The sequence below is a fragment of the Streptomyces sp. SL06 genome, assembly GCF_058244745.1.
Map to the genome: position 1 here is coordinate 1 of NZ_JBSYOT010000002.1, position 56,758 is coordinate 56,758.

Below are 56,758 nucleotides of genomic sequence, written 5' to 3' on the forward strand. Positions count from 1 at the left end.
CCCACTCGGTCACCAACCACCCCCACCACCCCACGAGTGAGAAAGGCTTCCCACACCCATGCAGACCAGGACGGCCCCTGCGACGATCACCAGCGCCCCGGCCGTGTCGTACGGCCGCTTGCTGGAGCAGGTCCGCTACGACGGCGCCTACCCCACCCGCGAACGGGCCGAGGAAGTCGTCTCCGCGGTGCTGGCCGCTCTCGGCCGTCGCGTCACCGGCGAGGAACGCGTCGAGCTGGCCGCCCGTCTGCCCCGCGAAGCGGCGCAGATCTTCGCCGCTCAGATCCCCGGAACGCAACAGCTGACGGGCTGGGCCTTCGTCCGGGACCTCGCCGCCCGCACCGGCGCCGGCCTGGCCACCACACGCTGGGACGTCGGCTCCGTCCTGGGCGCCGTCGCCCGCATCGCCGGCCCCGACCTGCTCGACCGCATCCTCGCCCAACTCCCCTCGGGATACGCGATCCTCTTCGGCCGCGCCGAACTCACGCAGGCAGCCTGACCTCTCCCAGAACAGGCGGGACGGCCACCGCCCCCTCGGGGTCGGGAGCGCCGAGCATCGCGGAAGCCCGTTGGAGCGGGTTGGTGGCCTTCACCGGCGTGGCCCTGGGGACGGTGCGGCAGGTGAAGCCGAGCCGGGCCATCGCCCTGAGCACCTCGTCGCCGCTGAAGTCGCGCCGGTCCTGGCGGGTGAGGACCTGGCCGACCTGCTTGGCGGGGTAGTGGCGGCGGCCGATGATCACGGAGTCGCCGGTGACCGGCTCGGGCTTGACGCCGTTCATGGACTCCAGCACGCCCCCCTTGGTCAGCTCGAACGGAAAACGGGCGATGACACAGCGCACAATGCCTCACAAGAGGAAGGGGATGAGGGTCGTTCGGCCATGGGCCGGTTCGGACCGGTTCAGCGGGAGAGGGGCAGGACGCCCAGGGCGTTGCCGTCCTCGTCGACCACGGGCAGGGCTCCGAGCCGCCGGCGGCGCATCGCGTGCTCGGCCTCGGCCACCGTGGTCAGCGGCGAGGCGAAGGTTCCCTCGCGGTCGGCGAGGTCGCGCAGGCGGACCCGGTCCGCGTACCCGGAGTCGTCCCGCACCGCGGTGAGCCGGGCCCGGGTGACCAGGTCGGTGCACTGGCCGTCCTCGCCGCAGACGACGAGGTGACCCGTGCGGGCGGCGGCCATGACCGAGAGCGCCACCTCGACGGTCATGTCGTCCCAGACCTGCGGCCCGGCCGCGTCCATGGCCTCGGCGGCCGTCCTGCGCACGGTGTCCGCGCCCGTCGGGCGGGGATGCGTCTGGAGCAGCGTCAAAAGGTGCCTCCTGCGACGATGGGCCGGCTCTGCGGTCGGGACGGGACGGTCTAGGCTGCCGCGTCGGTGACGGAGCGCCCCACGGGTGAGCGCCGGGCCGTCGAAACCGGACGGCGCCGGCCGCGCGAGGCGGTGCCGCGCCTCTTGGGTCGTTCGACCACCGGTGCGGTGATGACGACCGGGACGCCGGAGGGGGCCTGGGCACCGGTGATGCGGTGCAGGGCCTCCGCGCCGGCCCGGACCTGGGTGGTCTGCGGGACGATGCCGGCCGTCGCCATGAGGCGGGTCATGGCGCGGCGCTGGCTCGGAGTGACCAGGGTGACGACGCTGCCGGACTCGCCGGCGCGGGCGGTACGGCCGCCGCGGTGGAGGTAGTCCTTGTGGTCGGTCGGCGGGTCGACATTGACGACCAGGTCGAGGCTGTCGACGTGGATGCCGCGGGCCGCGACGTTGGTGGCCACGAGCACGGTGACGTGTCCCGTCTTGAACTGGGTCAGCGTACGGGTGCGCTGCGGCTGGGACTTGCCGCCGTGCAGGGCGGCGGCCCGCACTCCGCTGTTCAGGAGGTGTTCGGTGAGGCGGTCGACGGCGTGCTTGGTGTCCAGGAACATGAGCACCCGCCCTTCGCGCGCCGCGATCTCGGTGGTGGCCGCGTGCTTGTCGGCGCCGTGGACGTGCAGCACGTGGTGCTCCATCGTCGTCACCGCGCCGGCCGACGGATCCACGGAGTGCACGACGGGGTCGCTCAGGTAACGGCGTACGAGCAGATCGACGTTGCGGTCGAGGGTGGCGGAGAACAGCATGCGCTGACCGTCGGGGCGCACCTGGTCGAGCAGGGCGGTGACCTGCGGCATGAACCCCATGTCGGCCATCTGGTCCGCTTCGTCGAGGACGGTGACGCGGACCTGGTCCAGCCGGCAGTCGCCGCGCTCGATGAGGTCCTTGAGAACGTTCCGGGGGTGGCGACGAGGATCTCGACGCCACCGCGCAGCGCGCTCGCCTGCCTGCCGATCGGCATTCCTCCCACGACCGTGGCCAGCCGCAGCCGCACCGACCGGGCGTAGGGCGTGAGCGCGTCGGTGACCTGCTGGGCCAGCTCCCGCGTCGGTACGAGGACCAGGCCCAGCGGCTGCCGGGCCTCGGCGCGCTGTCCGGCGGTACGGGCCAGCAGGGCCAGCCCGAAGGCGAGGGTCTTGCCGGAACCGGTGCGTCCGCGGCCGAGGACGTCGCGGCCGGCGAGGGAGTTCGGCAGGGTCGCGGCCTGGATCGGGAAGGGCAGGGTCACACCCTGCGCGCCGAGCGCGGCCAACAGGCCTGCGGGCATGTCGAGTTCGGCGAAGTCCGCCGCGGCGGGCAGCGCCGGGGTGATCGTCTCCGGGAGTGCGAACTCGCCCTGTACGGCGGCGGGGCGACGGCCCTGGCCGTTGGAACGGAACTGCCCGCCGGAGCGGCTGCGGGCCGGGGAACCGAAGCGGTTGCCGCTCTTCCCGGGGGCGCCGCCGCCGTTACGAGTGCGGGCGAAGCGGTCGTTCGTGCGTGCGTGGTTGTTCATACGGAGCCTTCCTCAATGCGGCACACATCAAGGAATTCCCGCAGCGGAATACGCAGGGAGAATTGCATGAATAGGCCGAATGGAACGAGTATCCGAGGGCCTGAAACCCGTGGATTCCTCGCAGTCGTCCCGCAGGTGAGATCAACTGCGGAAATGTGCATGCAGCTGGGGCCCGCACCCCGAAGGATGCGGGCCCCAGCTACGAAAGTGTGCGCCGGTGTCAGGCGAGGACGATGTTCTCGGCCGTCGGGCCCTTCTGGCCCTGCGCGATGTCGAAGTTCACCTTCTGGCCTTCGAGCAGCTCGCGGAAGCCCTGGGCGGCGATGTTCGAGTAGTGGGCGAACACATCGGCGCCGCCACCCTCCTGCTCGATGAAGCCGAATCCCTTTTCCGCGTTGAACCACTTCACGGTGCCAGTAGTCATGTCTGTCTCCTTCGGGGCAGTGCGTCGGCGTCCGCACTGCACGGACACCGTGTCGCTGCGATGATCAACCCCGCCCGGAAAAAGACCGGCTGAATTCGGGAACCACAACTGCAACTGAGATCGACAGTAGCACGTTGCGACGGCCCGCGTGTGTTGGAAAATTCCACTCCGTTCGCCACCGGAGGGAAACTGCCCGCACATTCTGTAAAACCCTCATCCCGCGGATACAGATAAAAGAGTTCCGTGGGAGCCGCCGTCCTGGGACGGCGGCTCCCACGGTGCTCCGCTGAAGTCCGGGGGTCGCTACGGCTACGGGTGGAGGACCACCTTGGTGTAGCCGTCGATCCGCTTGTCGAACTTGTCGTAGGCGGACGGGGCCTGGTCTAGGGACAGTTCGTGGGAGACGACGAAGCTGGGCTTCGCCCTGCCCTCGATGATCATGTCCCGGAGGTAGCGGTTGTACCGCTTGACGTTGCACTGCCCGGTCCCCATCCGCAGGCCCTTCTCGAAGAGCTTGCCGATCGCGACGAGGAGCATGCCCTGCTTGGCCTGCTCGTCCGGGCCTCCCGGGTCGGCCGGGACGTAGAGCCCGGGAACGCCGAGCGCTCCGGTGGGCCGGACCGTGCCGACGAGTGAGTTCAGGACGGTCGCCGGCTCCTCCTTGCCGGTGCCGCCCGCGGTCGCCTGGTAGCCGACGGCGTCCACGCCCTTGTCCGTGCCGACTCCGTCGGTCTGGTCCTTGATCTGCTCGACCGGGTCGCCCGCGGAGAAGTCGATGGGCACCGCGCCGATCTCCTCGGCCTTGCGCAGCCGCTCGGCGACCCGGTCGACGACGAACACCTTCTTGGCGCCGCGCAGCAGTGCCGAGTAGGCGGCCATGAGTCCGACCGGCCCCGCCCCGTACACCGCGACGCTCTCCCCGGGGCGGACCTGGGCGAGTTCGCAACCGTGGTAGCCGGTGGGGAAGATGTCGGCGAGCAGGATGAAGTCGGTCTCGTGCTCGTCGCCCTCGGGCAGCTTCAGGCAGTTGAAGTCGGCGTACGGCACGCGCAGGTACTCGGCCTGGCCGCCCTTCCAGGGGCCCATCGCGACATAGCCGTACGCGCCGCCGGCGAACCCGGGATTGACCGTCGTGCAGTATCCCGTGTAGCCCTCGGTGCAGTTCCTGCAGAAACCGCAGGCGACGTTGAAGGGCATGACCACGCGGTCGCCCTTCTTCAGTCCGGTGACGCCCTGGCCGACCTCGTCGACGATGCCCATGTTCTCGTGGCCGAAGACGATGCCGGGCTCCGCGGCCGTGCGCCCCTCGTACATGTGCAGGTCGGAACCGCAGATCGCGGTCGACGTGACGTGAACGATCACGTCGTTCGGATGCTGGATGGTCGGTTTCTCCACGTCTTCGACCGCAACAGAGAACGGCCCCTTGTACACGACAGCCTTCATGATCGTGGCCTCCGTTCGTCGAGTCACGTGACCCATCTCTCATGGTTACCCGGTCCACCGGATGGGGCAAGTCGCTACTCTCTTGACAAATGGGGCGACATCTCTCACCAGGGAAGGAGACGCACAGGGTGGCTGCGCAACGACTGGGAACCCTGCTGGTTCCCGTGCCGGGTCTGTCCGGTACCACCTACCCGCCCGGTACGACCGTCACCGTCCGTGGCCGGGGCGCCACCGTCGACGCCTTCGTCAACGGGGACTGGCTTCCTCTGTCGTGGTGGGAGTTCTCCGACGGCCTCCGTGAGGACATCGCGGACCGCTGACCGGCGAGCCGGGGGCGGGGCGTTTCAGTGTTCCGTCCCGGCGAAGCGGTTGAGGCCGATGGCGCCCAGGAGCTGGAGCTTCTCGTGGCCCTCGGTCCCGGGCGGAGCGGTGAGGACCAGCAGAGTCTGGGACTGGTCCTCGGTGAACAGGGCCTGGCAGTCCAGTTCGATCGGGCCGAGTTCGGGGTGGACGAGGGTCTTGTGGTCCTCGAATCGCCGCGCAACCTCGTGCCGGGCCCACAGCTCGGCGAACTCCTCGCTCTCCTTCTGCAGGGTTCGTACGAGGTCCGCGGCCCTGGAGCGGGCCCCGCGCAGCCCGTAGGCGGCCCGCAGATTCGCGACCTGGGCCCGGCCCTGCCGGTCCCAGTCGCCCTCGGGGTAGATCGACCGCTCCGCCGGGTCGGTGAACCAGCGGTAGATGCCGCTGCGGGCCGGGCCCGTGTGCCTCGATCCGTCCCCGAAGAGGGCCACGGCCATCCTGTTCTGCACGAGCATCTCGGCCAGATCGGTGAGCACGAGCGCCGGAGTGTCGTCGAGCCTGTCCAGCACCCGCATCAGGGCGGGGGCGACGTGCGCCGGAGCCGACAGCACCGCCGGGGCGTTGTGCCCGGCGATCCGGTACAGGTAGTCGCGCTCGGCACTCGTCAGCCGCAGGGCGCGGGCGAGCGACGCCAGCATGTGGGCGCTGGGCTGCGGGCCGCGCCGCTGCTCCAGTCGCGTGTAGTAGTCGGTAGACATCACGGCGAGGGAGGCGACCTCCTCACGCCGCAGTCCCCGGGTCCGCCGACGCGGCCCGGCGGGGAGGCCGACCGCCTCCGGCTGGAGCGCCTCGCGGCGGCGGCGCAGGAAGTCGGCGAGTGCTGCACGGTCCATGGCAGCCATTATCGTCCGGTCGGGTGGGCGATCCAGGGATCGCCGGTCCCTGGACAAGCGGTCCCTGCCCCCGCGGGGGCGGATCGGCGACGCTGGAAGCATGAACATCTCCGGAAACACCGTCTTCATCCCCGGCGCCACCAGCGGCATCGGTCTCGCGCTCGCCCTCGCGCTGCAGGCCCGGGGGAACACCGTCGTCGTCGGCGGTCGCCGCACCGAGTTGCTCGAGGAGATCGCCGCCCGGCACCCCGGCATCGACACCGTGCGGGTGGACACCACGGACGCGGTGAGCATCGACGCCGCCGCGAAGCAGGTCCTGGCCGCCCACCCCGACCTCAACGTCCTGGTGACGATGGCCGGTGTGATGCGCGCCGAGGACTGGCACGCCCCCGCGACGTTCCTCGCCAGCGCCGAGGCCACCGTGACGACGAACGTGCTCGGCCCGATCCGGCTCATCGCGGCGTTCGTCGAACATCTGCTGGCACAGCCCGACGCCACCATCATGACCGTCTCGTCGGGCCTGGCGTTCACCCCGCTCAAGATCACGCCCAGCTACAACGCGTCGAAGGCGGCGATCCACATGCTCAGCGAGTCCGTGCGGCTGCAACTCGCCGACACCTCGGTGAAGGTCGTGGAACTCGAACCGCCCGCCGTGCGCACCGCACTGCTGCCCGGACACGAGGACAACGAACTCGCCATGCCGCTCGACGAGTTCGTCGCAGAGGTGATGGACCTGATCGAGGCCCGGCCCGACGCCAGGGAAATCCAGGTCGAGCGGGTGAAGTTCCTGCGCTACGGGGAGGCCCGCGGCGACTACGACCAGGTCGTCGAGGCGCTCAACTCCACCGACCCGCACGGCAAGTAGCCCCGGGAAGTGGCCGACTCCACGTAGCCGAGCAGCCGGTCGGCGCGATCGACCCGCAGACCGCGCCGGCCGACCGGGCCGACCGACCGGGCCGACCGGTCAGGACAGCACCAGCTCCGGGGAGTACGTGTCGAGCCACAGGGCGAGGTCCAGTGTGCGTTCCAGACCGCGCCGCGACGCCTGGGAGATCTGCGGGGTCTCCCGGCCGGCGGCCGACTCGACGCGTGCCGGGTCCACGATCTCGAAGACCCTGTGCGAGGGCCGGGACAGCAGGTCCCTGACGTGGTCCTGGAGCGCCACCGCGTACTTGGGGTCCTGGGTGGAGGGGTACGGGCTCTTCACCCTGTCGTACACCGAGCGCGGCAGCACGTCGGCGGTGGCCTCGCGCAGCAGACTCTTCTCACGGCCGTCGAACGACTTCAGCGCCCAGGGCGTGTTGTAGACGTACTCGACGAGTCGGTGGTCGCAGAACGGCACACGTACCTCGAGGCCGACGGCCATGCTCGCCCGGTCCTTGCGGTCGAGCAGCACCCGCACGAAACGGGTCAGATGCTGGTGGCTGATCCTGCGCATCGTGTACTCGAAGTCGCTCTCGCCGTCGAGCCGCTGGATGCCCAAGACCGCGTCGCGGTAGCTGTCCGCGACGTACGACGTGAGATCGAGGGCGGCGGTCAGGTCCGGGCGGAGCACGTCGGCGTCATTGCCGAAGTGCCGGCCGAACTGCGCCAGCCAGGGGAAGGTCTCGGACTTGCGGGCCTCCTCGTCGAAGAACTGGAGGTAGCCGCCGAAGACCTCGTCGGCGGACTCGCCGGACAGGGCGACCGTGGAGTGCTCGCGGACCGACTTGAAGAGCAGGTAGAGCGAGGCGTCCATGTCCCCGAAGCCCATGGGGAGGTCACGGGCGCGGATCACCCGTGAGCGCACCTCGGGGTCGGCGAGCGAGTTCGAGTCGAGCACGATGTCACGGTGATCGGTGCGGGCCGCCCGCGCCACGTCGTGGACGAAGGGCGTGTCCGGGGTGCCGCGCAGCTCGTCGGCGACGAAGTTCTCGGTCTGTCCGACGAAGTCGACGGCGAAGCTGCGGACGGTCTCACCGGTCTCGGCGAGCCGGCCGGCGGCCAGTGCGGTCATCGCGGAGGAGTCGAGGCCGCCGGAGAGCAGGGTGCAGCGGGGCACGTCCGAGACGAGCTGGCGGCGCACGATGTCGTCGAGGAGCGAGCGGACGGTGGCGATGGTGGTGTCGCGGTCGTCCGTGTGCGGCCGGGTCTCCAGTCGCCAGTACACGTGCCGGCGCAGGCCGCCGCGGTCCACCGTGACGATGGTGCCGGGCTCGACCTCGCGCATGCCGTCCCACACTGCATGGCCTGGAGTCTTCACGAGAGTGAACAGCTCGCGCAGGCCGTCGAGGGTGACCCGCGCCTTGGCGAGCGGGTTGGCGAGGACGGCCTTGGGCTCGGAGCCGAAGAGGACACCGTCGGGCGTCTCGTGGTAGTAGAACGGCTTGATGCCCATCCGGTCCCGGATCATCACGAGCCTGTCGTGCCGGCCGTCCCACACGGCGAAGGCGTACATGCCGTTGAGGCGTCCGGCGACCGCCGCGCCCCATTCCACATAGCCGCGCAGCACGACCTCCGTGTCGGAGTCGGTGGTGAACCGGTGGCCCCGCCGGACGAGTTCCTGCCGCAGCTCGGTGTAGTTGTACGTTTCGCCGGAGTAGACGACGGCCACGGCGCCCTCGGGGGTTTCGACGGTCATGGGCTGGCGTCCGCCCGGCGGATCGATGATGGCCAGCCGGCGATGACCGAGCCCGGCGGGTCCGCTGATCCAGGTCCCGCGGTCGTCCGGGCCTCGGCAGGACATCGTCTCCGTCATCGCGTCGAGTGTGCCGGCCGCGGTTCGCAGGTCACGGTCGAAGGAAATCCAGCCGGTGATGCCGCACATACGATGCTCCTCCTGCTTCCGGTCGCCGGCCGGCCCGCCCCAAGGCCGCCGCCTCCGACTGCAACTCCGGGAGCGGGGCGGACGGGTGGGCCGGACCAAACCAGTTGTATCCAGCACCTATGTAACGAGCCTGTGACACAGCGCTCACCCGGGTCAACTCGGTGTTGACCCGCCGGGCGGGACCACCCGGCGATTTTCAGACGCACACAGTGCGGCACTTTGCGAAGACATGCCCACGCAACGCCCGCCGTCACCAGGTCATGGGCTTCCGGGAGGCGAGGGGATCCGGCCACGGGCAAAGCTTTGCCCAATCCGGCCGTGCTGTATCCGATCCGGTGGCCGCCTCGGCGGAGCCGTTCGTCCGCTTCCGTTCGCCGGCTTCCGTTCGCCGGTGCCGTCATCGAGCAGGAATGAAGAAGCCCCGGCGCTCGCGCCGTGCCTAGCGTGGTCGTCATGACTCACCTCGTGTCCATCACCCTGGAGGTGGCCGACCCCACGGCCGCCGACCGCTTCTACTCCGCCGCGTTCGGTCTGGGCCCGCAGGTGCGTCTGCGGGCCTCCGCCGCGCCCACGGCCGGCTTCCGCGGGTTCACCGTGTCGATCACGGTGCCCCGGCCGGCCGACGTCGACAGCTTCCTCGGCTCCGCCCTCGACGCCGGCGCCACAGCGCTGAAGCCGGCCTCGAAGTCCCTGTGGGGCTACGGCGGCGTCGTACAGGCCCCGGACGGCACGGTCTGGAAGGTCGCGACCTCGTCGAAGAAGGACACCGGCCCCGCCACCCGGCAGATCGACGACCTCGTGCTCCTGCTGGGCGCCGAGGACGTCAGGGCGAGCAAGCGGTTCTACGTCGAGCAGGGCCTGACCGTGGCGAAGAGCTTCGGCGGCAGGTACGTCGAGTTCGCCTCCGGGGAGGACGGCGCCGTCAAGCTGGGGCTGTACAAGCACCGGGGCCTGGCCAAGGACGCCGGTGTGCCCGGGGAGGGCAGCGGCTCGCACCGGATCGTGCTCGGCGGCACCACCGGGAACTTCACCGACCCGGACGGCTTCACCTGGGAACCCGCGACGGTGTGAGGGGAGTTGCGTTCTGCCGCTCGGGGGACGGTGATCGTCCGTAGTGGTCCCGCATGGCTCACTCCGCACCGGCTACGCCCGCACGATGCGCTCCACCAGTTCCGGGATCCATTCCACGTACTCGATCTCCGCGCCGCCGCGATGGCGCGCGTACAGGAACCGACCGGTGGCACTGGCGCTCTCCGGTGTGGTGATCTCGGCACCTGCGGTCACGAGAGTCCTGGTCAGGGCGTCGAGGTCGTCGACGATCACGGTGGCGCTGGCATGGGAGTAGCGGGCACGCTGCGCCGGCGGCCCCGCGATGACGAGGAAGTCGCCGATCGCCGCGAGTTCGATGGAGTCGAAAGCGAAGCGCAGGTCGGGCTCCGCGCCGGTCAGTTCGCGCAGCAGTGCCAGCGACTCCTCCAACTCGTCGGTCCACAGGCGTGCGTACGTCTTGAGAATGGTCACGGCTCTCCCCTGCGGCAACTGGTGAATCCCCGGGAACCGTAGCGCGGGAAGGCGTACCAGGGAGTGGACGCGGGGTTGGTGCCGGGCTGCGGCTGTTGTAGAAATGGGCCTCATGAATTCCGAGTCCCTGGTGCGCCGCCTGGTCATCGACCTGTGCCGACGTTCCGGGCTCGTGTTGTCTCTGACCTGAGTTCTCCCTCGCGCCCTGTCATGCGGTGATCTCACCCGCGTCGAGGCCGTTCCCGCGTCCTGCCCCGGGGCGCGGCCCTCTTCTTCGTTCGTCATCATCACTCGCTCGGGACCAGGTCACCCCTGTCGGTCGGCGGCAGCCGCTCAGGTCCCGGGCGCCCATGGAGGACGCTCCCGTGTCCACGACTTCCCCCGCACGCACGCCGGATGACAGCGCGCACGTGCCCGCGTCCAAGTCCCGCCCGCCCGGCCGGAGCACCTGGACGCGCGTGCGTCATGTCGCCCTGCCGTTCGGCTCGTTGCTGCTCTTCCTCGCCCTGTGGCAGCTGCTGGCGGCGAGCGGGACGTGGAGCGAGACGCTGGTGCCGCCGCCCGCCCGGGTGTGGGACGCGTTCGTCGACGTCTCCACCACCCACGACGGCGTGCGCGGCTACAACGGCACCACTCTCGTCGAGCACCTCGGCATCAGCCTGCGGCGCATCGCGCTCGGCGCCGGTATCGGCATCGCCGCCGGGGTGGTCTTCGGGCTGCTCATGGGAACCGTCGGCTGGGTGCGCTCGCTGTTCGAGCCCTGGATCACCTTCCTGCGGACGCTGCCGCCGCTGGCGTACTTCTCGCTGCTCATCATCTGGCTGGGCATCAACGAGGAGCCGAAGATCACCCTGTTGGCCGTGGCCGCCTTCCCACCCGTGGCGGTGTCCACCACCACGGCCGTGTCCGCCGTACCTCGGGACCTGCTGGAGGCGGCCCGCGCGCTCGGCGCGTCACGGTGGGGCGTCGTCAGGGACGTCGTCGTGCCGTCCGCCCTGCCGGAGACGCTCACCGGGATACGTCTCGCGGTGGGTGTGGCCTACTCCTCCCTGGTCGCCGCCGAGTTGGTCAACGGACTGCCGGGCATCGGCGGCATGGTCAAGGACGCCGCCAACTACAACAACACCCCTGTGGTGCTGGTCGGCATCATCGCCATCGGCGCCTCCGGTCTGGTCATCGACGGCCTGCTGCTGCGACTGGAGCGCACGGTCGTTCCCTGGCGCGGTCGCACCTAGTCTCCCCGCTTCTCCTCAAGGCACCTCCTCAAGGCGCCTCCTCCACAGAAACGGCCACCGCCATGTCCCGTGTCCCCCAAGGTCCGTCCCGCCGCCTTCTGCTGGCCGGTGCCCTGGCCGCCGTGTCCGCCGCCGCCACCGGCTGCTCCTCGGACAGCTCCGCGTCCGGCGGCTCCAAGCGGCTGCGGATCGGCTACTTCGCCTTTCCCAGCGGCGACTTGCTCGTGAAGAACAGAAAGCTCCTGGAGAAGGCGCTGCCGGACTACAAGATCACCTGGATCAAGTTCGACTCGGGCGCCAGCGTCAACCAGGCCTTCCTCGGCAAGTCCCTCGACATCGCCGCGCTGGGCTCCAGCCCGTTCGCTCGCGGGGTGTCCGGCAACTCGCCCATCCCGTACAAGGTCGCCTGGATCCTCGACGTGGCGGGCGAGAACGAGGCCCTTGTGGCGCGCAAGAGCACCGGCATCACCGATGTCGCCGGGCTCAAGGGCAAGAAGACAGCCACGCCCTTCGCCTCCACGTCGCACTACAGTCTGCTCTCGGCGCTGGACAGGGCCGGGCTCGCACCGTCCGACGTGGAACTCATCGACCTCCAGCCGCAGCCGATCCTCGCCGCCTGGCAACGGGGCGACATCGACGCCGCCTACGTCTGGCTGCCGACCCTGGACGAGCTGCGCGAGAGCGGCACCCAGCTCACCAGCAGCACGGAGATCGGGGCCGCCGGAAAGCCGACGCTCGACCTGTCCGTCGTGTCGGACGACCTGATCGCACGGGACCCCGAGGCGATCGCCGCCTGGCGCAAGGCGGAGGCCGAGGCCCTTCGTCTGCTCAAGTCCGACCGGGAGGGCACGGCCAAGGCCGTCTCGGCCGAACTCGGCATCAGTGCACAGGACGCCCAGGCGCAGCTCTCGCAGGGGGTGTTCCTCACCCCGGAGCAGGTCGTGTCCGCCGACTGGCTGGGCAGCGACGGCAACCCGGGCAAGCTGCTCACCTATGTCACGGACACCGGCCGGTTCCTGGCGGCCCAGAAGCAGATCGGCGCCGCACCGTCGCAGGACGTGGTCCGCAAGGCGTTCTACCTCGAAGGGCTGACCGATGTCCTCAAGTGAGACCACCGCCGAGACCGCCCCGGCCGAGCGGCCCGCGGACACCGTCAGCGCGGGCTCCGTACGCCTCGACCGGGTCATCCACCGGTACGGCCGGGGCGGCGAGGCATTCACCGCCGTGGGACCGGTCGATCTGACCGTTCCGGCCGGGGAGTTCCTGGTCCTGGTGGGCGCCTCCGGCTGTGGCAAGAGCACGCTGCTGCGGCTGATCGCCGGCTTCGAGCGGCCCACGCAGGGCGCGGTACGGGTCTCCGGAACCGAGCCGCGCCCCGGTGACACGGCCGGCGTGGTGTTCCAGACGCCGCGGCTGTTCCCGTGGCGGACCGTGCGGGGCAACATCGATCTGGCGCTGCGCTACGCGGGGGTGGAGCGCGGGCAATGGGCCGAGCGGCGTGCGGAGTTGCTGGCGCGAGTCGGTCTGGAGGGCACCGAGAAGCGGCACGTGTGGGAGATATCCGGCGGACAGCAGCAGCGTGTCGCCATCGCCCGAGCCCTGGCCGCCGAGAACCCGCTCCTCCTGCTCGACGAACCCTTCGCGGCGCTGGACGCGCTGACTCGGGAACGGCTTCAGGAGGATGTCCGCCGCGTGACGGAACGGACCGGGCGCACCGCGGTGTTCGTGACGCACTCCGCGGACGAGGCCGTGTTCCTCGGCTCCCGCATCGTGGTGCTGTCCAAGAGTCCCGGGACCGTGGCACTCGACCTTCCGATCGGCCTGCCGCGCGGCAACGTCGATGCCGAGGCGTTGCGGGACTCGGGAGAGTTCGCCGAGTTGCGCACCCGGGTCTCCCGCGCCGTCAAGGCCGCCGCGGCGGCCTGACCTCCGGCCTCTCGGTCTCACCGGGTTCGCCGGAACGACGGGGCGTGTTGGATTCGCGGTGCCTATCCTGTGGTGGTGATCGGATGCGAGCCTCTGGCCGTCTTCCTCACCGTGCCGGTCGCGGTGCCGGGGCCGAGCGCAACTGTGGTGCCGACGGGAGGCAGGTGGACATGGGTGACAGGCCGCTGCGGAAGCTCGGGTTCCTCACGATCGGGCTGTTCGACGAGGACGATCCGGGCCGGGGGCACGAGACCACGCTGCGCATGGTGGAGCTGGGTGAGCAACTCGGCTACGACAGCGCGTGGGTGCGCCATCGCCACCTCCAGTACGGCATCGCCTCACCCGTGGCGGTCCTGGCGGCCGCCACCCAGCGCACCAGCCGCATCCAGCTCGGTACCGCGGTCACGCCCCTGGGGTGGGAGAACCCGCTGCGCCTGGCCGAGGACTGGTCGACCGTCGACATCCTGTCCAACGGCCGGCTCAACCCCGGGGTGAGCACCGGTCCGCCGATGCACTTCGAACGGGTCAAGGACGCCCTGTATCCGGACACGGCCGACGCCGAGGAGTTCGGGTACGAGCGGGTGCGGCGCCTCCTCGCCCATGTCGCGGGGGAGCCGGTCACGGATTTCCGCGGCACCGAGGGCATCGAGACCTACTCGAACCGTGTGCAGCCCCACTCCCCCGGTCTGCGGGAACGCATGTGGTACGGGGGCGGCAGTCTGCGCTCGGCCCGCTGGGCCGGGGAGAACTCCATGAACTTCCTCACCAGCAGCGTGGTCAAGGCCGAGGAGCCCGGGGAGGGCGAGGGGTCCGAGGACTTCGCCGCCATCCAGCTCTCCCACATCCGGGCCTTCCGGGCGGCCCACCCCGCCGGGGAGGCGGCCCGGGTCTCCCAGGGGCTCGTGGTGATCCCCACCGACTCGGCCGACGCCGCGCAGCGGGCCAAGTACGAGGCATACGCGGCGCATCGGCTGCCCCGCACGACACAGCCGCAGGGTCCGGCCCGGCTGCTGTTCGCCCCGGACCTGGTGGGCCCGTCCGAGTGGATCGCGGAGCGTCTCCACGCCCATGTGGCGTTTCGGGAGGTGGACGAGGTGGCCTTCGCCCTGCCCTTCTCCTTCGACCAGAAGGACTACGAGCAGATCCTCACCGACATCTCCGGCCGGCTCGGACCGGCGCTGGGCTGGAGCGCGGCCGGCTGACGGCCGGCCGGTGTTCTCGGCCTGTCGCGGGCTCCCTGTCGGAGTTGTGTCCGCCGCGTGTCCAAGCCGGGGGTCACGCGCGGAGTGCTGGTGTGCCCTGCCCGCGTGTGGTTACCTTGGTCCCATGACCGTGCTCGTGATCCGCCGCCACGTCGACTACGTGCGCGTCACCACCACGGGCTGTCAGGCTGCGGGCTGAGTCCGCGCTCCGGCCTCTGACCAGCCTTTTCCGCCGCTTCCTACCGACCGCCGCCCTGTCCGGGCGCGGTTTGCCGGTCCAGCGGCTCCTTCACACTCCGCTCCGTCCTCCGCGCACGCCTGCGTGCCCGGAGCCACCCGGAGCACACGCCCGCCTTCACACGCCGCGCACCCGCACCCGCACGAGGGAGAACCATGTCCCAGCCCATCGACTCCGTCACCGCCGGCCACACCCCCGACGACGAGCCCACCGGGCCCGACACCGCCGCCTGGTCCTTCGAGACCAAGCAGGTCCACGCCGGTGCCGCGCCCGACCCGGTGACCGGCGCGCGGGCGACCCCGATCTACCAGACGACATCGTTCGTCTTCCGGGACACCCAGCACGCCGCCGATCTGTTCTCGCTGGCCGAACCCGGCAACATCTACACCCGCATCCACAACCCCACCCAGGACGCCTTCGAGCAGCGCGTCGCCGCCCTGGAGGGCGGGGTCGCGGCCGTCGCGCTGTCCTCCGGGCAGGCGGCGGAGGCCCTGGCGATCCTCACGCTGGCGGGCTCCGGCGACCACATCGTCTCCAGCGCGTCGCTGTACGGCGGCACGTACAACCTGTTCCGGCACACGCTGCCGAGGCTGGGCATCGAGGTGTCCTTCGTCACCGACCCCGACGACCTCGCGGCCTGGCGGGCGGCGATCCGGCCGAACACCAAGGCCCTGTTCGCGGAGACCCTGGGCAATCCGCGCGGCAACGTGCTCGACGTGCGGGCGGTCGCGGACGCCGCCCACGAGGCGGGCGTACCGCTGATCGTGGACAACACGGTGCCGACTCCCTACCTGCTGCGGCCGATCGAGCACGGCGCGGACATCGTCGTGCACTCGGCGACCAAGTTCCTGGGCGGGCACGGCACCGCCATCGCGGGCGTGGTCGTGGACGGCGGCACCTTCGACTTCGGGGCGCACGCCGACCGGTTCCCCGACTTCACCGAGCCCGACCCCAGCTACCACGGACTGCGCTACTGGCCCGCCCTCGGCGCGGGCGCCTTCGCCGTCAAGCTGCGCGTGCAGTTGCTGCGCGACCTCGGGCCCGCCATCTCTCCGCACTCGGCGTTCCTCCTGCTCCAGGGCGTGGAGACGCTCAGTCTGCGCATCGAGCGGCACTCGGCGAACGCGCTGGCGCTCGCCGAGTGGCTTGAGCGGCGGGACGAGGTCGCCGCCGTCCACTATCCCGGACTGCGGTCCAGCAAGTGGTACGAGGCGGGGCAGCGGTATCTGCCGCGCGGTGCGGGCGCGATCGTCTCCTTCGAGCTGCGGGACGGCGTCGAGGCGGGCAAGCGCTTCGTGGACGCCGTCGAGCTGTTCAGCCATCTCGCCAACATCGGCGACGTGCGCAGCCTCATCATCCACCCGGCGTCCACGACGCACAGCCAGCTCGACGAGGAACAGCTCGCGGCCACCGGCACCTCCCCCGGCCTGGTGCGCCTGTCCGTCGGCATCGAGAACCTCGTCGACCTCAAGGCCGACCTGGAGGCCGGGTTCCGGGCGGCGAAGGGCGCGTCCTGAACACCGTACTGACGCCCTCGCAGGCACCCCTCCCGCCGGCCACCGGTGCCTGGCGGGAGGGGGACCCGCCCGGTCGGCGCCGGTGGTACGTCCGCGACGCCCCGCTGCCTTTGGAGGCGGGCGGTGAACTGCCGGGCGTGCGGCTCGCGTTCGAGACCTGGGGGCGTCTCGCAGCGGACCGCTCCAACGCCGTGCTGGTGCTGCACGCCCTCACCGGCGACAGCCATGTCGCCGGCCCCGCCGGGCCGGGTCACCCCACTCCGGGATGGTGGGACGGGCTCGTCGGACCCGGGGCGGCGCTCGACACGGACCGATGGTTCGTCGTCGCCCCCAATGTGCTGGGCGGCTGCCAGGGCAGTACCGGGCCGTCCTCCGCGCGCCCCGGCGGAGGGCGCTGGGGCGGCGACTTCCCGTTCCTGACCCAGCGCGACCAGACCGCGGCCGAGGCCGGCCTCGCCGACGCGCTGGGCATCGACCGCTGGGCCCTGGTGGCGGGCGGCTCGATGGGCGGGATGCGCGCCCTGGAGTGGGCGGTGTCGTATCCGGAGCGGACGGGCGCGCTGCTGCTGCTCGCCACGACGGCCGCGGCGAGCGCCGAACAGATCGCGTGGGCCGACATCCAACTGCGCGCCATCCGCTCCGACCCCCACTGGCGCGGCGGGCATTACCACGACGCCGACCGGGGGCCGCACGCCGGGCTCGGGCTGGCCCGGCGGCTCGCCCATGTGACGTACCGCAGCGAACCGGAACTCCAGGGCCGCTTCGGCCGCTCGCCCAGGAGGCCGAGGACCCGTGGCGCGGCGGCAGGTACCAGGTCGAGTCCTATCTCGACCACCACGCCGCCAAGCTGGTGCGCCGCTTCGACGCGGGCAGCTACGTCGTGCTGTCCGAGGCCATGAACAGTCACGACATCGGCCGCGGTCGCGGCGGTGTGCGCGCCGCCCTGCGCCGGGTGACCGCCCGCACCCTTGTGGCCGGTGTCGACTCCGACCGCCTCTACCCGCCCTCGCAGCAGGCGGAACTGGCGGCGGGCATCCCCGCCGCCGACCGCCTTCGTCTGATCGAGTCCCGCCACGGCCACGACGGCTTTCTCATCGCGGTGGAGCAGGTCGCCGCGCTCGTGGCGGAACTCATCGCCTGAGCCCCCACCCCCGAACCTTGCACCTTGAGCAGGAGGACACATGACCGTCTCCGATTCCGCCACCGGCAGCCTCGCCGCCTTCGCCGCGCAGTGGGAGGACTGGCACCGTGCGAAGGACTCCGCGCTCGCCCATGAGCACGGCTTCCTCGCCGTCACCGGCCTGCACTGGCTGGGCACGGACGCCCAGCGCTTCCCCGACGCGCCCGGCGCCTGGTCCACCGGCGCCGACGGCGTCGGCGTCGTGCTCGGCGAGGGTGAGGAACTCGTCGTCGACGGCACCGCGGTGCGCGGACAGCACTCGTTCGGCGTCATCCCGGAACGCGGTGGTGTCCAGGCCGTATGGGGTGACGCGGTGATCGAGGTCGCCAAGCGCGGCGGTCAGGACGTGATCCGGCCGCGGCACCCGGGGCATCCGCTGCGTACCGGGTTCACCGGGACGCCCGCCTACGCGCCGGACCCGCGCTGGGTGGTCTCGGGCACGTACGTGCCCTTCGCCGAGCCGCGGCCGACCACGGTGGGTGCCGCCGTGGAGGGGCTGTCGCACGTCTACGACGCGCCCGGCCAGGTTCTCTTCCAGGTCGACGGGCGGGAGTTGAGCCTGACGGCGTTCAACGGGCGCACACCGGGAAGCCTTCTGGTGCTGTTCACCGACGCGACCTCCGGCGTGACCACGTACCCGGCCAACCGCGCTCTGCACATCGGCGCACCCGAACCGGACGGCACGGTGGTGCTCGACTTCAACCGCGCCACCAACCTGCCCTGCGCCTACACCGACTTCGCGACCTGCCCGCTGCCTCCGGCCGAGAACCGGATCCCGGTCGCGATCGAGGCCGGCGAACAGATTCCCCACGAGCGGAAGCAGGCCGCACGGTAAGTCCTGCGGTTCATGTGAGCGGTCCGGCGGGAGCGGCGGCGCGGCACCGGGGCGTTCGTCACTCTTCGCCGGCTGTTCCGGACTCGCGCAGCCTGGGCAGCAACTGGTCGCCGAGGCGGGCGATCTCCTCCTTGTAGGGAGTGTCGGAGAGCACGAAGTGGGTGATGCCGAGCTTGCGGTAGTTGTTCAGCGCCGTGGCCACGTCGTCGGCGGACCCGACCAGCCAGGTGGTCGCCGCTCCCCCGCCGCCGAACCGGCCCGGCGTGGTGTACAGGCAGGTGTCGAGGACCTCACCGCGCTCGGCCAGCTCGAACAGCCGCCGCTGCCCGACCGCCGTTCTGCGGTTTCCCGTCCAGGTCGGTTCCTTGGCGGCGGTCGCCATCCGCTCGACCTTCTCCTCGGCGTCGTGCCACGCCTGTTCGGTGGTGTCGCGCACCAGGGTGGTGATCCGCAGCCCGAACTCCAGGGGTTTGTGCCGGCGGTCCACCTCCTCGCTCAGTGCCTTGAGGCGGTCGACGCGTTCGGCGAGCCCGTCGAGCGGCTCTCCCAGAAGAGCTGGACGTCGGCCGCGGCGGCCGACACCCGCTCGGCCGCCGCGGAGGCGCCGCCGAAGTACAGCGTCGGGTGCGGCCGTTCGTCGGTGGCGTGGGGGCGTGGCGCGACGGTCGATCCGGTGACCTGGAAGTGCTCGCCGTGGAAGGTGACGTTCTCCTCGGTCCACAGGCGGCGTACGAGGTGCAGGAACTCCTGGGTGCGCGCGTAGCGTTGGGCGGGATCGGTGTTGGTGTCGCCGTAGGCGGCGGGGTCGTCCAGCCCGCTGACGATGTTGACCAGGACACGCCCGCGGCTGAGCCGGTCGAGGGTGGCGGCGGCGGAGGCGAAGTGGGCGGGGTGCCAGTAGCCGGGCCGGACCGCGATCAATGGCTGGAAGGTGGTGGTACGGGCGGCCAGCGCGGTGGCGACGGTGAAGGTGTCGGGGCGCCCCCAGCCGGTGCCGAGCAGGGCGCCGCCCCAGCCGTGGTCCTCGGCCGTGCGTGCCAGGTCGGTGGAGTACTCGATGGATCCCCAGCCGGTGGTCGTGTCGTCCCCTCGGTGGCCGGGTTCGACGGTGTTGGGGATGTACCAGAGGTACTGCTCGCTCATGTGGTGTCCGATCTCGGGGTGGCCCGGGGCGCGGGTGTCGGGGGAGGCGTCGGGGTTCGAGAGCTGTGGCGCAGGGACGGCCGTGCGTGGGGACCGTCCGGCCGGGCGCGGTGTACTGCCGGATCACCGCCGGGCAGAGGGCGGACCGGGGGACGCGGGGAGCGGCGTCAGCGCGCGGCGGGCCTCGGCATCAACACTGTGCGCTGGACACACGGACGAGGTCGACACACAGCTCACTGGTGAGGAGCGGGACCTCGGGCATGGGATCGAGTCTCAGTGTGATCGTCCGTGATGTCAATGCGGCCCGGTCGGTACCCGGTTCGTGTCCCTGTTCGTACCGCGAGACGGCGGTTGACAGATTTCGCAGCCCCCGCACAGACTTTCTCCCCATGAGCCCCAAGAGCCGGCAACCACTGCTGACCAGCGAGCGGTGCGTCGACCTGCTCAGGGTTTCCAGCGCGCGCTGTTGAACGGGCCCCGGGGCTGACGGCCCCGCCCTGACAGCTCCTTCTCGCCCCTCGTGCCCGCTCCCGCACGGCCGTGGGCTCCTTCGCCGCCGCCCCGCCGCCACTCCTGTCCGCCCGCGGCCAAGGAGCCGGTTCGGGGCCATGGGGCGCCCTCAAGCGCCGTGACGACCACGACCGGGCGCCGTCACCGAGGTCTTCGGCCACCCGTTGGTCCCGTACCCCGAGCAGTTGGCCGGCTCCGTCGCCGGACCCGCGCCGGCGATTTGTTGAACTCCCCGAGGAGACAGATGAGTCACGCATCTCGCACCCGGTCGTGGAAGGAGCAGCCCCGGTGACCCGGCAGCTGCACCTGAACGTCAACATCCTCAACGCCGGTGTCTTCGGCGGCTCCTGGCGGTTCCCCGGCACCGACCCGTTGGCGAGCTACGGCGTCGAGCACTACACGCAGATCGCCAGGAAGGCGGAGGCGGCGAAGCTGGACGCGGTGTTCCTGGCCGACGGTCCGGTCCTCGAACCGCTGATCCGGCACCGGCCGGGCAACAACCTCGAACCCACCACCGTGCTGGCCCGGATCGCCGCCCGGACCGAGCGGATCGGACTGATCGGCACCCTGTCGTCCAGTTACAACGACCCCGCCGAGCTGGCCCGCCGGATCGCCGACCTGGACCACCTCAGCGGCGGGCGGGTCGGCTGGAACGTGGTCACCACCGCGGGCGCCGCCGCCGCGCGCAACTTCGGCCGGAGCGGCGAGCCCGAGCACGCCTGGCGCTACGAGCGGGCGGCGTCCTTCACCGAGGAGGTCGTCGGCCGGTGGGCGGACCGCACCGGTCTGCCCTCGCCGCAGGGGCGGCCCGTCGTGGTGCAGGCCGGCGGCTCCAGTGACGGCCGCCGGCTGGCGTCCCGGGTCGGTGAGGTCGTCTTCTCCGCGGACCAGGATCTGGCCCACGCCCGCGCGTTCCGCAACGAAATCCGTGCCGGGGCGGCCCGGTTCGGGCGCGACCCCGAGGAGGTCGTGGTGCTGCCGGGTCTGTCCACCGTCCTGGGCGGCACGGAGGCGGAGGCCCGCCGGCGCCGCGAGACCCTGGACGAGGTGCTGCCCGACGCCTACGCCCGCCGGCGCCTGGCGGGTCAGCTCGGCATCTCCCTGGACGGGCTCGCGGACGACGAGCCACTCCCCCGCGAGCTGCTGGTGGAGCCGGACGACGCGGGCGGCTCCCAGACGTTCTACCGCATCGTGAAGTCGCTCATCGACCGGGAGAATCCCACCCTGGGGCAGCTGTTGCGCAGGCTCGGCGGGGGCGGCGGTCACCGGATCGTGGTGGGCACGCCCGAGCAGGTCGCCGACGACATCCAGCGCTGGTTCCAGGAGGGCGCGGCCGACGGCTTCAACGTCATGCCCGACGTGCTGCCGTCCGGCTTCGACGACTTCGTGGACCATCTCGTGCCCGAACTGCGGCGCCGCGGCCTCTTCCGCCACGAGTACACCGGCCGGACGCTGCGCGACCACCTCGGCCTGGGCCTGCCCCGCCGTCCGCGGCCGTCGCCCACCCGCCCCGGACCGGAAGAGCGGAGTTCCGTATGAGCACGGCCCTCGTCCTCGGCCTCGCCGCCGGGGCCTGCACCGACGCCACCGCCGAGGCGGTCGAGGCCGCCCGCGACACCGGCGTGAGTGCCGTACGTCTGCTGGACGGCGCCCCCGGCCGGGTACTCGACCCGGTCACCGCGGCCGCGCATCTGGCCGGGCGCTTCACCGGACTGCGCTGGCTCGTGGGCGCCCCCACGACCCGCAACGCCCCCTACAACCTCGCCCGCCGGGTCCTCTCCCTGGACCGGGCCACGGGAGGCCGTGCCGGTCTGGTGCTGCGCGCCGGGGACGGCGACGAGGTCAGCGACGCCGCGGTGCCCGATCCCCCGGCGGACTCCCGGTCGCGGCGCTGGGCGGAGTACGCGGCCGTGCTGACCGGACTGTGGGAGAGCTTCCCCGCCGACGCCCTGCTCGGCGACCAGGACGCCGGTGTGTTCGCCGAGGACACCCGCATCCGGCCGCTGGGCCACGAGGGGAGTTTCTACCGGGTCGCCGGTCCGCTGGACGGGCCGTCCTCCCCGCAGGGCCGGCCGGTTCTGGTGGCCGACGCCGCCGACGAACCGGAGCCGGCCGCCGTCCTCGCGTCGGCCGACGTGGTGATCCTGCCCGAGGAACGCGGCGGGCCGTCGCCGTCCGCCGACGGTCTGACGGCGGCGTTCGAGCGGGCCGGGCGGCGGCGCGAGGAGGTCGTGCTGCTCGGCCGCGCCACCTTCCCGGTCGACGGCGCCGACGCCCCGGAGCGCTCCGCCGCCCGCCTGGCGGAGCGGGTCGACCGGTACGATCTGGACGGGCTGGACCTCACGGTCACGGACAGCACGGCCGGGCTGCGCGCCCTGCTGGAGGCCCTGGTACCTCGGCTCGGGCCGCGGCCGGGACCGACGCTGCGCGACGCGCTGGGCCTGCCGGTCCCCGTGCCCGCCGGGGCCACGTCATGACCGGGACGCTCGGTGCCACCGATGCCACCGATGCCGCCGGACGCGCCGCGCCCCCGACGGACGCTGCGGCCGACGCCCCCACGGTCGCCGGCATCCGTGCCGCGATCGCCCCCGTCCTGGCCGGCCTCGCGGCCGGCGCCCGGGAGCGCGAGGGCACCCGTGAGCATCCCTTCGCCGAGGTGCGCGCGCTGGCGTCGGCGCGGCTGCTGCTGATCGGCATCGCGGCGCGGGACGGCGGCGCGGGCGGGACGGTCCGTGACGTGGTCGAGGCGGTCGTCGAGGTCGCCCGTGCCGACTCCAACGTGGCCCAGGCCCTGCGGTCGAGCTTCCTGACGGTTCATCAGGTCGCCACCCGCGCCGACCTGCCGCACCGGGGGCGCGCGTTGCAACGGCTGCTGAACGGCGACCTGTTCGCCGGGACCAGCAACGAGCGCAGTGGCGGCGCGAGCGGCTCGGTGCGCACCACCCTGCGCCGGGCCGGCACCGGCTACCTGCTCAACGGCACCAAGTACTACAGCACCGGCGCCCTGCACGCCGACTGGTTCGGCGGCACCGCCCTCGACGAGGACGGCAGCGTCGTCCGGTTCGACATTCCCGCCGGCCGGGAGGGCGTGGAGCTGCTGGACGACTTCGACGCGATCGGCCAGCGGCTCACGGCCAGCGGCAGCACCCGGCTGACCGACGTGCACGTCGCCGAGGACGAGATCGTCCGCGCCGATCCGACCCGGCTGCGCCACCCCTGGCAGGGGTCGTTCGCCCAGCTCCACCTGGCCTCGGTGCAGGCCGGCATCGCCGCCGCGGTGCTGGACGACGCCGTGTGGTTCGCCCGGACGAAGGCCCGCCCCATCAAACACAGCACGGCGGACCGCAGCGTCCACGACCCGTACGTCCGGCACGTCGTCGGGCAGATCGGTGCCCGCGCGCACGCCGCCCGCGCCGCCGTCGTCCTCGCGGCCGAGGCGGTGGAGCGGGTGCGCCACGTCCCGGACGAGGAGGCCCGCACGAGCGGTGCGCAGGCCGCCGTCTGTGTGGCCCAGGCCCAGTACGTCGCCGTGGAGTCCGCGCTCAGGGCCGCCGAGCTGCTCTTCGACGTGGGCGGCGGCTCGGCGACCGGCCGGGAGTACGCCCTCGACCGGCACTGGCGCAACGCGCGCACCGTCGCCAACCACAATCCGCGGGACTGGAAGGCGGCGGCGGTCGGCGCGTACCACCTCACCGGGGAGGACCCGCCGACCACGGGCCTGTTCTGAGACCACCTGACCGGCACGGACGAGCGAACTCCGCGACGACACGACCAGGAACGGAAGACCCTGCATGTCAGCCTTCGGCACCTACGACACCCTCTACCGCGCGGCGGCCGACCGCTACGAGAAGCTGCCCTACCGCCGCACCGGCACCTCGGGCCTGCGGCTGCCCGCCTTCTCCTTCGGCCTGTGGCAGAAGTTCGGCACGGACTACTCCTACCGGACACAGCGCGACATCGTGCTGCACGCCTTCGACCTGGGCATCACCCACTTCGACAACGCCAACCGCTACGGTCCCCCGCACCGCGCCGCCGAGAAGTTCTTCGGTTCGGTGCTGCGCGCGGACCTGGCGGCCCACCGGGACGAGCTGATCCTGTCCACGAAGGCCGGCAACCCGATCGGCCCGAGCCCCTACCAGCGGGGCGGCTCCCGCAAGTCGCTGCTTTCCTCGCTCGACCACAGCCTGCGCGACCTGGGCACCGACCACGTCGACATCTTCTACAGCCACAGTCCCGATCCCGACACCCCGCTCGATGAGACCGTCGGCGCGCTGGTGAGCGCGGTCACCTCGGGCAAGGCGCTGTACGCGGGCATCTCCAACTACGGCCCCGAGCAGGCCCACGAGGCGGCCGTGCTGCTGCGCCGGGCGGGGGTGCCGCTGCTGGTGCACCAGCCGCGCTACTCGATCTTCGACCGGCGTCCGGAACTCAACGGGCTGACCGATCTGGCCGCCCGGGACGGTTTCGGTCTCGTCGTCTACAGTCCCCTCGCCCAGGGGCTGCTCACCGACAAGTACCTCACCGGCGCAGTTCCCTCGGGGGCGCGCGCGCAGAACAGCACCTTCCTGTCGCCGGACGTCATCGACGACACCTACCGGGAGCGGGCCACGGCCCTCGACGACCTGGCGCGCGGGCGCGGCCAGTCCCTGGCGCAGTTGGCGCTCCAGTGGGTGCTGCGGCTGCCGCAGGTGACCAGTGCGCTGATCGGGGCGAGTTCGCCCTGGCAGCTCGACCACAATGTGCGGGCGCTGGACTTCCCGCCGCTCACCGAGGACGAACTCGCCGTGATCGACAAGCACGGTGTGCACGGGACCGCGGTGAAGGTCTGAGCCGAGGCCCCGTCCCGGAGACTTCGCCGGCCGGACCGCGTGCGGCGCTCCGGCCGGCGTCGTCCGTCCCGTCTCAGCCGACGTCGACGGCGGCGGCGGCGCTCCGGGCTCCCGGTACGGCTTCCAGCAGTTCGCGCGTGTAGGGGTGGCGCGGCGCGCGGAACACCTCCTCGACCCGGCCGGTCTCGACCACCGCGCCGTGCCTCATCACCGTGACGTCGTCGGCGATGAGGCGGACCACGCCGAGGTCGTGGGTGACGAACACATAGCTGAGTCCGCGCTCGGCCTGGAGGTCGACCAGCAGTTGCAGTATCTGCGCCTGCACCGACACGTCGAGGGCGCTCACCGCCTCGTCGAGGACGAGGACCGCGGGGTTGAGCGCGAGCGCCCGCGCGATGGCGACCCGCTGTCGCTGGCCGCCGGAGAGTTCGCCCGGCAGCCGGCTCAGATGGCTCTCGTCCAGTGCCACCGCCTTCAGCAGCTCGACCACCCGCGCGGTCCTCTCCCGCCGGCCGGCCGCCAGTTTGAAGGTGCGCAGCGGCTCGGCGACCAGCTTGCCGACGGTGTACCGCGGGTCGAGCGAGGTGAACGGGTTCTGGAACACGAACTGGAGGTCCCGGCGGATCTCGCGCAGCGCCCGGCGGCCCAGGCCGGTCAGCTCCCGGTCGCCCACGTGCACGGTGCCGCTGTCGGCGGCGGCGAACCGTACCAGGACGCCGGCCAGTGTCGTCTTGCCCGCGCCGGACTCGCCGACGATCGCGTGCGTGGTGCCCTCGCGCACGACCAGGTCGACGCCGTCCAGTGCGCGCAGCTCTCGCCGGCGGCCCCGCTCACCGCGCAGGTGGTAGCTCTTGGTGAGCGCCCGCGCCCGCAGCACCGGCGGCCGGTCCTCGCCCGCGGGGAGCGCCCGGGTGCCGGATGCCGGCTCCAGCCGGCCGGTGTGCCGCCCGGGGGCCGCGTCGAGGAGCCGCCGGGTGTAGTCGTGGGCGGTGTTCTCCAGGACCTGCCCGACCGGGCCCTCCTCGACGATCCGGCCCTCCCGCATGACCAGGATGCGGTCGGAGCGGTCCAGGGCGACGCCGAGGTCGTGGGTGACCAGCAGGACGCCGATGCCGAGTTCCTCCCGCAGCCGTACGAGGTGGTCGAGGATCACCTTCTGGACGGTGACGTCGAGTGCGCTGGTGGGTTCGTCGGCCACGACGATCCGCGGCTCGCCCGCCAGTGCGACGGCGATGAGCGCACGCTGCTTCATGCCGCCGCTGAGTTCGTGGGGGTACTGGTGGAAGACCCGCTCGGCGTCCACCAGACCGGCGGTGCGCAGGCTCTCCAGGGCGGCCTGCCGGTGGTGTGCGGCGCCGCGGTCCTCGGGCGCGTTGAACCGTACCGCCTCGATGACCTGGTGCCCGATCTTCTTGACCGGGTTGAGGGAGGTGTTGGGGTCCTGGGGGATGAAGCCGACGTAGTTCCCGCGTACCCGGGCCATGCGGCTGTCGCTCCAGCCGGTGACGTCGACGCCGGAGTAGGCGATCGAGCCGGACCGCAGCCGTGCGGACGGCGGGAGGAGGCCGAGGGCTCCCTGGAGCAGGGTGGTCTTGCCCGATCCGGACTCCCCGACCAGCGAGACGAACTCGCCCTGGTCCACGTGGAGTCCGGCTCCTCGCACGGCGGGGGTCCACCGGCGGCGGCCGGTGCGGTAGTCGATCGCAAGGTCGGTGATCCTCAGCAGCGGGTCCCGCTGCTGCCGGGGTGCGTGCGTCATCGGCGGTGTTCCTTCCGGTACGAGGTGCTGATGCGGTGGGTGGCGATGACGACGAGTGCGAGTGCCGTGCCGGGCATGATCGAGGCCCATGGGTGGACCGCGACGTAGTCCCGGCCCTCCGCCACCAGCAGGCCCCACTCCGGCTCGGGCGGGGGCGCGCCGTAGCCGAGGAAGCCGAGCGAGGCGACCGCGAGCACGGCCGTGCCGACCTCCAGCGCGGCCAGCGCGATCACCGCGTTGAGCGAGTTGGGCACGACGTGGCGGGCCAGTACGCCCAGTCGGCGGCCCCCGAGTCCGTAGGCCGCCTTGACGTAGTCCTGGGTCACCACGGTGAGCACCTGGGCTCTCATCACCCGTGCGAAGGAGGCGATGGAGGAGACGCCGACGGCCAGGGCGATGTTCTGCGTGGAGTAGCCGAGGACGGAGACGGTCACCATCGCGAGCAGCAGACTGGGGATCGCCAGGAACACGTCGACCACGCGCATGACCGCGGTGTCCACGATGCCTCCGCCGAAGCCGGCGACCAGTCCGAGGAGTGTGCCGATGCCGAAGGCGACGATGACGGCCAGCAGGGTCGCGGTGAGGGTGGTGTGCGCGCCGTACACGGTGCGGGCGAACAGGTCCCGGCCCAACCGGTCGGTGCCGAACCAGTGTTGGGCGCTCGGGGGTGCGAAGCCGGTGGTGCTGTCGCCTTCGTAGGGGCTGTAGGAGGTGAACAGGGCGGGGGCGACGGCCCAGCCGATCACGGTCAGCACGACGAGCCACGAGATGACCAGGGAGGGTTGCCGGGCGAGTTCGCCGAGGCGGCCGGCGAGCGGGCGGGCGGGGCCGGTCCTGGTGGGCGGGGCGGGCACATCGAGTTCGACGGTCATCATGTTCCTCTTCAGGCCGGCAGGGGCGAGCCGGTGGCGAGGGTGGCCCGCAACCGGGGGTCGAGCAGCGGGTAGATCAGGTCGACGGTCAGGTTGATCACCGCGAAGCCGGCCGCCACGAGCACGACGGTGCCCTGCACCAGGGGCGCGTCCAGGGTGTTGATGGCCGCCTGGGTCGTCCGGCCGATGCCCTGGCGGGCGAAGACGGTCTCGGTGATGACCGATCCGGCGATCAGGTTGCCGAAGGTGATGCCGGCGATGGTGAGTGCGGGCAGGGCGGCGTTGCGGAACACGTCGCGGACGACGATGGAGTTGCGGGTGGCTCCCTTCGCCCGGCTCGTCGTGACGTAGCCGGACCGGAACTCGGTGGCGAAGCTGCGCACCAGGAGTTGGGCGATGGGACCGGCGACCGGCACGGCGAGTGTGATCACCGGCAGGACGAGGCTCTTGGCGCCGCTGTCGCCGAAGGCCGGGAACCAGCCCAGGCGGAAGGAGAAGATCTGGAGCATCAGGATGCCGGAGAGGAAGACCGGCACCGAGACGGCGCCCGAGGGCAGTGCCTCGACGAGGTTGCGCAGCCATGCCCGGTGGGTCGAGGTGGCGACGAGGGCGACGGCGAAGGCGGCGAGCAGGGCCAGCGCGAGGGCGCCCGCGGCGAGGGCGAGGGTGCTCGGCAGCACGTCGAGGACGGTGGCGGTGACGGACCGGCCCGACTGCACCGAGTTGCCGAAGTCGCCGGTCAGCGCGTTGCCGAGCCGGGAGAGGTACTGGAGGAGCACCGGCTTGTCGAAGCCGTAGCCCGCCGCGACCTGCTCGCGGACCTCGGGGGTGACGGTGTTCAGTTCGGCGGGGTCGAAGAGCAGGTCCACCGGGTCGGCCGGCAGGACGAACAGCAGGACGAAGGTCAGGGTGAAGGCGGCCCAGACCACGAACAGGGCCCGTCCGACCTTCAGCGCGAGGTAGCGCAGCACGACGTTCCTTCCTTGGGGGACGGGCCGGTGGCCGCCGGGCCGGGCCCGGCGGCCGCCGGCCGTCACTTCCCGTCGCTCTTCCAGGCGTCCACGAAGTGGTTGCGGGACTGGGCGTCGAAGACGATCCCGTGGACGTGGCCGGCCTGGGCGATCACCTGCGCGGGGTTGTAGACCGGGTTCACCAGCGCGTACTTGTCGAGCAGCAGGTCCTGTGCCGCCTCGGCGTACCGGCGGCGGGTGGCCGGGTCCAGGGTCAGTTCCAGCCTGCCGAGGGTCTTGGTGACCTCGTCGGCGTCGATTCCGGTGGAGTCCTCGGTGACGTAGGAGCCGTTGCCGAGTGCGGGGCCGTACTGGAGGTTGAGGACGGCGGGGTCGTTGCGCGAGCGGTTGGCGGCGGTGATGTTCCAGTCGGTCTTCGCCTTGGCCACGGCGGCGGAGTAGTCGGGGATGGGGACGACGGTGAGCCTGAGATCGATCCCCAGCTTCCTGAGATCCTGCTGGATCGACTCGTAGGCGGGCTTGTTCACCACCAGGTTGTTGATGCCGATCAGCTTGACGACGAGTTTCTTGCCGTCCTTGACCCGGACGCCGTCCGGGCCCTTCTTCCAGCCGGCCCGGTCCAGGAGCCGGGCGGCCTTTTCCGGGTCGTACTTCAGGACGGAGCCGCTGTAGTCCCGGTAGCCGAAGACCGAGGGTTCGAGGACCGAGGTCGCCACCGAGTAGGAGTCGGTGAGCACCGTCTTCTTCAGTGCCTGCCGGTTCCAGCCGGTCTGGATGGCCCTGCGCACGGCGATGTCGTCGGTGGGGAAGAGTTGGGAGTTGAGGTTGAAGAAGATCGAGGTGCCGGACACGGGTCGGTGGAGGATCTCGAAGCCCTGGTCGGCCAGGGTCTTCTCGTCGGTGGTGCCCACGTCGAGCGTGGCGTCGATGGCGCCGGACTCCAGCGAGCCGGTCCGCACGCTGGACTCGGGGATCGTGTTGAAGACGATCCTGTCCAGGTAGGCCTCGCCCTTGTGGTGGAGCGCCGGCGGGGCCCAGTCGTAGCCCTTGCGCCTGACCAGGACGGTGTTGGTCTGCGGTTTCCAGGACTCGTAGACGAAGGGTCCGGTGCCTATCACCTTCGTCGGGTCGGTCCGCTGTTTCGCGCTCAGCTTCAGTGTCGCGGGGGACAGGAAGCCGGGCCCGGCGTTGGCGGTGAAGGAGGAGGCCTGGAGGAAGCTCGCGAGGGGCTTGTCGAAGCGGATGACGGCGGTGTGCCGGTCGGGTGTGCGGGTCTCGAGGTAACCGGGCAGCAGCGTGGCGCCGTTGGGGAGGATGTCCAGCTTCTCGTCGCCGCGTACGTACTGGTCGAGGTTGGCCTTGACCGCCGCGGAGTCGAACGGGGTGCCGTCGCTGAACGTGACGTTGGTGCGCAGATGGAAGGTGAACTCGGTGAGGTCCTTGTTGTACTCCCACGACTTGGCCAGCCATGGCGTGATCCTGCCGGTCTCCGGGTCCTGCCAGGTCAGCTTGTCGGTGATGTTGTCCCCGATGAGGGACTCGGCGTAGTTGGTGCCCCACTGCGGGTCGGGGCTGCGCTGGTAGTCGATCAGCGCGAACTGGAGGGTGCCGCCGCGCACGGGGGTGCCGTCCCCGGCGGTGCGGTCGACGCCGTCGTCTTCACGGGTGAGGGCGACGGTGCCGGCCACGACGAGCAAGGCGGCGACGGCTCCGGCGGCCCAGGGCCATTTCCTGCGCCGTGGCGCGGCACGCTCGATGGAACTGCGAAGGTCGGACATGGGGATTCCTCGGGGTCGTGGCGGCATGGAGGTCGTGCTTCGGGAGGACGACGGTGCGCGGGGCTCAGATCGGCTGTGTCACCGGCCTGGCCAGGCCGTAGCGCTCGCGGAGGGTGGGGGCGGTGTACTGGCGCGGGAACAGGCCGCGTTCCTGGAGCAGCGGCACCACGAGGCGGGTGAAGTTCTCGAAGTCGACCGCGGTGTCGGCGGGCATGACGGTGAAGCCGTCGGCCGTGCCGGCCCGGAACCAGGCCTCCAGGTCGTCGGCCACCTGGGTGGCGGAGCCGACGAGCAGCCGGTGGCCTGATCCGCCGGCCGAGCGGTGCACCAGTTCCCTCGGGGTCCTCGGGCGTTCGGCGATCAGCGCGCGCGTGGACCGGCTGAAGCCGGCGGAGAACGCCCCCTGCGGCGGGGCGTCCGGGAGATCGTCGGACGTGATGAGGTCGTCGGGCCCGTACGAGCCCGTCGGCAGCCCGAGTTCGGCCGTGACGGACGCGGCGAGCCGCTCCAGCGGAAGCGTTCCGTACAGCTCGCGCTCGCGCCGCCGGGCCTCGGCCTCGGTCTCGGACACCAGGACGACCACGCCGAGTGAGACCTTGACGTTGTCCGGGCGGCGACCGGCGGCAGCGGCCCGCCGGCGGATGTCCTCGCGGAAGGCGGTCGCCCTGCTCCGGGTCTGGGCCACGGTGAAGACCATGTCGGCGAACTCGCCGGCGAGTCGGAGACCGCCTTGCGAGCCGCCGGCCTGGACGATCACCGGCCGGCCCTGCGGTCCGGCGGGTACGGGCAGCGGTCCGCGCACCGAGAAGAACTCGCCGTTGTGGTCGACGGTGTGGATCCGCGAGAGGTCGGCGTATCTCCCGCTCGCCCGGTCCCCGACGACGGCGCCGGGCTCCCAGGCGTCCCACAGGCGCGTGACCACGTCGAGGAACTCGTGCGCCCTGCGATAGCGGGTCTCCTTGTCCGGCTGTCCGTCGGCGCCGAAGTTCGCGGCGGCGGCCGGGGTCGCGGTGGTGACGATGTTGACCGCGGCCCGTCCCCTGCTCACGTGGTCCAGGGCGTTGAACCGACGGGCCAGGTTGTAGGGGGAGTTGTACGTGGTCGAACTCGTGACGACGAAGCCGAGGTGTCGCGTGCTCCCGGACAGGTGGGCCAGCAGGATCAGCGGATCCAGTCCGGTGCCCGGCGAGTCCTCGATACCGGCCCCGAGGGCGGGTCCGTCGCCGAGGAAGACGGCGTCGATCCCGGCGTCCTCGGCGGCCTCGGCGAGCCGTTCGAAGTGACCGATGTCCAGGTGGGCGAGGGGGTCGACGTGGGGCAGCCGCCAAGCCTGCCGGAAGTGTCCGGGGGTCAGCAGCGAGAGGTTGAGGTGAAAGCCCGTCATGACAGGGGTGCTCCCATCCGGGTGGTCGGTGGTGCGCGCGGCAGCGGTGTGCGGGCGCTCGGTCAGGTGTCCTCCAGGGGCCGCCAGCCGAGCGACGGCGCGATCTGCCGGGCGGTGGCGGTGAGCAGGCGGAGGTGTTCGTCGTACTCGGGTACTCCGGGGACGAAACTGACGAGCAGGTCGGTGACCGCGGCCAGGGCGGGGTCGGCGGCGAGGGCCCGGGAGACGGTCTCGGCCGGGCCGATCAGCGACCGGTCGCGCTCCAGGTACTCCTCGACGCCCAGTTCGCCGGCGGCGCGGTCCTTGGGCGCCCACGACTGCCAGCGGCGCACACCGGGTGTGACGGCCCGGACCGCGTGGGCCGGGTCGGGGTGGGGGTAGAGGGCGCGTGAGATCTGGACGCGTGGCTCGTGCCCGGCCGAGGTGGCGGCCTCGCGGTAGGCGGCGACGAGGTCGCTCTGCTGCGCCACGTTCTGCCGGCCGGGCCAGTCACCGGCCCGGGAGAGCTGCAGTCCGTCGCCCGCCCCGGCGGCGGCGACGGCCGCCGCGACGGCCCGCGTCGGCTCGCTGGTGGTGGCCTGCCAGAGCCGGCGCCGCACACCGTGTCCGGGTGGGTGGAGCGTCTCCCCCGCGCTGTTGACCGGCCGTCCTTCGAGGACGTCGTGCAGCTTCGCCACGCTCTCGTCGAACAGCCGGTGCCGGTCCTGCGGGCTGCGGCCGAAGGCCTCCCACGCGGTCGGGAACGGCCCGGAGCCGACGCCGAGTTCGAGTCGTCCGCCGCTCAGCGTGTCGAGGACGGCCGCGTCCTCGGCGACTGTCAGGGGGTCCGCGAGGGGCAGGACGAGCACGCCGGTTCCCAGCCGTATGCGGGTGGTGTGCTCGGCGATCGCGGCCAGCAGGACGAGCGGGACGGAGACGTGCTCGTTGCCCTGGCGGAAGTGACGGTGGATCACCCAGCCGGAGTCGTAGCCGAGTTGCTCGGCGGCCACGAACAGGTCGACGGCCTGCCGGTAGGCCTCGGCGGGGGCGAGGTCGGAGTCGAGGTGGAGCAGGAAGCCGAGCCGGAAGGGCCGGCCGTCCCGTACCCCGGCGCCGATCACGCCCGCGGTCTCAGACACGGGCCCCCCTCCCGGCGGTCTCGGGTCCGGCCGTCTGCCGCGACCGCCGGCCGCGGTCGTAGGAGGACTCGGGGGCGGCCCCGTTGACGAGGAAGTCTCCGACGATCCGGGGCTTGTGGACGACGGGGTTGTGCGAGGCGAGGGTTCGGGCGTTGCGCCAGTGCCGGTCGAGGTGCGCGCTGAGCCGGACCGCCGACGAACCACCGGCGTCGAAGGCGCGGTTGGCGGCGTCGAGGGCTGCCTCGATGATGGCCACCTTCGCCGCCGAGACGTCGATGTGGTTGGCGGCGCAGGCCTCCGGCGAGCCGCTGCGGTCGGCCGCCTCCAGTCCTTCGGCCGCCGTTCGCAGCAGGGAGTCGACGGTCAGCAGGCGGGCGTGGAGGTGGCCGACGACCGCGAGCACCTCCGTGTCCCGGGTGGCCTGTGCGGACAGCGCGTGGGGACTGGTGCGTTCACGGGTTCTCACCAGGGCGGTCGTCTCGTCGAGCACGCTGCGGGTGATGCCCGCGAGGTTGGCCAGGTGGACGAGTTGGACGAAGGCCGGCAGGGACCGCAGGCTCTCCTTGAACCGGCCCAGGTCGCCGTGCTTCTCGACGGGGACGCGGTCGAAGTGCGTGGTGCCGCTGCCGGTGAGCCGCTGGCCGACGCCGTCCCCGTGGTCGACGTGGTCGACGTGGTCGACGCCGGGGTGGCGCGCGGGTACCACCACGAACCAGCGGTTGCCGTCGTCGTCGGCCACCGCGACCCGTATGTGGTCGGCGAACAGCGCACCGGTGGAGTAGAACTTGGTGCCGCTGACCACCCTTTGGCCGTTCACCTCGTGCACGCGCGTCGTCGGCGTGAAGTCAGGGCTGATGGCGGCCGGTTCGGACTGGGCGTTGCCGAACAGGGAGCCTTCCGCGATCCGGCGCAGCCAGTGTTCCCGGGTCTCGGGGTCGTCCGTGTGCCGCAGTATCTCGACGGCGGTGAAGTGCCCGCGCAGGATCTGGGGGATGTTGGAGTCGGCCCTGCCCGCCTCGGTGAGCAGGCGGAACAGGGTGGGCAGGTCCGCGCCGAAGCCGCCGTACTCGACCGGGACGCGCAACCTGCCGAAGCCGGCGTCCGCCAGTTCGCGCACGAACCGGTGCGGATGCTCGCGGGACAGGCCGCGCTCGCCGGCCCCGGCCTCCAGTCGCCGGAAGACGTCCCGGAAACGGTCCACTGCTTCGTCCAATGTGCCGGCCGCTTGGCTCATGGTGCTCCTTCGCTACGTCAGCGCCGTCCAACCGCCGTGCGGGCACGGCGCATCGACGCACCCGCGACCGGAACCGGACGTGGGTGTGTGAGGTGAGGGAGAGGTGATGTGGGTTCTGCGCCGGTCACGGCGACGGAACGGACCGCGGCGGTGCGCGGTCCGTACGGGGTCACAGCGAGCGGGCTCCCGCGGAGCCGAGCCGTGGGCGCGTCAGCGCGCGGACGGGTCGGCCGGCCGGGGAAAAGAGGGGCGCGGCGCGTGGATCACGCGGCGAGGGGCCTCAACAACGGGCGCTGGAAACCCTGAGCAGGTCGACGCAGCGCTCGCTGGTCAGCAGAGGGTCCAGGAGGCTCATGGCAACAGAGTTTGTGCGGGGGCGGGATTGCTTGTCAACCATGTCTCACATCGCACAACGCCGCCGCCTTCGGCCTCACTTCGCCGGTGCGGGCGGCGTTTGTGTCCTCGCGTGAACGGCGCACCACGCCGCTGTGACCAGGAGCGCGGGAAGCAACGCGGCGATGCCGTGCAGCCACCGTTCCAGCAGCGTGAACGCGGTGGCGCCGAGAATCAGCAGTCCCATCGTGACCAGGGCCCGCCGCTGGGGCCGTCGTTCGGTCACCGCCTCGGCGACGGCCTGGGTCAGCAGGCCGGTCAGGTACGCGGTCGTGGTCCGGGGGCTCATGGCGACCCGGACGCCGGCGTTCTGACACCCCATCGCCGCCGACACCGTGCCCAGCATGACCGCGCGCGCTCCGCCGCCCGGGTGGCCGTCCGCCGAGAGCCACCACGCGGCGACCGCCCACAGCAGTACGAGTTCGAGGAGCAGGAAGTCGGCCGCCGGGAACCGCGTGCCGCGCAGGGTGCGGGCGGCGGCCCAACTGCCTCCCGCCGCCCCCAGCACATAGCACAGCACCGCGAGGCCGGCCAGCGCGCCGAGTGCCGGATCGGCGCCTCCCAGTCCGATCCCGACCGTCGCCGAGTTGGCGGTCACCACGCTCGTGAAGACTCCGCCGAGCGACAGGAAGCCCAGGGCGTTCACCGCACCCGCCGAGAAGGTCAGCAGCCACGCGGCCCGGGTGTCGGGCCGCCGCCGTGAACGGGCCGGGCAATCCCGACGACGCTGTCCGTCCGTGGTCCTCTCCTCGTCTCGTCGGCGCCTAACGCGGCCGGTCCCGCTCGCCCGTGCCGTCCGCCCCGGGCACGGGCGGCAGCGCCAGATGTGCGAGGTCCTGCGGCGGGGGCGTACTGACCGGCCACAGGGGTGCGGGGGTGCCGTCGGCGACCGCGGCCGGGGCGTCGGTCAGCCGCATGCGTTCGCGCAGTCGGCCGTAGAAGTTCGTGGGGCCCAGCCGCACCGCGCGCAGCCGGCGGGGTGAGGGGTAGACGCCGAGCCAGTCCCCCGGATCGAGTACGCCGCGCAGCTGTCCGTCGATGCTCACGGCGCCCCGGCCCGACCGTTCGAGGACCCGCAGTCCGACGGGTTCGTCCGGTGCGGTGACCACCGAACGGTCGAAGGCCATGTGCGGGGCCACCGGTGTGAAGACGAGTGCCTCGGCACGGGGGGAGACGACCGGGCCGCCCGCGGCGAAACTGTAGGCGGTGGAACCCGTCGGGGTCGCCACCAGCAGGGCGTCGGCGGAGTACGAGGCCAGCAGCCGGCCCGCGACGTAGACGCCCACGGAGATCTGCCGGTCCCTCGACAGCTTTTCGAGCACGACGTCGTTGAGCGCGGTGACGTCCAGGGCGACGCCCCACTCGCCACCGTTGTCGCAGTCGGTGCGCACGGGCGGGGGCGGCAGCAGCGGGCCTCGCCCGTAACGCAGCAGCGCCTCCATGTCCGACGGGATCTCCAGGCGGCGGGAGGCCCGCAGGGTGAGCAGCATGCGGCTCTCCGGGTCCAGGTGGTCGTCCCGTACCGCGTCGAGGGCGGAGCGCACCGCCAGTGCGGGGACCTCGGTCAGGAAGCCGACCCGTCCCAGGTCCACGCCCAGGATCAGCGCGTCGTTCTGCGCGGCCAGCCGGGCACCGCGCAGGAAGGTGCCGTCACCGCCCAGGGTGACGACGAGGTCCGGGTCGCCGGCCGCCGCCATCTCCTCCCGGGCGTTGCGCCGGGTTCCGCCGCTCCACACGTCGATGTCCGTGCACTCGACGGAGTTCTCGTGGCACCACTTTCGGACCTGCGACGCCGCTTGCGCCGCGCTCTCGCGGCCGCCGTGCACCACGAGTCCGACCCGCTCGATCGTCACATCCGCCTCCTTGCGCGTCCGTACGGGACGGCCGCCTGGTGACACCCGTGCACCGCGCACCGCCGGGCGTGGTCCTGTCCGGCCGTCACATTCCGCGCCAGATGTTGTCGAACGCGGCGTCCTCGATGTCGCGGCGCTGCCGGATGTCGGCCAGCTCCACCACCGCGTCGTTCACGGCGGCGAGGACGGCGGCGATCGCGTCGTCGTCGGGGTCGGCGCTCTGATCCGCCGTCTCGTGCCTGATTCCCACCGCGGCCGCCAGTCCCACCAGCAGGGGATCGCCGGAGGCCCAGCGGTCGGTGGCCCGCCGGCGTACCGCCGGATCGGTCGGCGCCGGCCGGTCGGCGGTGCGCCGCGTGATCCAGCGCGGGCGTCTGCGGCTGCCGTCGTCCACCCCTTCGGCGGCGAGGTACTTCGCCGCCAGGCCGCGTCCCCGGCGCCACAGCCAGTCCGCCACGGATTCGGTTCCCTCCGTGAGGAGGGAGGCCGCCGCGTCCCGGAGGGCGTCACCGGATTCCGCGGGCGCCGCCGCACGGAGGTCCACACCGTCCAGGGTCACCGCTCCGGCTGCCAGCAGGTCGGCCAGTTCCGCTCCGGCCAGGGCCAGCGAGAGGTCGCCGCGCTCCACGGGGTATGCGGAGGGAACCTCCAGGGAGACGATCGTCAGGTCGTGCGCTGTGGTCATGGCGGCGGCTCCACATCTGTCACATCTGCCGCGGCACGCGGCGCGATCCGGTTCAGCCTACCCACGCGCCCGGGGCGGGCGCCGTCGGCCGCCGAGGCGCTGTCGGTGACGAGTGGCGCGAGGGCCGCACGCGCCGCCTGTCCGGAGACGAACGACTCCGCACCGGTGTTCCCGCCCAGGGGTCAGGACGCCACCGGCGTGCCGGGCTGGAGGTCGTGGGCGCTCTGCACCAGGGCGGGGCGGCCGCCGTCGTTGGTCCGCCGTTCCCACTGGGCGTCGATCTGTTCGCGGACCTGCCGCTCCATCTCGGCGGGAAGCAGGTTCCGGTAGCGGCGGTCCTCGCCGAGCAGGACCCGCACCGCGCGTTCGAAGACCGGCTCCGGGTCGTACTGCTCGTGCGGGAAGGCCAGTGCGGCGTAGTCGTACAGGCGGTCGGCCGGGTCGTCGCGCCACTCCTTCCAGGTCTCGAACATGGTGTCGTTGAAACCGGTGAGGAACGGACCGGGATTGATCGTGGCGACCGTGACGCCGAACTCGGCGAGTTCCTGGTCGAGTGCGTCGGCGAACGCCTCCACGGCATGCTTGGAGCCCGCGTAGGCGCCGGTGAACGGGTCCACGGTGAGACCCGCGACCGAGGACATGAACACGATGCGTCCGCTGCCGCGGGCCGCCATCCGCCGGGCGATGCCCTGGGTCAGCAGGATCGGCCCGAAGACGTTCACCTCGAACTGGCGGCGCAGCCGCTCCTCCGGGATGTCGGCGCTCGCGCCGCCCTCGGACACGCCGGCGTTGTTCAGGAGGACGCCGACGTCCCAGCTCCAGGCGTTCTCGCGGTCGCCGGGGTCGGTGACGTCCAGCTTCTCGACCCGCAGCTTCACCCCGCGCTCCCGGGCCTCGGCGCGGACGGCGCTGACCTGGGCGATGATCTCCACGCCTGCGATCACCTCGTGCCCGGCCGCCGCGAGCCGCAGTGCCACCTCCTTGCCGAAACCGCTGCCCGCACCGGTGATGAGAATCGGTCCCGCCATGGTTCTCGCGCCTTCCCTGTTGGTGCCCGCGTGTGTGTGCCCCGCCCGTGGACGACGGTAGGCCCCCGGTGGCCGGGTCGCCTCCCGGCGACGGCTGTCGGGGGCCGTCGCGCGGGCCCGGTCGCCGGGCGGCCGGGAGGCGGACGGGACGGCCGGCGGATGATCAGCCGACGGCGGGCGGCGCCGCCTCGGTCTCGGCGCACCAGGCGCGGGCCGCGACCGTCTCGGGATGGCTCTCCCCCAGGATCCTGGCCCGCTGCTCGGCCACCTCACGCGCGCTGTCGGCGGCTTCCCGCCGTTTGCCCTGCGCGTGCTGGGCGCGGCTGAGCTGGATGAGCACGCCGAGGACCAGCGGATGGTCGTCCCCGTACCCGGCGCGCTGGCCGGCGAGCACCTGGCGGAAGAGGTCCTCGGCCTCGGCGCCGCGGCCGAAGCGCAGGAGGCCTCGCGCGAGTGCGTCGCGGGCCCACACGGTCACCAGGTGCGCGTCGCCGAGGTGGCGTTCGCAGTCCCCGACCAGTTCCCCGGCCAGCGCCGTGTAGTCGTCGAACTCGTCCTGCGAGAAGCGCAGTTCCATCATCTCGCAGCGGGTCTTGAGGGTGGCGGTATGGTCCTCGCCCAGCACGTGGCGACGGCCCTCCAGGACCGCTTCCAGGAGCGTACGGGCCTGCGCCAGGTCGCCCAGGCGGTGCAGCACGCGCTGCAGTTCGTAGGCCGCGTCCAGGGTGCGCGTGTCATGAGGGCCGAGTGTGCGCAGCGCGTCGTCGTGGACCGGCCGCAGCAGATCGGCGGCCTCGGTGTACCGGCCGAGCCTGAACAGGATGGGTCCCTGGCCCGACCGGGCCTCGATGGCTGCCGGGCTGTCGTCGCCCAGCTGCTCGGCGGCCGTGCGGGCGGCGGTGGAGGCCAGGGCCAGCGCGGCGGTCCAGTCGCCCGACTCATACACGAGTCGGGCGACACGCACCGCGATCCGTATGGATTCCTCGGTCACCTGCCCATGGCGGTGGGAGCGTTGGAGCAGAGCGGCCACGTGCGGTGCCAGGAGCCGCGAGAGGGACCGGGCCTGCGGCAGGGCGCCGCCTTCCCCTTCCAGTGCCGCCCGCAGCAGACGGCCCGCCGCCTCGGTCAGCGGGCCGCGTTCGGCGCCGGGCACACCGGCCGCGACGCTGTCCAGCAGTACGCCGTGGACGCGCACGCAGCGGTGCCCGTCGGCTTCGAGCATGTCGGCCAACGAGTGGTCCAGGAGCGCCCGCAGGGCCGGTTCGACCCGCGCGGCGGGCAGCGGCGGGTCGAGGTGCTCAAGGCCGACGGTGCCCCGCGCGGCGGGCATCAGCAGGGACAGCGGCACCGGGTCCGCCGCCCAGCACGAGAGCAGCCGCAGCAGGCTCGTCGTCTCCGGCAGACCGCCCTGCGCCAGGGTGTCCAGCGACAACTGCCATGTGCGGCCCACCAGGCGACGGGAGTGCTCACCGCCGGCCGCTCCTCCGTCCACCAGGGCCGTCGACTCCTCGGCGAGCTTGCGGTCGTACTCGTCCATCGACCACGACTCCAGCAACTGGTGGGCGAGATGGGCCCCGGCCAGGGTCAGTGCCAGGGGCAGGCAGCCCAGGCGCCGGGCCACCTTTCGCGCGGACTCGCGCGTGCCCGCGTCCGGGGCGAGGTCCTGGAGGACCAACGCCGCGTCGGGCAGGGGGAGTACGCCGAGCCGGTGGCTGCGCACCCCCGGGCCGCGCCACAGCACGGAGGTCGCGTGACGGCTGGTCACCAGCACCGTGCCCAGCGGGCTCGTGCGCAACCAGGCGCCCGCTTCCAGTACGGCGGGGTCGTCGGCGTTGTCCAGGACCAGCAGCCAGGGCGTCGCCGAGCGGTCCAGACAGTGCCAGACGAGGTCGGCGGCGGCGCGCTGGCCGCCGGCCGCGGCGGCCAGTTCGCCGCTGGTGGCGCCCCGGTCGCCGGCGACGGCGAGCATGCCGGCTCGCAGGGAGACGTGCTCGGAGGCGTTGACCCACAGGCCGACGCGGCCGTGGTCCCGTACGGCCTCGGTGAACAGCGCGTGGGCGACAGCCGTCTTGCCGCAGCCGCCCATTCCGTGCAGGACGTGGATGTCGCCGCGCGGGCCGGCCAGCGCGGCCCGCAGGCGCTCCATGAGTTCGGCGCGGTCCCGCAGAACGCCGGGCGCGCGCCCGACCAGGGGCAGGCGCACGGAGTCGGGCGCGGTCCGCTGCGCCGCGGCGGGTCCCACCACCTGGCGTCCGAACAGCGGGGCCGAGCCCGGGGCGTAGTGGTGGACGTGTTCCTCGATGTACTGGTCGCCGCCGGTCTGGAAGACCCGGGCACTGCCCGACGCGCGTCCTCTCATCGGCTCAGGCGCGCTCATCGTTCGGTGATGTGCTGGTCGCGGCCGGCCTGGTAGACCCGTGCGCTGCCCGACGCCCGTGCCCGCAGCGCGACTTGCCGCGCGCCGGGTTCTCCCGGGGAGGGCGGGTCCAGCTCCTCCAGGATTCGGCGCAGTGCGTCGGCGGCCTCGGGCCGGGCGAGCAGGAACCGGCGTACGCGGCCCTGCCATTCGGCGGTCAGCTCGGCCTCGGACTCGGTGTCGCCCGCCTCGCGCGCGAGGAGCAGGTCCTCGCGTCCGGCTTCCAGTTCCTCACCGACGCTCTCGGCCCTGGCGGGCTGGTGACGACGCCAGAGCGCGACCACGCCGTCCCTCGCCGACTCCCAGGCGTTCGTCGCCATCAATGTGACCACGGTCGTGCCCGCTGTCCCTGCCAGTGCGGCGATCTCCGGATCCACAGTCCTCCCCCTACGGCCGACTTCAGATCCTAAGTCCCCGAGCCGCTCACGGGGGCGACAACGTCCGGTGGTACCTCGACGACGAAGAACAGGAAGCAGGTCTTGGTCGAGAGGTCGTGGAAGCCTTCGGGGAACAGTTCGCGGGCGGCCGGGTCGGGCCGCGGCTCGCTGATGCCGGCCAGGCGGAAGCCGGCGGCGGTGAAGGCGTCGATCATCGCGTGCAGCGGTTTGCGCCAGAGCCTCATCGGGACGCGGCGCCCGCCGATCGTCCAGTCGAAGGCGTAGCCGGTGGTCGCGAAGTAGTCGGGCCGGGGGTCCTGGATCGTGCAGGCGGCGAAGGGGTGGTCCACCGAGGCGATCAGCCGGCCGCCCGGCCCGAGCACGCGCCGCATCTCGGCCAGTGTCGGCCCCCAGTCCCCCAGTCCCCCAGGTAGTGCAGCACCAGGGACGCGACCACGTCGTCGAAGGCACCGTCGGCGAAGGGCAGCCGGTCGCTCAGGTCGCCCACGTGCAGCGGTACGTCGGCACCGAGCCGCCGCCTGGCCAACGCCAGCATCTCGGCGCCGGCGTCGATGCCGGTGACGACCGCACCGCGGTCGCGCAGGGCGGCGGACAGGGGGCCCGAGCCGCAGCCGGCGTCCAGGATCCGGCGGCCCGTCACGTCTTCGGAGAGGGCCGGCATCGCGGGGCGCGCGTAGTACGCGTTGACGAGGTTGTTCTCGGTCTCCACCTAGTACGCCTCGGCGAAGCCGTCGTAGTCGTTCACCCGGTCGCGGGCCGCGGACCGGGCGGGGCCCTCGGGCTCGTCGACCGCAGGTTCCATCCCCGCAGCGTAGTGTCCGCGTGTTCCGCCGGACAGGTCCCGGGGTCCGGCCGCGAGGAGCACGGCGTGCTCGTGGCCGTGCGCCGATCGGGTGGCCTCGGACGGTCCGCGGCCAGTCGCCGGATGGCGGGACGGCACTGAGGTTCATATGGCGACATCGGTCGTTCACCGCATCCACAGGCGCAGCGCACGGCCGGTGTGTCCGGAGCAGGCGGCGGAAGTGCGGCGGAGGCGATGGCGGAGGCCCGGCAGGAGCGGCCCGACGACGCTACGGCCGGCGAGGACCCCGGCGAGGAGTCGTACACGTCGCTGCTCGACCTGCCGCTCAGCTCGGACCTGAACCGCATCGGCGAGCAGTTGCACACCCTGGCCCGTGCCCAGGGCACATTGCAGGAGCCGCTCCAGGCGGTGGTGAGCATCACCGGCGCGCTGGAGCTGCCCACCGTGCTGCGGCGGATCGTCCGTACCGCCATGGACCTGGTGGGCGCCCGCTACGGTGCCATGACGTGCTCGACGAAGAGGGCGTGCTGCTGGAGGAGTTCATCCCGGCGGGCCTCACCTCGGCCGAGCCGGCCGGCCTGGAGGGTGTGGAACTCCCTCGTGGCAGGGGCCTGTTGGGGCATCTCATCCACCACCCCGAGCCCCTGCGGGTGAAGGACATCGCACGGCACCCGGAGTCGGCGGGATTCCCGCCCGGACACCCTGCGATGCACACCCTGCTCGGGGTCGCCATCAGTGTGCGGGGGAAGATCTACGGCAATCTCTACCTCACCGAACGCGAGGACGGACAGCCCTTCGACCGGCACGACGAGGGGGTGATCCGGGCGCTCGCCGGCACGGCGGGCGTGGCCATCGAGAACGCCCGCCTCTACCAGCAGGTCCGCAACAACGCCGAACAGTTCCATCGGCTGCTGCTGCCCCGGCTGCCCGACCTGCGGCCCTTCACCGCCGGGGCGGTCTACCGTCCCGCCAGTGCGCCGGCCTCGGTGGGCGGGGACTGGTACGACGCCATGCTGCTTCCCGACGGGGCGTGCGCGGTGGTGATCGGCGATGTCGTGGGACACGACCTGCGGGCGGCGGCCGACATGGCGCGGATCCGCAACATGCTGCGGGCCCTGTACTACGACTGGCACGCGCCGCCCAGTGCCTCGCTCGCCCGGCTCGACCGCATCATGGCCGCCGCCCTGGACGCACCGCCCATCGCCACCGCCCTGCCGGCCCGGCTGGAACCGGCGGACGGCGCCTGGCAACTGCGCTGGTCCAGCGCGGGTCACCCGCCGCCGCTCCTGCTGCTGCCCGACGGGCGGGCCGACTACCTGGACACCGAGCCGGGAGTCCCGCTCGGTGTGGCGCCCGGCCTGCACCGCCCCGACCAGTGCCGGCCGGTGCCGGTGGGCAGCACCGTCGTCCTGTACACCGACGGCCTGGTGGAGACCCCCGGTCGGTCGCTGGACCGCGGCCTGGACGCCCTGGCGGTGACCGCCGCGCGGTTCGCCGGGCTGGCACCGGAGGCCCTGTGCCGGGCTCCGGCCGACAACCGTCCCGGCAACGGCCATGACGACAAGGCCGTCATCGCCCCGCGCACCCCGCCTCCGACGGGTTACGGCCACTGCTGACGCCGCCGGCCCGGCCGGGGTGGTCAGCCCACCGTGCGTATGAGCTTCCTGTTGGCGAACTCCTCGATGCCGAGGCGGCCGAGTTCGCGTCCGAAGCCGGAGCGCTTCACGCCGCCGAAGGGCAGTTCGGCGCCCTCCGCTCCCACGCCGTTCACGAAGACCATTCCGGCGTCGACGCGGGCGGCGACGCGGGCCGCCTGGTCGGGGTCCGTGGTGAAGACGTAGGAGCCGAGACCGTAGGGGGTGTCGTTGGCGATGCGTACGGCGTCGTCCTCGTCGGCGGCGCGGAAGACCGTGGCGACCGGGCCGAAGAGTTCCTGGCGGGCGACGGGGTGCTCCGGGGTGAGTCCGGTCAGGACGCCCGCCGGGAAGAAGGCCCCGTGCCGCTCCCCCGCGCTGTGCAGGGTGGCGCCCTGCGCCACGGCCTCGTCGACCTGCCGGGCCAGGGTCTCGGCGGCGGTGGTGGAGGACAGCGGTGCTCCGGTGGCGGCGGCGAGGAGCCGGGCCGTGAACCTCTCGACGAACGCGTCGTACAGGTCCTCGGCGACCACGAACCGCTTGGCGGCGTTGCACGCCTGGCCGGTGTTGTCGAGCCGGGCGGCGACGGCGGCCTCGACGACCGCGTCCAGGTCGTCGGTGGACAGCACGATGAACGGGTCGGACCCGCCCAGTTCGAGGACCACCTTCTTCAGATGCCGTCCGGCGATCTCGGCGACGGCGGCGCCGGCCCGTTCCGAGCCGGTGAGGGACACGCCCTGGACCCGGGGGTCGGCGATGATGCCGGCGACCTGGTCGTTGGTGGCGTACACGTTGGTGTAGGCCCCGGCCGGGAAGCCGGCCTCGGTGAAGAGGTCCTCCAGCAGGGCGGCCGTGGCGGGGCACTGCGGGGCGTGCTTGAGGACGATGGTATTGCCGAGGGCGAGGTTGGGGGCGGCGAAGCGGGCGACCTGGTAGGCGGGGAAGTTCCACGGCATGATGCCCAGCAGGACGCCGACCGGGCCGCGCCTGATGAGAGCCGTGCCGGGTCCGGAGGTGACGTCGAGGTGTTCGTCGGCAAGGAACTCCTCGGCGTGGTCGGCGTAGTAGTGGTGGATCTCGGCGGAGAAGTCGATCTCGCCCTCTGCCTCCGCCAGGGGTTTGCCCATCTCGCGGACGATGCTTGCGGCGAGCGCGGCACGGTGCTGTGTGTGCAGGTCGCCGAGGCGGTGCAGGAGCGCGGCGCGTTCGGCCACGGAACTGGTGCGGCCCCAGGCGGTGGCGGCGTGGGCGGCGTCGACCGCCGCGGCGATCTCGGTGTCGGTGGCGGTCGGGCGGGTCTCCAGGACCTCGCCGGTCGTCGGGTCGGTGACGGCGTACATGGGATCTCCAGAGGGCGTGGGGGGGGGCTGCGGGGTCAGGGTTCGAGGATCGTCCGCACTCCGGTGTTGGATCTGAGGTCGTCGAAGGCCTGTGCCGCCTCGCTCAGCGGGCGGGTCCTGCCGATCAGCTCGTCCAGCGGGAGCCGGCCGGCGAGGTGGAGGCGGGCCAGCTTCGGGATGTCGATCTCCCCGACGCTGGAGCCGTAGTTGCAGCCGAGGATGCGCTTGCCCTGGTCGGCGAGGTCGAAGAGGTTGAACGAGCCGGTGGCGTCGGTCGCGGCCATGCCGACCAGGACGGCGGCGCCGCCGGAGGTGAGCATGCCCGGCAGGGTCTCGACGACCTTGGGGCTGCCGATGGCCTCGAAGGCGTAGTCGACGCCGCCGAGTTCCCGCCGGCACCAGGCGGCGACGTCCTCGCGCGCGCCGTCGAGGGTGTGGGTGGCGCCGAAACGGCGGGCGACGGCGAGGCGTTCGGGCGAGAGGTCGACGGCGATGACGGGATCGGCTCCGACCAGGCGCAGTCCCATGACCACGGAGAGGCCGACGCCGCCGGTGCCGATGACGACCGCGGACTCCCCGGGGCGTACGCCCGCGGTGTTGACGACGGCGCCGATGCCGGTGGTGATGGAGCAGCCGAGCAGGGCTCCGATGCCGAAGGGGAGTTCGGCGGGGACCTTCACGGCGGCCGTCTCGGGGACCACCAGGTGGCGTGTGAACGCGCCGAGGCCGAGGTAGGGCCAGATCCGCCGGCCGTCGGCGCCGGTGAAGGCGGTGGTTCCGTCGGGCAGGGTGTTGGCGACGGCCTTGGTGCCGGTGCACAGCCATGCCTGGCCGGCCGCGCAGCGGCGACAGCGCCGGCAGGGTGCGAACCAGGACAGGACGACGTGGTCGCCGGGCCGCACGGATGTCACACCCGGGCCGGTGGCGGTGACCACGCCCGCGGCCTCGTGTCCGAGGACGAGCGGACGGTCCGTCGGCCAGTCGCCCGAGACGACATGCAGGTCGGAGTGGCAGACGCCCGCGGCGCGGACCTCGATCTCGACCTCGCCGGCTCCGGCGGGCCGCACCGAGACCTCTTGGGTGTGCAGGCCCTTCCCGGGGTCGAGGACGACGGCCGGGGACAGTTGGGGCGACATCAGGGGATGGTCACCTTCTCGGTGTTCGGGCTCGGGGCGAGCCGGGTGTGGGGCTTGGCCCACAGGACGTAGGCGAGGCCGAGGAGGAAGAGGACGGAGAAGACCAGGACCACGGCCCAGATCTGGATCCAGCTGCCGCCGACGGGGGCGAGTTCGGCGCGGGGCCAGGCGATGTTGACGGCTTCGAACAGCAGCCAGAGCACCGCGAGGACGTTGACGACCAGGCCGGCGCGGCCGAGCCGCACCTCTCCCCCGCCCGGGTTCCAGCGACCGGTCAGACGGGCGACGAGGGCCACGACGGCGACGGTGAGGAAGATGAAGTAGAAGCCGCCGGAGCCGAATGCGATCAGGGTGGCCGCCGCGTTGCCGTTCAGGCCGAGGAGCAGGCCGAGACCGGCGAGGACGGCGGTGGCGATGAGGGAGACGTAGGGGATCTGCCGGTGGCCGACGGCCGCGAGCGTCGCGGAGAAGGGAAGCTGGCGGTCGCGGGCGAAGGCGTACACCGCGCGGCCGATGTAGGTCTGGATGGAGACGGCGCACGCGAAGAACGCGATCAGGACGACGACGATGAACGGCTTCTCGCTCCAGCCGCCGAGTCCGAGCGTCACGGCCTCGAAGACGGGGTCGACGACGGCCCCGGACACCGCGTCCTCCGGGCGGCTCAGCGCGAGCGTCACCGCGAGCCCGGTCAGCAGGACGGTGAAGGCGACGAAGAGGTAGGCGCGCAGCAGGGCCCGCGGCACGCTGCGCCGCGGCTGCTCGGTCTCCTCCGCGACCTGTGTGGTGGCGTCGAACCCGAGGAAGGCCCAGCCTGCCACGGCGAGGCAGGTCAGCAGGCCCGCCGTGACGGAGCCGCCCGAGGCGGCCTGCGCGCCCAGTGTGTCGAAGAGGATGCCGAAGCCGTTGTGGTGGGCGAAGACCAGGAGGATCAGGCTGACCGCGATGGACGCGACGCCCTCGGCGATGATGCCGGCGTTGAGGAAGTGCTTGACCGGATTGACGCCGAGCAGGTTCACGCCGAGCGCCACGGCGAGGAAGACCACGCCGAGCAGGACGTGGACGACGGCCGACGGCGCACCGTGCGCGAACAGCATGTACAGCCAGCTCGCTCCCAGGTACGCCACGGTGGTCAGCGAGGCGATCGCCGAGGCCAGGTAGATCCAGCCGGTCAGCCATCCCAGCCGCGGTCCGGCCAGCCGGCGCACCCACTGGTAGACCCCGCCGGTGATCGGGAACTGGGACGACAGCTCGGCGTAGACCACGGCGACGAGCAGTTGGCCGAGGAAGGCGACGACGACCGCCCAGATCCACGCCGGGCCCGCGAAGACGAAGCCGAGCTGGACGACGGCGTAGATGCCGACCACGGGCGAGATGGTGGCGAACCCGATCGCGAAGACGGCCCAGGGCGAGAGGGTGCGTCTCAGTTCCTGCTGGTAGCCGAATTCCGCCAGCTCGCCGGCATCGTTGCGAGTGTTGTCCACGCTGGTCTCCTGACAGTGCTGCGCCTGGGTCCGCGTCCAGGGGGTGGCAGGCCGGGGGTACGGCCGTGCGTCGCGTCCGGGATCGCGTCGTCGCGGGGCCCGGGGACCGTGTGCCGGTCCGTTTCCGGTGCTCCCGCAGGTTCCGGCCGCCGCCTGCGCTTCCCCGGGGGTTGCGCCGGCGCGGTCCGGCCGTCCGCCCGCGTCATGTCCCGCGGGCGGTGGTTTCCGGCCGATCCCGCTTATTGGGCGGGCGACCAATTGCTTGTTGGGCACACACTCAATAACGTTCACCGCATGACGTCAAGAGGTCCGGGCAAGCGCGTCCGCAAGTCACCGACCGAGCGCCGCGACGAGATCGTCGCCACGGCGGCACGGATCGGGCTCACCGAAGGACTGGAGTGCATCACCCTGCGGCGGGTCGCCGACGAGCTGGAGGTGCGGCCCGGACTGGTCGGCCACTACTTCCCGGCGGCCGACCACCTGGTGGCCGAGGCCTTCACCAGCGCCACCATGGCCGAACTCGACGCCCTCCTGCCCGACGACCCGGGCGCCGCCGGGCACGACGGACCGCTGCACACCTTCCGGACGTTTCTCGGCCTCACGTCGAGCACCGACTTCGACAACGTCAGCCGGCTCTGGCTGAACGCACGGCACCTGTCCCGCTACCGCCTCGTGCTGCGCGATCACGTCGTCGCCCAAGAACTGCTCTGGTGCCGCCGCATCGAGCGGCTCGTCACCGCCGGGACGGAGTCCGGGGTCTTCTCCTGCCGGGATCCCTGGGCGGCCGCCACCCGCATACTCGTGGCGGTCGACGGCGTCAGCGCCTACGTCAACACCAGCGCGGACCGCCGGCGGGAGTCTACGGCCGACATGACACGCGTCGTCGCGGAGGCGGAACTCGGGCTCCCGGCCGGCGCGCTCACACCTTCCTGACCGGTACGTACCGGCGGCGGGCTCAGCGCCGGGCGAGCGCCAGCACGCTCAGGCCGAACATCAGGACGCCCAGTGGGAGATGGACCGACGGAACGTGCGCGATGCCGAGCACGACCTGGACCGAGGCGAGTACGAGGAAACCCGACGCGTGCCGGATCGGCCGGGGCGAGCCGCCGGTCGGCTTCCACGCCAGCACCGCCGCGATCACGTACAGCATGGACGCCCCGTACATCACACGGGCCCCGATGCTGTGCAGCGTCTCTCCGTAGGACGCGGTCAGCAGCAGTCCCGCGGAGACCGCCTGGAGGAAGATGGTCAAGGTCTGCAGGGCGATCGCGATCCGCAGGAACGAGAAGCCGTGGCGCCGTACGTTCGCCGTCATTGCTTGAGCAGCCATGTCGCAGTCCCCTTTTCCGCCCTCGGGCAGCAGGTCGATAAGGTCTCACCAGTGCGACGACGCGGGTCGGCGAAAGGTAAGGCGAAGGGGGGCGGCCCAAGGCATGGGGAGTGTCGGTACGGGCGGCGACGGCCTGGCCGGGGAGCGACGCCGGCTGATCGACGTCGCCTATCGGCTGCTCGGTTCGGTGACCGAGGCCGAGGACGCGGTGCAGGACGCCTACGCACGCTGGTACGACCTGCCGCGGAACCGGCGCGAGGAGATCCTGTCCCCCGGCGCCTGGCTGACGACGGTGACCGGCCGCATCTGCCTGGACCTGCTCGGCTCGGCACGGGCCCGCCGTGAACGCCATGTCGGCGCGTGGCTGCCCGAGCCGCTGCCCGACCGCACCGAGTGGGACGGCACCGGCACCGCGGACCCCGCCGCCCAGGTCGTCCTGGACGAGTCGGTGGCCATGGCCTTCCTCGTGGTCCTGGAGTCGATGACGCCCGCCGAGCGGGTGGCGTTCGTCCTGCACAACGTCTTCCGGTACCCGTTCGCCGAGATCGCCGAGGTGCTCGGCCGGACGCCCGCGGCCTGCAAGCAGTTGGCGGCCTCCGCCCGGCGGCGGGTGGGCGTCGCCCGTGCCCCGGTGGCGGCGACCGGCCGGGGCGAGGTGGTCAGGCGGGTCAAGGAGGCCTGGGAGAGCCGGGACATCGCGGCCCTCGTCGGTCTTCTCGACCCGGCCGCCGTGATGACCGCCGACGGCGGCGGTCTGGCCGGCACCGCCCTGCGCCCGGTCGAGGGCGGCGCGCGCATCGCCCAGTACATGGCCGCCATGGCCGACCGGGCTCCGGGGCTGGAACTCCTGGAGCGCACGGTCAACGGTGTGCCGGGCCTGGTGGCCCGGCGCGGCGGTGCCGTCGAGACCGTGGCCTCGTTCGACGTCGTCGACGGGCGCGTCACCCGGATCTGGGCGGTCCGCAACCCGGAGAAGCTGCGGCCGTGGACGCGTGGGAGCCGGACCGCACCGGCCTGACACCACCGCCCCGGCCGACTCGACACGGCCGGGGCCTGCCCTGCGTGCCCCGCGTCGGCATCGACTGGGGAGGGCGCGGGGGCGGGTTCGGGCGTGAGCCGGCCGAAGAAGGCGGCCATCCGTCCGGCCGCGTCGGGCGCGAGACCCATCTGCTCCATGTGCGCCGATTCGGCGCCGATCACTGCCGTACGTTCGAACATCTCCGTCTCGTAGGCGGTGATCGCCGCGGCGGGGTCGTGGGCGTTCTCGGCGATCGCCTGGGCGAACACCACGCCGTCCAGCATGGCCTGGTCGGCGCCCTCGCCCACCGGCGGCATCAGGTGGGCGGCGTCGCCGAGCAGAGTGACATCCGGGCGCGCGGGCCAGCGGGTGCCGACCGGCAGGGCCTCGATGTTCCGTGCGGCCGGCGATCCGGGGTCGCAGGCGTCGAACAGCGCGGTCAGTTCCGGATTCCAGCCGGCGAACATGCCGTGGAGCCGGGCCAGTGGTTCGTCGAACTGATCGGCGGCCGACCGCATCTGGGCCCTCACGCCCTGGACGTGATGGAGGCCACCGCGTCGGCCCTGGCGAGCGCCCTCGGGCCGGACGGTGGCGGCCGTCTCATGGCGGCCCTCGGCGTCTTCAACGCCTACCTGGTCGGCGCCGTGCGCAATGAGGTCACCGAGCGGCGCCGCAACCGGGAGACCGGCACCGACGAGACCCGGTGGCGGGCGTCGGTCGGGGACTACCTCGGGCGACGGCTCGCGACCGGGCGCTACCCCACCACCCGGCGCATCCTCGGCGAAGGGGCCGAAGAGGAACCCGCCGAGACATTCGACGCGGAGGTCGCGATCATCATCCGCGGTGTGACCCGCACCTGACCCGCACCGGGTGACCGGAAGGTTCGCACCGGGCCGTCGCGGTGCCGCGGACCGGCGGAGTCGGCCACGGACCGGCTCCGGTGGGCGAGTTACGCACGGGGAGGCAGGGGTGGGCCGGGCGGGCGAAGGTAGTGTGTTCCGCGAACGGCCCCTCGTGTGACTCACGGTGGCGACCTGCCCGGCACGTCGTCTGCCTGAGCCGCCAGCACGCGACCTCTGAAAGTGGAGCTGATGAACGTGTCGACCGGCGGCGGACAGCTGCGCAGTCGGGCCACCGCAGCAGCCCTTGTCTGTGCGATCGCCCTGATGCCCGGACCGAGTTACGCGGCCCCGAGCGCGCCCGACCCGCAGGACGACAAGTCGATCGAGAGCATCCGTTCCGAACTGGACGGCCTCTACCGCGAGGCGGAGGTGGCCACCGAGGCGTACAACGCCGCCAATGAGAAGGCGACCAAGCAGGCGAAGCGGCTGACCTCCTTACGCAAGGACCTGGCCCGCGCCCAGGGCCGGGTCGACGACCTGCGCGACCTCGCGGGCGCTGCCGCCCGGACCCAGTACCGCGGGGGCGATCTCGCCGCCACGGGCATCCAGTTACTGCTCGGCGATCATCCCGACGAGGCCCTGAACGAGGCGTCCCAGGCACGTCAGGCCTTGCGGGGTCTGGTCAATGTCGCCGAGACCCAGAAGGCCGCCCGCACGGAGCTGAGCGGGCGGACCGACGCCGCCGCCAAGGAACTGGGCAAGCTGAGGAGCAGCCGCGCGGACAAGGCCGAGGCGAAGCAGAAGATCGAGAAGAAGATCGCCGACGCCGAGCGGATAGAGGCCGGGCTGAAGACGGAACAGGCCCGCAGGCTGGCCGAGTTGGAGAGGCAGCGGACCGAGGAGGCCAAGTCCAGGTGGACCGGCTCCGATTCGGGTGGCGGTACCTCCACCGGGACCGGCTCGGGCGGTGGATCCGGTTCGGGGGGCGGGACCGGCTCAGGGGGCGGGACCGGCTCGGGCGGCGGCTCCGGCTCGGGCGGCGGGTCCGGCTCGGGCGGCGGGTCCGGCTCGGGGGGCGGCGGGACGAAGGCCACCGGGGCGGCCGCGAGGGCCGTCGGCTTCGCGATGGCGCAGATCGGCAAACCGTATGTGTGGGGCGCCGTGGGCCCCTCGTCGTACGACTGCTCGGGACTCACCTCCGCGGCGTGGGCGGCGGCCGGGCACCCCGTGCCCCGCACCTCGCAGGCGCAGTGGCAGGGACTGGCCCGGGTGGGTCTGTCGTCCGCGCGGCCCGGGGACCTGATCATCTACTACAACGACGCCACCCACGTGGGCATGTACATCGGGGGCGGGCAGATCGTCCACGCCCCGCGGCCCGGACGCACCATCACCACGGCGCCGGCCGCCTCCATGCCCATCCTCGGTGTCGTCCGACCCGGAGTCTGAGCGAATGACCCACTCGTTGACCCCCCGTGACGAGGGAAACCTGCCCGCGCTCGGCGCGCCGCCGCTGATCCGCCTCGACGCCTACGTGGCCGAGGACGGCTCGACGGTGGTCAACGGCCATCTGCTGGACATGGGCGGCCTGCGGCCCCCCAACGAGGCGATACTCGACGCCATCGCCATGTTCGCCCGCACCCTGGGCGCGCCGGTGGCGGCCACCGTCATCGACCGCATCGAGCAGCAGGTGGCGCGCGTACGGGTGTATCCGGACGGCTCCAGCCGGACCATCGCCGACGAGGAGGACCTGCCACCGGGGCGCGAGCGAACCGCCGCGGAGGAGGAGGCGTTTCCGCCGCTCGCCCGCGTCGAGCGCATCATCCAGCACGCGCAGCGCGAGGAGCTGCACGCCGCGTTCGTGCTCGCCAGCGCGCTGCGGGAGCACCTCTCGCTGCGCAGGGGCGCGGAGGACGAACTCTCCCTGGAGGCACGGGCGATAGAGGCGTACCTCGCCTACCTGCGCGGCGACTACATGCTCTCCACCATCCTCGCGCTGACCGTGGCGCGGATCCGCTGTCGCACCGACCTGAGCCGGGCGGCGCCCGAGGTGGCCCGCGCCACCGCGGCGTGGCAACGGCTGTGGGACGAGGGTCAGGTCGCCACCCGGGGGCAGGAGTTGCTGCACATGTGGGAGCGCCTGTCCGCGGAGGGCCTGCTGCTGGAACCGTCCCACCAGGCCATGGCCCAGGCCGTGCGCAGCCGTCTCGAACGCGGCCCCCAGTCCGTACCGGCCCCGGCCCCCGCCCCGGCGGCCGCCATCGCCGCGGGCCAGGGACCGGCCGCCCCCGAGGACAAGCCCCTCAAGCCCACGCGCCGGGGGCTGCGGCGCTTCACCCGCCGGCCCGGCCGGTCCGCCGGCTGACGGACAGGTGCCCCCTTCCTCCACCGGCGCGGGAACGGGCCGGCCGCGAGAAGTCAACCGCCGGAATCCGCCGGGCGATTGACGGCCGTACGCGCGCCGCCTACCGTGCCCTCACCCGCGGTACGCCGTACCCCGGCGGTACCCGATGCCGCCCGGACGGTGGCCGTGCGGCGCACGCGCGAGCCGTGACGGGTCCCGAGGGGATGGGGGCAGGGCGATGAAGGCAGTGATCCAGGAGCGGTTCGGCCCGCCGGACGTGCTGCGGCTCCAGGAGGTCGACCCGCCCCGGCCGGGAGTCGGCCAAGTGCTGGTGCGGGTGCGCGCCGCCGCGCTGAACCCGTACGACTGGCACATGATGCGGGGAGACCCCTACGCGGCGCGGCTGACGGGGGGCATGGGGCTCAGGCGTCCGAAGTGCCGGGTGGCCGGCATCGACGCGGCCGGGGTGGTGGAAGCGGTCGGCGCGGAGGTACGCGGGCTCACGGTGGGCACGCCGGTGCTGGGGTTCTGTCCGGGTTCCTTCGCCGAATTCGCCTGCACCACACCGGACTTGCTGGTGCCCAAGCCCGCACGCCTGACCTTCGGGCAGGCCGCGGCCGTGCCGATGGGGGCGGTCACCGCCCTGCGCGGCATCCGGACGGTGGGCCGGGTCGGGGCGGGGCAACGGGTGCTGGTCAACGGGGCGGGCGGCGGTGTGGGCACGTTCGCCGTGCAGATCGCGGCGGGTCTGGACGCGGAGGTCACCGGGGTGTGCGGCGCTCACCACACCGACGTGGTGCGCTCGCTGGGCGCCACGCACGTCATCGACTACTCCCGGGAGGACTTCACCGACGGGCGCATGCGTTACGACGTGATCCTGGACAATGTGGGCAACCACCCGCTGAACCGGCTGCGCCGGGTGCTCACCCCGGCAGGGGTCCTGGTGGCCAACGGCGGTGGCTCGCCCGGCCGCGTGTTCGGGGCGATCGGCTCCACGCTGAAGGTGGTCGCGGTCAACGCCTTCGCCCGGCACCGGCTGCGCCCGATCCTCCCGGCGACCCCGGACGGTCCGGTCCAGGAGGACCTGCTCTCCGTGGCCGCGCTCATCGAGGCCGGAGGGCTCACTCCCGTGATCGGCCGGACCTGCTCCCTGGCCGACACCGCCGAGGGCATGCGCCAGGTGGAGGCGGGCCACTCCCACGGCAAGACGGTGATCACCGTGTCGTGAGCGCCGCCCGGTCCGGCTCAGCCGCCGTGGGTGGTGGCGCTGCGGTAGCCGGTGTACGTGTACGGGTTGTCCAGGACCTTCGTCTCCGGGATGTCGGGGTTCATCCCGTGCTCCCAGGCCTCGGTGCCGAGCCGCCCCCGCAGATGCCCGACCGTCGCCTCCACGGCCCGGCGCGCCCCGGCGAGGTCGACGCCGACCAGGCGGTGGTCGTGCTTGACGACCCGCCCGTCGACCACGACGGTGTGCACGTCCGCGCGCTGGGCCTGGAAGGCGACGTGACCGTAGGGGTTGAGGAGCGGGAACATCGCCGGGGAGTGGTCGTTCTTGATCAGGACGAGGTCCGCCTTCTTGCCGGCTTCGAGGCTGCCCACCTTGTCGTCGAGGCCGAGGGCCCTGGCCCCGCCGCGGGTGGCCCAGTCCACGACCTGTTCGGCCCGCAGATGGACGTGGGTCACGGTCTCGCCCTCGGCGTGTGCCTCCAGGTGTTCGCGGGCCCGGTCGGCGCCGAGGGTGGCCCGCATCGCGGAGAACAGGTCGCCGCTCCACCACACGCTGGTGTCCATGGACAGGGAGACGGGGATGCCGTGTGCGCGCAGGGCCCAGGTGGGCGGATAGCCCTGGCCGCAGCTCTGCTCGCTCTCGGTCGAGACCGACACCGAGCCTCCCGTGGCCGCGATCCGGTGGTAGGAGTCGGCGGTGAGGGTGGCGGCGTGCACGTAGACCGTGTCCGGGGTCATGAAGCCGTGCTCGTGCATCAGCCGGATGCCGTCGTCGTTGGTGGCGCCCCACACCCCGGCGTGCGTGGTCACCGGCGCGCCCAGCTCCCGGGCCACCTCGAAGGCCGCCCTCTCCGGGAAGGCGGGGTCGCCGGTGACGTCGAAGGCCATCTGGAGGCCGAGCATGTCGTCACCGTGGAAGCGCCGGCCGACGAAGTCGCGGAACTCCGGGGCCGCCGACCACTCCCAGGGCGCCGCCTGGATGTTGCCGTAGGCCAGGACGAACCGGCCCGGGATCTCCTCCAGGGCGTCGACGGCGGCGTCCGCGTGATCCACGGTCTGCAGGCCGTGCGACCAGTCGACGCTCGTCGTGACGCCCGCGTCGAGCGCCTCGACGGCGGAGAGCAGGTTGCCGGCGTGGACGTCCTCGGGCCGGAAGTGCCTGCCGTGTTCGAGGTAGTACCAGACGAAGTACTGGGTGAGGGTCCAGTCGGCGCCGTAGCCGCGCATGGCGGTCTGCCACATGTGCCGGTGGGTGTCGATCATGCCGGGCATGACGATGCCGCCGGTGGCGTCGATCTCGACGGTGCCCTCCGGAACCGCCAGCGACGGGCCGACCGCCTCGATCCGCCGGCCGACGACCAGCACGTCGGCCTTCGGGTGGAGCGTCCGCCGGTCGTCCATGGTCAGGACGGTTCCGCCCCGGAACACCACGGGCCGCTCCGCCGCCCCCGCTCCGAAGCCTTCCGCATTGATGGCCGCGTTCATTCAGTCCTCCGACCCGTGGCGCGTGTGCGCGCTGCTCCCGAGGACGGACCGATGTCCGTCTGACGAACGTCGCGCTGCGGCGTAACGATGTGTCCGGACCGTAAGCGCTGTCAAGAGGCCGTCACGAACCCGTGTGACCGCCCTCAAGAGCACCGGTGGCGCCCGCTCCGCCAGGCGGACATGGCGACCGGCGCGGTTAGGCTCTGACCGAGGCGCCCCGGGGTGCCCCCACCATCTCCGAACAGCAGGAGCCACCGTGCCCCGTCGTGACGACGATCCCAACTTCATCGAGGCGATCGCCCGCGGATTCGACGTGATCAAGGCGTTCGGCCCGCACACGCCCGTCCTGACCTTGAGCGAGGTGGCGACCGCCACCGGCCTGGCCCGCCCGACGGTACGGCGGATCCTGCTGACCCTGGAGACACTGGGATACGTGCGCCCGCTGACGGGCGGCGGCTTCACCCTGACCGCCCGGGTGCTCGACCTCGGGCTCACCCATGTGCAGGCCATGGGGCTTTGGGGGGTGGCCCGTCCGCACATGGAACGCCTGGTCGCCCGTACCCACGAGTCGACCTCCGTCGCGCAGTTGGACGGATCGGACATCGTCTACGTGGCCCGGGTCGCCGTACCCAAGATCATCGCGCTGGCGGTGGGCATCGGCACCCGCTTCCCCGCCCCGCAGACCTCCCTCGGCAAGGTCCTGCTCGCCGGGCTCGGGCCGCAGGAGCTGGACAAGGCGCTGGCCGAGCCGAGCCGGTCCGGGGCCGAGCCTCGGCACAGGTTCGACCGCGCGGAACTGGACGGGTCGCTGCGGGAGGTGCGGGCCAGGGGGTGGGCCCTGACCGACCAGCAACTGGCCGCCGGCATCCGGTCGGTGGCGGCACCGCTGCGGGACGGCGACGGCCGGGTGATCGCGGCCATGAACGTCACCGTCCACGCGGCCGAGACCTCGGTGAAGACGCTGCGGGACGAGTACCTGCCCATGCTGCTGCACGCGGCCGGCGAGGTGAGCGCCGACTTCGCACGCTACGGCGCCCTCCCGCGGACCCCGGTCACATGAATCCGACACCCGGGTCTTGACACCGCGCCCCCGGCAATCCAACACTCCGTTCACGGACACCCGTCCGCACACCGGACAAGGGGAGCGCTGAGGCATGGCAGACGCGACGGCTCGATCCGGCGACGAGGGCCCGCACGGACCGCTGCGCGGACTGCTGGTGGCCGACTTCTCGCGCATCCTCGCCGGTCCGTACGCCACCATGCTGCTCGCGGACATGGGCGCCGAAGTGATCAAGGTGGAGAGCCCCCGGGGCGACGACACCCGCACCTGGCTCCCTCCGGTGCGAGACGGTGTCTCCACCTACTACCTCGCGGTC

47 protein-coding genes and 5 pseudogenes (1 of these 52 cut by a window edge) are annotated in these 56,758 nt (G+C 72.3%); 24 read left to right on the top strand and 28 right to left on the bottom strand.

Going from position 1 to position 56,758, the window contains the following annotated elements:
* Positions 1 to 58 precede the first annotated feature (58 nt).
* Positions 59 to 499, top strand: a complete 441-nt coding sequence (locus AC4IHM_RS00370) for a DUF2267 domain-containing protein (protein ID WP_490865062.1) — start codon at positions 59 to 61, stop codon at positions 497 to 499.
* Here the strand turns inward: AC4IHM_RS00370 and AC4IHM_RS00375 are convergent.
* The 5 genes and pseudogenes from AC4IHM_RS00375 to AC4IHM_RS00395 all read right to left on the bottom strand — a co-directional run bounded on the left by AC4IHM_RS00375 (position 483) and on the right by AC4IHM_RS00395 (position 4,722).
* Positions 483 to 839 (bottom strand): SCO5918 family protein, encoded by a 357-nt coding sequence (locus AC4IHM_RS00375; protein WP_490865063.1) that lies wholly within the window; start codon positions 837 to 839, stop codon positions 483 to 485. The two genes, AC4IHM_RS00370 and AC4IHM_RS00375, sit on opposite strands and share 17 nt — an antisense overlap.
* 59 nt (positions 840 to 898) lie before the next feature.
* Positions 899 to 1,303 (bottom strand): CBS domain-containing protein, encoded by a 405-nt coding sequence (locus tag AC4IHM_RS00380; protein WP_490865064.1) that lies wholly within the window; start codon positions 1,301 to 1,303, stop codon positions 899 to 901.
* 50 nt (positions 1,304 to 1,353) lie between these two features.
* Positions 1,354 to 2,855 (bottom strand): annotated as a pseudogene (locus tag AC4IHM_RS00385) (DEAD/DEAH box helicase).
* 220 nt (positions 2,856 to 3,075) lie between these two features.
* Complete coding sequence (locus tag AC4IHM_RS00390) at positions 3,076 to 3,279, bottom strand: cold-shock protein (RefSeq protein WP_490865065.1); 204 nt, start codon at positions 3,277 to 3,279, stop codon at positions 3,076 to 3,078.
* Positions 3,280 to 3,588: 309 nt separating this feature from the next.
* Positions 3,589 to 4,722 carry a glutathione-independent formaldehyde dehydrogenase gene (locus AC4IHM_RS00395; protein WP_490865066.1) on the bottom strand — a complete coding sequence of 378 codons (1,134 nt, stop codon included), beginning with the start codon at positions 4,720 to 4,722 and terminating at the stop codon, positions 3,589 to 3,591.
* A 128-nt stretch (positions 4,723 to 4,850) separates the two neighbouring features.
* On the opposite strand from AC4IHM_RS00395, the gene AC4IHM_RS00400 reads away from it, so the two are divergent.
* On the top strand, positions 4,851 to 5,042 hold the full coding sequence (locus AC4IHM_RS00400; RefSeq protein ID WP_030931808.1) for a hypothetical protein: 192 nt from the start codon (positions 4,851 to 4,853) through the stop codon (positions 5,040 to 5,042).
* 24 nt (positions 5,043 to 5,066) lie between these two features.
* On the opposite strand, the gene AC4IHM_RS00405 is transcribed toward AC4IHM_RS00400, so the two are convergent.
* Positions 5,067 to 5,915, bottom strand: coding sequence for a helix-turn-helix transcriptional regulator (locus AC4IHM_RS00405; RefSeq protein ID WP_490865067.1), 849 nt, complete (start codon positions 5,913 to 5,915; stop codon positions 5,067 to 5,069).
* Between the two features lie 100 nt (positions 5,916 to 6,015).
* On the opposite strand from AC4IHM_RS00405, the gene AC4IHM_RS00410 reads away from it, so the two are divergent.
* Positions 6,016 to 6,780, top strand: a complete 765-nt coding sequence (locus tag AC4IHM_RS00410; protein WP_490865068.1) for an SDR family oxidoreductase — start codon at positions 6,016 to 6,018, stop codon at positions 6,778 to 6,780.
* A 99-nt stretch (positions 6,781 to 6,879) separates the two neighbouring features.
* Here the strand turns inward: AC4IHM_RS00410 and asnB are convergent, their stop codons facing one another.
* Complete coding sequence (gene asnB / locus AC4IHM_RS00415) at positions 6,880 to 8,721, bottom strand: asparagine synthase (glutamine-hydrolyzing) (RefSeq protein ID WP_490865069.1); 1,842 nt, start codon at positions 8,719 to 8,721, stop codon at positions 6,880 to 6,882.
* Between the two features lie 453 nt (positions 8,722 to 9,174).
* Here asnB and AC4IHM_RS00420 point away from each other — a divergent pair, with 453 nt between their 5' ends.
* The gene (locus AC4IHM_RS00420) at positions 9,175 to 9,792 is read left to right on the top strand and encodes a glyoxalase (RefSeq protein ID WP_490865070.1); all 618 of its coding nucleotides are present in this window, start codon (positions 9,175 to 9,177) and stop codon (positions 9,790 to 9,792) included.
* Between the two features lie 72 nt (positions 9,793 to 9,864).
* Here AC4IHM_RS00420 and AC4IHM_RS00425 read toward each other — a convergent pair whose 3' ends face one another.
* Positions 9,865 to 10,242 carry a VOC family protein gene (locus AC4IHM_RS00425; RefSeq protein WP_490865071.1) on the bottom strand — a complete coding sequence of 126 codons (378 nt, stop codon included), beginning with the start codon at positions 10,240 to 10,242 and terminating at the stop codon, positions 9,865 to 9,867.
* A 458-nt stretch (positions 10,243 to 10,700) separates the two neighbouring features.
* Between AC4IHM_RS00425 and AC4IHM_RS00430 the strand changes: the two genes are divergently transcribed.
* The 7 genes and pseudogenes from AC4IHM_RS00430 to AC4IHM_RS00460 all read left to right on the top strand — a co-directional run bounded on the left by AC4IHM_RS00430 (position 10,701) and on the right by AC4IHM_RS00460 (position 18,375).
* On the top strand, positions 10,701 to 11,477 hold the full coding sequence (locus tag AC4IHM_RS00430) for an ABC transporter permease (RefSeq protein WP_490870725.1): 777 nt from the start codon (positions 10,701 to 10,703) through the stop codon (positions 11,475 to 11,477).
* 62 nt (positions 11,478 to 11,539) lie between these two features.
* Positions 11,540 to 12,586, top strand: a complete 1,047-nt coding sequence (locus tag AC4IHM_RS00435) for a taurine ABC transporter substrate-binding protein (RefSeq protein ID WP_490865072.1) — start codon at positions 11,540 to 11,542, stop codon at positions 12,584 to 12,586.
* Positions 12,573 to 13,403, top strand: a complete 831-nt coding sequence (locus AC4IHM_RS00440; protein WP_490865073.1) for an ABC transporter ATP-binding protein — start codon at positions 12,573 to 12,575, stop codon at positions 13,401 to 13,403. Before AC4IHM_RS00435 ends, AC4IHM_RS00440 begins: the two co-directional genes overlap by 14 nt.
* A 170-nt stretch (positions 13,404 to 13,573) precedes the next feature.
* Complete coding sequence (locus AC4IHM_RS00445) at positions 13,574 to 14,605, top strand: LLM class flavin-dependent oxidoreductase (protein ID WP_490865074.1); 1,032 nt, start codon at positions 13,574 to 13,576, stop codon at positions 14,603 to 14,605.
* Between the two features lie 393 nt (positions 14,606 to 14,998).
* A complete protein-coding gene (locus tag AC4IHM_RS00450; protein WP_490865075.1) occupies positions 14,999 to 16,360 on the top strand; it encodes a bifunctional o-acetylhomoserine/o-acetylserine sulfhydrylase in 1,362 nt (453 codons plus the stop codon).
* A pseudogene (gene metX / locus AC4IHM_RS00455) lies at positions 16,357 to 17,501 on the top strand (homoserine O-acetyltransferase MetX). The gene AC4IHM_RS00450 and the pseudogene metX overlap by 4 nt, the downstream one beginning before the upstream one ends.
* 40 nt (positions 17,502 to 17,541) lie before the next feature.
* A complete protein-coding gene (locus tag AC4IHM_RS00460; protein WP_490865076.1) occupies positions 17,542 to 18,375 on the top strand; it encodes a DUF1684 domain-containing protein in 834 nt (277 codons plus the stop codon).
* Between the two features lie 58 nt (positions 18,376 to 18,433).
* On the opposite strand, the pseudogene AC4IHM_RS00465 reads toward AC4IHM_RS00460, so the two are convergent.
* Positions 18,434 to 19,518: pseudogene (locus tag AC4IHM_RS00465) on the bottom strand (LLM class flavin-dependent oxidoreductase).
* A gap of 798 nt (positions 19,519 to 20,316) precedes the next feature.
* Here AC4IHM_RS00465 and AC4IHM_RS00470 point away from each other — a divergent pair.
* The 4 genes from AC4IHM_RS00470 to AC4IHM_RS00485 all read left to right on the top strand — a co-directional run bounded on the left by AC4IHM_RS00470 (position 20,317) and on the right by AC4IHM_RS00485 (position 24,857).
* The gene (locus AC4IHM_RS00470) at positions 20,317 to 21,567 is read left to right on the top strand and encodes an LLM class flavin-dependent oxidoreductase (protein ID WP_490865077.1); all 1,251 of its coding nucleotides are present in this window, start codon (positions 20,317 to 20,319) and stop codon (positions 21,565 to 21,567) included.
* On the top strand, positions 21,564 to 22,505 hold the full coding sequence (locus AC4IHM_RS00475) for an LLM class flavin-dependent oxidoreductase (RefSeq protein ID WP_490865078.1): 942 nt from the start codon (positions 21,564 to 21,566) through the stop codon (positions 22,503 to 22,505). The genes AC4IHM_RS00470 and AC4IHM_RS00475 overlap by 4 nt, the downstream gene beginning before the upstream one ends.
* Positions 22,502 to 23,755 (top strand): acyl-CoA dehydrogenase family protein, encoded by a 1,254-nt coding sequence (locus AC4IHM_RS00480; RefSeq protein ID WP_490865079.1) that lies wholly within the window; start codon positions 22,502 to 22,504, stop codon positions 23,753 to 23,755. Before AC4IHM_RS00475 ends, AC4IHM_RS00480 begins: the two co-directional genes overlap by 4 nt.
* Positions 23,756 to 23,819: 64 nt before the next feature.
* Positions 23,820 to 24,857, top strand: a complete 1,038-nt coding sequence (locus tag AC4IHM_RS00485; protein ID WP_490865080.1) for an aldo/keto reductase — start codon at positions 23,820 to 23,822, stop codon at positions 24,855 to 24,857.
* Between the two features lie 73 nt (positions 24,858 to 24,930).
* On the opposite strand, the gene AC4IHM_RS00490 is transcribed toward AC4IHM_RS00485, so the two are convergent.
* From AC4IHM_RS00490 to AC4IHM_RS00555, 14 genes and pseudogenes are all read right to left on the bottom strand, one after another.
* On the bottom strand, positions 24,931 to 26,616 hold the full coding sequence (locus tag AC4IHM_RS00490) for a dipeptide ABC transporter ATP-binding protein (RefSeq protein WP_490865081.1): 1,686 nt from the start codon (positions 26,614 to 26,616) through the stop codon (positions 24,931 to 24,933).
* Complete coding sequence (locus AC4IHM_RS00495; protein ID WP_490865082.1) at positions 26,613 to 27,488, bottom strand: ABC transporter permease; 876 nt, start codon at positions 27,486 to 27,488, stop codon at positions 26,613 to 26,615. The genes AC4IHM_RS00490 and AC4IHM_RS00495 overlap by 4 nt, the downstream gene beginning before the upstream one ends.
* A gap of 11 nt (positions 27,489 to 27,499) precedes the next feature.
* Entirely contained in the window at positions 27,500 to 28,459 is a 960-nt protein-coding gene (locus tag AC4IHM_RS00500; RefSeq protein ID WP_490865083.1) for an ABC transporter permease, read from the bottom strand.
* A gap of 62 nt (positions 28,460 to 28,521) precedes the next feature.
* Entirely contained in the window at positions 28,522 to 30,237 is a 1,716-nt protein-coding gene (locus AC4IHM_RS00505) for an ABC transporter substrate-binding protein (protein WP_490865084.1), read from the bottom strand.
* Between the two features lie 64 nt (positions 30,238 to 30,301).
* Complete coding sequence (locus AC4IHM_RS00510) at positions 30,302 to 31,621, bottom strand: NtaA/DmoA family FMN-dependent monooxygenase (RefSeq protein WP_490865085.1); 1,320 nt, start codon at positions 31,619 to 31,621, stop codon at positions 30,302 to 30,304.
* 62 nt (positions 31,622 to 31,683) lie between these two features.
* Positions 31,684 to 32,739, bottom strand: a complete 1,056-nt coding sequence (locus AC4IHM_RS00515; protein WP_490865086.1) for an LLM class flavin-dependent oxidoreductase — start codon at positions 32,737 to 32,739, stop codon at positions 31,684 to 31,686.
* Positions 32,732 to 33,973: an acyl-CoA dehydrogenase family protein gene (locus AC4IHM_RS00520; RefSeq protein WP_490865087.1), complete on the bottom strand. Its 1,242-nt coding sequence runs from the start codon at positions 33,971 to 33,973 to the stop codon at positions 32,732 to 32,734. Before AC4IHM_RS00520 ends, AC4IHM_RS00515 begins: the two co-directional genes overlap by 8 nt.
* A gap of 430 nt (positions 33,974 to 34,403) precedes the next feature.
* The gene (locus AC4IHM_RS00525; protein ID WP_490870726.1) at positions 34,404 to 35,036 is read right to left on the bottom strand and encodes a DUF1275 family protein; all 633 of its coding nucleotides are present in this window, start codon (positions 35,034 to 35,036) and stop codon (positions 34,404 to 34,406) included.
* A gap of 94 nt (positions 35,037 to 35,130) precedes the next feature.
* Positions 35,131 to 36,219: an NAD(+)/NADH kinase gene (locus AC4IHM_RS00530; RefSeq protein ID WP_490865088.1), complete on the bottom strand. Its 1,089-nt coding sequence runs from the start codon at positions 36,217 to 36,219 to the stop codon at positions 35,131 to 35,133.
* An 85-nt stretch (positions 36,220 to 36,304) separates the two neighbouring features.
* The gene (locus AC4IHM_RS00535) at positions 36,305 to 36,904 is read right to left on the bottom strand and encodes a GPP34 family phosphoprotein (protein WP_490865089.1); all 600 of its coding nucleotides are present in this window, start codon (positions 36,902 to 36,904) and stop codon (positions 36,305 to 36,307) included.
* A 182-nt stretch (positions 36,905 to 37,086) separates the two neighbouring features.
* Positions 37,087 to 37,932 (bottom strand): SDR family oxidoreductase, encoded by an 846-nt coding sequence (locus AC4IHM_RS00540; RefSeq protein ID WP_490865090.1) that lies wholly within the window; start codon positions 37,930 to 37,932, stop codon positions 37,087 to 37,089.
* Positions 37,933 to 38,095: 163 nt separating this feature from the next.
* Complete coding sequence (locus AC4IHM_RS00545) at positions 38,096 to 40,309, bottom strand: tetratricopeptide repeat protein (RefSeq protein ID WP_490865091.1); 2,214 nt, start codon at positions 40,307 to 40,309, stop codon at positions 38,096 to 38,098.
* The gene (locus AC4IHM_RS00550; protein ID WP_490865092.1) at positions 40,306 to 40,725 is read right to left on the bottom strand and encodes a hypothetical protein; all 420 of its coding nucleotides are present in this window, start codon (positions 40,723 to 40,725) and stop codon (positions 40,306 to 40,308) included. Before AC4IHM_RS00550 ends, AC4IHM_RS00545 begins: the two co-directional genes overlap by 4 nt.
* A 29-nt stretch (positions 40,726 to 40,754) precedes the next feature.
* Positions 40,755 to 41,548 (bottom strand): annotated as a pseudogene (locus AC4IHM_RS00555) (class I SAM-dependent methyltransferase).
* Between the two features lie 234 nt (positions 41,549 to 41,782).
* On the opposite strand from AC4IHM_RS00555, the pseudogene AC4IHM_RS00560 reads away from it, so the two are divergent.
* Positions 41,783 to 43,164: pseudogene (locus AC4IHM_RS00560) on the top strand (PP2C family protein-serine/threonine phosphatase).
* 23 nt (positions 43,165 to 43,187) lie between these two features.
* On the opposite strand, the gene AC4IHM_RS00565 reads toward AC4IHM_RS00560, so the two are convergent.
* From AC4IHM_RS00565 to AC4IHM_RS00575, 3 genes are read right to left on the bottom strand one after another with little or no spacing between them, the layout of a single operon-like run.
* Positions 43,188 to 44,522, bottom strand: coding sequence for an NAD-dependent succinate-semialdehyde dehydrogenase (locus AC4IHM_RS00565; RefSeq protein ID WP_490865093.1), 1,335 nt, complete (start codon positions 44,520 to 44,522; stop codon positions 43,188 to 43,190).
* 35 nt (positions 44,523 to 44,557) lie between these two features.
* Positions 44,558 to 45,658: an alcohol dehydrogenase catalytic domain-containing protein gene (locus AC4IHM_RS00570; protein WP_490865094.1), complete on the bottom strand. Its 1,101-nt coding sequence runs from the start codon at positions 45,656 to 45,658 to the stop codon at positions 44,558 to 44,560.
* Positions 45,658 to 47,139, bottom strand: a complete 1,482-nt coding sequence (locus tag AC4IHM_RS00575) for an APC family permease (RefSeq protein WP_490865095.1) — start codon at positions 47,137 to 47,139, stop codon at positions 45,658 to 45,660. Before AC4IHM_RS00575 ends, AC4IHM_RS00570 begins: the two co-directional genes overlap by 1 nt.
* 294 nt (positions 47,140 to 47,433) lie before the next feature.
* Here AC4IHM_RS00575 and AC4IHM_RS00580 point away from each other — a divergent pair, with 294 nt between their 5' ends.
* Entirely contained in the window at positions 47,434 to 48,072 is a 639-nt protein-coding gene (locus AC4IHM_RS00580; protein WP_490865096.1) for a TetR/AcrR family transcriptional regulator, read from the top strand.
* A gap of 22 nt (positions 48,073 to 48,094) precedes the next feature.
* Here AC4IHM_RS00580 and AC4IHM_RS00585 read toward each other — a convergent pair whose 3' ends face one another.
* A complete protein-coding gene (locus AC4IHM_RS00585; RefSeq protein ID WP_490865097.1) occupies positions 48,095 to 48,469 on the bottom strand; it encodes a hypothetical protein in 375 nt (124 codons plus the stop codon).
* Between the two features lie 103 nt (positions 48,470 to 48,572).
* Between AC4IHM_RS00585 and sigJ the strand changes: the two genes are divergently transcribed.
* The 5 genes from sigJ to AC4IHM_RS00610 all read left to right on the top strand — a co-directional run bounded on the left by sigJ (position 48,573) and on the right by AC4IHM_RS00610 (position 53,898).
* Positions 48,573 to 49,487 carry an RNA polymerase sigma factor SigJ gene (gene sigJ / locus AC4IHM_RS00590; protein ID WP_490865098.1) on the top strand — a complete coding sequence of 305 codons (915 nt, stop codon included), beginning with the start codon at positions 48,573 to 48,575 and terminating at the stop codon, positions 49,485 to 49,487.
* A 236-nt stretch (positions 49,488 to 49,723) separates the two neighbouring features.
* A complete protein-coding gene (locus tag AC4IHM_RS00595) occupies positions 49,724 to 50,347 on the top strand; it encodes a TetR/AcrR family transcriptional regulator C-terminal domain-containing protein (protein WP_490865099.1) in 624 nt (207 codons plus the stop codon).
* A 231-nt stretch (positions 50,348 to 50,578) separates the two neighbouring features.
* Entirely contained in the window at positions 50,579 to 51,775 is a 1,197-nt protein-coding gene (locus AC4IHM_RS00600; RefSeq protein WP_490865100.1) for a C40 family peptidase, read from the top strand.
* Between the two features lie 4 nt (positions 51,776 to 51,779).
* Positions 51,780 to 52,691: a hypothetical protein gene (locus AC4IHM_RS00605; RefSeq protein WP_490865101.1), complete on the top strand. Its 912-nt coding sequence runs from the start codon at positions 51,780 to 51,782 to the stop codon at positions 52,689 to 52,691.
* 217 nt (positions 52,692 to 52,908) lie between these two features.
* On the top strand, positions 52,909 to 53,898 hold the full coding sequence (locus AC4IHM_RS00610) for an NAD(P)-dependent alcohol dehydrogenase (protein ID WP_490865102.1): 990 nt from the start codon (positions 52,909 to 52,911) through the stop codon (positions 53,896 to 53,898).
* Between the two features lie 17 nt (positions 53,899 to 53,915).
* On the opposite strand, the gene AC4IHM_RS00615 is transcribed toward AC4IHM_RS00610, so the two are convergent.
* On the bottom strand, positions 53,916 to 55,382 hold the full coding sequence (locus AC4IHM_RS00615; RefSeq protein ID WP_490865103.1) for an amidohydrolase family protein: 1,467 nt from the start codon (positions 55,380 to 55,382) through the stop codon (positions 53,916 to 53,918).
* Between the two features lie 256 nt (positions 55,383 to 55,638).
* Here AC4IHM_RS00615 and AC4IHM_RS00620 point away from each other — a divergent pair, with 256 nt between their 5' ends.
* Positions 55,639 to 56,442: an IclR family transcriptional regulator domain-containing protein gene (locus AC4IHM_RS00620; protein ID WP_490865104.1), complete on the top strand. Its 804-nt coding sequence runs from the start codon at positions 55,639 to 55,641 to the stop codon at positions 56,440 to 56,442.
* Between the two features lie 94 nt (positions 56,443 to 56,536).
* Positions 56,537 to 56,758, top strand: the 5' portion of a protein-coding gene (locus tag AC4IHM_RS00625; RefSeq protein ID WP_490865105.1) for a CaiB/BaiF CoA transferase family protein. It continues 960 nt past the right edge of the window; the window shows 222 of its 1,182 coding nt (coding positions 1–222); its start codon is at positions 56,537 to 56,539; the stop codon falls past the right edge of the window.

Bases quoted from the DNA above. Each gene is read 5' to 3' on its own strand.
- AC4IHM_RS00370 (WP_490865062.1), top strand. From the start codon at position 59: ATGCAGACCAGGACGGCCCCTGCGACGATCACCAGCGCCCCGGCCGTG.
- AC4IHM_RS00390 (WP_490865065.1), bottom strand. From the start codon at position 3,279: ATGACTACTGGCACCGTGAAGTGGTTCAACGCGGAAAAGGGATTCGGC.
- AC4IHM_RS00395 (WP_490865066.1), bottom strand. From the start codon at position 4,722: ATGAAGGCTGTCGTGTACAAGGGGCCGTTCTCTGTTGCGGTCGAAGAC.
- AC4IHM_RS00405 (WP_490865067.1), bottom strand. From the start codon at position 5,915: ATGGACCGTGCAGCACTCGCCGACTTCCTGCGCCGCCGCCGCGAGGCG.
- AC4IHM_RS00410 (WP_490865068.1), top strand. From the start codon at position 6,016: ATGAACATCTCCGGAAACACCGTCTTCATCCCCGGCGCCACCAGCGGC.
- asnB (WP_490865069.1), bottom strand. From the start codon at position 8,721: ATGTGCGGCATCACCGGCTGGATTTCCTTCGACCGTGACCTGCGAACC.
- AC4IHM_RS00420 (WP_490865070.1), top strand. From the start codon at position 9,175: ATGACTCACCTCGTGTCCATCACCCTGGAGGTGGCCGACCCCACGGCC.
- AC4IHM_RS00435 (WP_490865072.1), top strand. From the start codon at position 11,540: ATGTCCCGTGTCCCCCAAGGTCCGTCCCGCCGCCTTCTGCTGGCCGGT.
- AC4IHM_RS00440 (WP_490865073.1), top strand. From the start codon at position 12,573: ATGTCCTCAAGTGAGACCACCGCCGAGACCGCCCCGGCCGAGCGGCCC.
- AC4IHM_RS00445 (WP_490865074.1), top strand. From the start codon at position 13,574: ATGGGTGACAGGCCGCTGCGGAAGCTCGGGTTCCTCACGATCGGGCTG.
- AC4IHM_RS00450 (WP_490865075.1), top strand. From the start codon at position 14,999: ATGTCCCAGCCCATCGACTCCGTCACCGCCGGCCACACCCCCGACGAC.
- AC4IHM_RS00460 (WP_490865076.1), top strand. From the start codon at position 17,542: ATGACCGTCTCCGATTCCGCCACCGGCAGCCTCGCCGCCTTCGCCGCG.
- AC4IHM_RS00475 (WP_490865078.1), top strand. From the start codon at position 21,564: ATGAGCACGGCCCTCGTCCTCGGCCTCGCCGCCGGGGCCTGCACCGAC.
- AC4IHM_RS00480 (WP_490865079.1), top strand. From the start codon at position 22,502: ATGACCGGGACGCTCGGTGCCACCGATGCCACCGATGCCGCCGGACGC.
- AC4IHM_RS00485 (WP_490865080.1), top strand. From the start codon at position 23,820: ATGTCAGCCTTCGGCACCTACGACACCCTCTACCGCGCGGCGGCCGAC.
- AC4IHM_RS00490 (WP_490865081.1), bottom strand. From the start codon at position 26,616: ATGACGCACGCACCCCGGCAGCAGCGGGACCCGCTGCTGAGGATCACC.
- AC4IHM_RS00495 (WP_490865082.1), bottom strand. From the start codon at position 27,488: ATGACCGTCGAACTCGATGTGCCCGCCCCGCCCACCAGGACCGGCCCC.
- AC4IHM_RS00505 (WP_490865084.1), bottom strand. From the start codon at position 30,237: ATGTCCGACCTTCGCAGTTCCATCGAGCGTGCCGCGCCACGGCGCAGG.
- AC4IHM_RS00510 (WP_490865085.1), bottom strand. From the start codon at position 31,621: ATGACGGGCTTTCACCTCAACCTCTCGCTGCTGACCCCCGGACACTTC.
- AC4IHM_RS00520 (WP_490865087.1), bottom strand. From the start codon at position 33,973: ATGAGCCAAGCGGCCGGCACATTGGACGAAGCAGTGGACCGTTTCCGG.
- AC4IHM_RS00535 (WP_490865089.1), bottom strand. From the start codon at position 36,904: ATGACCACAGCGCACGACCTGACGATCGTCTCCCTGGAGGTTCCCTCC.
- AC4IHM_RS00540 (WP_490865090.1), bottom strand. From the start codon at position 37,932: ATGGCGGGACCGATTCTCATCACCGGTGCGGGCAGCGGTTTCGGCAAG.
- AC4IHM_RS00545 (WP_490865091.1), bottom strand. From the start codon at position 40,309: ATGAGCGCGCCTGAGCCGATGAGAGGACGCGCGTCGGGCAGTGCCCGG.
- AC4IHM_RS00565 (WP_490865093.1), bottom strand. From the start codon at position 44,522: ATGTACGCCGTCACCGACCCGACGACCGGCGAGGTCCTGGAGACCCGC.
- AC4IHM_RS00570 (WP_490865094.1), bottom strand. From the start codon at position 45,658: ATGTCGCCCCAACTGTCCCCGGCCGTCGTCCTCGACCCCGGGAAGGGC.
- AC4IHM_RS00580 (WP_490865096.1), top strand. From the start codon at position 47,434: ATGACGTCAAGAGGTCCGGGCAAGCGCGTCCGCAAGTCACCGACCGAG.
- AC4IHM_RS00585 (WP_490865097.1), bottom strand. From the start codon at position 48,469: ATGGCTGCTCAAGCAATGACGGCGAACGTACGGCGCCACGGCTTCTCG.
- sigJ (WP_490865098.1), top strand. From the start codon at position 48,573: ATGGGGAGTGTCGGTACGGGCGGCGACGGCCTGGCCGGGGAGCGACGC.
- AC4IHM_RS00600 (WP_490865100.1), top strand. From the start codon at position 50,579: ATGAACGTGTCGACCGGCGGCGGACAGCTGCGCAGTCGGGCCACCGCA.
- AC4IHM_RS00605 (WP_490865101.1), top strand. From the start codon at position 51,780: ATGACCCACTCGTTGACCCCCCGTGACGAGGGAAACCTGCCCGCGCTC.
- AC4IHM_RS00610 (WP_490865102.1), top strand. From the start codon at position 52,909: ATGAAGGCAGTGATCCAGGAGCGGTTCGGCCCGCCGGACGTGCTGCGG.
- AC4IHM_RS00615 (WP_490865103.1), bottom strand. From the start codon at position 55,382: ATGAACGCGGCCATCAATGCGGAAGGCTTCGGAGCGGGGGCGGCGGAG.